The following is a 57671-nucleotide window of genomic DNA, read 5'->3' as shown; positions in this document are numbered from 1 at the left end:
CACCCGCCCCGGCGCGTGCCAGAGGCCCTCGGGATCACGGCCGAACGCCGTACGGAACGCTTCCGCAGCACGCATGACGACGCTCTCCTTCGCTCGGGGTCCCCGCAAGCCTAGTCCGCCCCGTCCACCCGCCCGCGCGTGCGAGGCTGGACCTGTGGACAACCGCGCGTCATCCACAGCCGAAGGGCTCCCGGGCCTGCGGCTGCCGAGCCCGCTGGAAGAGGTCGACGACCCGAGGCTCGGCGGCGTCCGCCTGTTCCTCAAACGGGACGACCTCCTCCACCCCGACCTGCCGGGGAACAAGTGGCGCAAGCTCAAGGACAACCTGGCCGAGGCGGCGCGGCAGGGGGCGCACACCCTGCTGACCTTCGGCGGCGCCTACTCCAACCACATCCGCGCCACGGCCGCCGCCGGCCGTCACTTCGGCTTCGCGACGATCGGCGTGATCCGCGGCGAGGAGCACCTGCCGCTCAACCCCTCCCTCGCGTACGCCGTGGCGCGGGGGATGCGGCTGGCCTACCTGGACCGCACGACCTATCGCGCGAAGAACGACCCCGAGGTCATCGCCCGCTTGCGTGAGGAGCACGGCGATTTCCATCTGATCCCCGAGGGCGGCAGCAACGCCTGGGCGGTACGAGGGTGCGCCGAGCTGCCCGCGGAGGTCGCCGCCCAGCTCGGCGGCGACGGCTACGACATGATCTGCTGCGCGTGCGGCACCGGCGGGACGCTCGCGGGCATCGCCGCGGGCCTGCCCCCCGGCCGCCGCGCCCTGGGGTTCTCGGTGCTGAAGGGCGGCGAGTTCCTGGCTGGCGAGGTGGAGCGGCTGCGCCGCGAGGCGTACGGCACGTCCTCGCCGAACTACACCCTGGAACACGGCTTCCACTTCGGCGGCTACGCCCGGATTCCCGCCGAGCTGGACGATTTCGCCCGTGACTTCGCCGCCCGGCACGGCCACGTCCTGGAGCGGATCTACGTCGCCAAGATGCTCTACGGCGTCTTCGCCCTCGCCGCGCGCGGCGCCTTCGCGCCGGGGACGCGGATCGTCGCGGTCGTGACCGGTGGCGCGGCGCCCTGGGACGCCGGTGGCGCGGCGCCCTGGGACGACACCGGCGGGCGAACGCGCGGAATCGGCGGGAAACCTGGGAAAGCCGGGAACTGACGGAAAGTTGGGAGTCGGAACGGAGGAAAGATGATAACGGTCGCAAAATGATGTAAGCGGTTTGCAGCCGTTGCGACCTATGATTGCGCCGTGACTCGGCGACTTGCGGAAGTGGCGAAGAAGGTCGGCGTCAGCGAGGCGACCGTGAGCCGCGTGCTCAACGGCAAGCCGGGGGTGGCGGACGCGACCCGCGCAGCCGTCCTGACCGCCCTGGACGTCCTCGGTTACGAACGCCCGACGCAACTGCGCGGCGAGCGGGCCCGGCTCGTCGGCCTCGTGCTGCCCGAGCTGGGCAACCCGATCTTCCCCGCGCTCGCGGAGGTCGTCGGCGGCGCCCTCGCCCAGCAGGGCTTCACCCCCGTGCTGTGCACCCGCACCGCGGGCGGGCTCTCGGAGGCCGACTACGTCGAGATGCTGCTGGAGCAGCAGGTGTCCGGCGTCGTCTTCGCCGGCGGGCACTACGCCGAGGCCGACGCCCCCCACGAGCACTACTACCGCCTGCTGGAGCTGCGCCTGCCCGTCGTGCTGGTCAACGCCGCCACCGACAGCCTCGGCTTCCCCCAGGTCTCCACCGACGACGCCGTGGCGGTCGAACAGGCGTTCGGCCACCTCGCCTCGCTAGGCCACGAGCGCATCGGCCTGGTGCTCGGCCCGGACGACCACATCCCCTCACGCCGCAAGATGGCCGCCTTCATGGCCTCCGCCAAGGCCGCCGGCCTCCCGGCGGGCCCTGAGTGCGTCGAGCACACGCTTTTCTCCCCCGAGGGTGGCCAGGCCGTCACCACCAGGCTGCTCAAGCGCGGCGTCACCGGCATCATCTGCGCCAGCGACCCCCTCGCGCTCGGGGCCGTGCGCGCGGTGCGCCGCTTCGGCATGTCGGTGCCCGAGGACGTCTCCGTGGTCGGCTTCGACGACTCCGCCTTCATGAACTGCACCAACCCGCCGCTGACCACCGTCCGCCAGCCCATCGAGGCCATGGGCAGGACCGCCGTCACCCTGCTGGTCGGCCAGATCGAGGGCGCCTCGGTCACCGCCGAGGAGCTTCTTTTCGAGCCGGAGCTGGTCGTGCGGGGGTCCACCGCTCCCGCCAAGACCTCGCCGGCCGCGCTGGTGGACCAGGGGCACGGCGCGCGCGGCCGTACTTAGAACGTGACACGGGGCGCGTAAGGTGACACGGCGGGCCCCACCCCGGCGGGCGTCCCTGGTCACAGAAGGAAAGGCAGGCGTCATGTCGCCCGATCGTCGCATCCTGTTCGTCCATGCCCATCCCGACGACGAGTCGATCGGCACCGGCGCGACGATGGCGAGGTACGCGGCCGAGGGCGCCCACGTCTGCCTGGTGACCTGCACGCTCGGCGAAGAGGGCGAGGTCATCCCGCCCGAGCTGCGCCACCTGGCCGCCGACCGCGAGGACCGGCTGGGGGAGTACCGCGCCGTCGAGCTGGCCCGCGCGTGCGCGGCGCTGGGCGTCGCCGACTACCGCTTCCTCGGCGGGGCCGGGCGCTGGCGCGACTCGGGCATGATGGGCGCGCCCACCAACGAGGACCCGGACTGCTTCTGGCAGGCCGACCTCGACCTCGCGGCGGCCGAACTGGTCGGCGTCATCCGCGAGGTGTGCCCGCAGGTCGTCGTGACCTATGACGACAACGGCTACTACGGCCACCCCGATCACATTCAGGCCCACCGCGTCGCGTGGCGCGCCTTCGAGAAGGCCGCCGACCCGTCCTTCGGCGAGGGCGAGCCGTGGACTCCGTCCCGCTTCTACGCCACCGCCATGCCCCTGTCGGTCCTGGAGCGAGGCGTGGACGCGGGCCCGTTCGAGCGCCTGAGGTCCGTGGAGGAGTTCGGCTTCGGCGTCCCCGACGCCCAGGTGACCACGCGCATCGACGCGGGCCCCCACCTGGAGGCCAAGCGCGCCGCCCTCCGCGCCCACCGCACGCAGATAACCGTCAAGGGCGACTACTTCGCCCTATCCAACGACATCGGCCAGCCCCTCTTCCCGGCCGAGTACTACACCCGCCTCGCCGGCCCCGAGGGCCCCCTGGACGAGACCGGCCGGGAGACCGACCTCTTCGCCTGACGGCGCGAACCTGGCACCCGCGGATCACCGACGCGTAGATGTCCGCGGTCACGACGATGCCCGCATGCCCGAGCGGGCCCTGCACCACCCGTAGATCGTCTCCGGCGGCCAAGGCCAACGTGGCTTAACCGGATCGGCGGCAGGAGGATGTACTGACGCCGCCCATTGAGGGGTGACGGTCTCGATGAAGGCGCACGCCAGGAGAGCTCCGGCTTGGGAGCGCAGGACGCACCGAACGTGACCTCGCCCTGCGGCACGAGGCCCGCGGCGAGGCCAAGACGGCGGCGCTCCGGCCGCGGGCGGTGAAGGTCTTCCACGACGACGGCGCCCGCGAATACGACGAGCTCGCCGGCGGCCCGGCCGCCGAACCGCCGCGTGCTGAAAACCGCCCGCCGCGGATTTTCAACGAAGTTTCAACAGCCCCCGCCAACCTTTCGGTGTCAGCACGAAGCACCACCTCCACCGGAAGGATCCCCATGAAACTCACCCGCATAGCAGCACAGAGCGGCCTGTGATTCGCCCGCCGCCTCAGCGCCGGGCTGGCCACCACGGCTGTCCTGGGATCGGGATTGATCGCCGTCACCACGACGCCGGCCGCTGCCGTGTCCCGCGACTCCATCGTCTCGGTCGCGCAAAGCCAGCTGAACAACTCATCGCGCAACCACGAGCAGCCGCTTGGGAGCGGTTGCAACTACTACACCGGCTACTTCCGAACCTGGAAGCCCGCAGCCGGTTGCCCTGCCACCGACGGAGTTCAGTGGCGTGACAGCGACTGGTGCGCCGACTTCTCCAAGTACGTATGGAAGAACGCCGGCGTGCCGTACGCCGATGTGCCCGAGACCAGCGGAGGCGTGCTCACCGGCTGGGTCAGCTCGTTCAAGGACTACGGCACGATGTACGGCACCTGGCACACCCGCGCCAGCGGCTACACACCGCAGCCGGGCGACGCCCTCGTCTTCGACTGGGACCAGAACGGCGTCATCGACCACGTCGGGATCGTCAAGTCGGCGAACAGCAGCACCGTCTACACCATCGAAGGCAACAGCGGCGATCGCGTCAAGGAGAACAGTTACTCACGCACCAACATCGACATCGTCGGCTACTCCAGCCCCGTGGGCGCGGGTGATGTCGACGACCCGGCTCCGCGGCCGGTGGTGGATCCGCAGGCGGGGCGGTTGGTGGACTTCGACGGTGACGGCAAGCCGGACTTCCTGGGCTTGGGTTCCGGTAGTGATGACATGTGGTTCATCCCCAACACCAGCACTCCGGGCGCCCTCGCGCGCGGGCAGAGCATCCCCATGACCACCGGTTGGAAGACCGTCAGCAAGTACTGGTTGACCGACTACGACGGCGACGGCAAGACCGACGTGCTCGGCCTCAACGGCACCGACCAGATGCTGGCCTGGACCAACACCAGTTCACCTGGCCAGCCGTCAGTGAACGCGCCGGTCAGCCTCGGCACCCAGTGGAGCACCCTGTCCGAGATCGTCATCGGTGACTTTACCGGAGATGGCGAGGCCGACATCGCCGGGGTCGACGCCGGCAGCGGCGACCAGTTCTGGGTCGTGCCCAACACCAGCACCGTCGGCGCCCCCGCACGCGGACAGAGCATGCTCATCTCCAGCGGCTGGAAGACCGTCACCCGATTCTGGGTGACCGACTACGACGGCGACGGCAAGACCGACCTGCTCGGCCTCAACGGCACCGACCAGATGTTCGTATGGCGCAACAAGGGCACCGCCGTCCCGTCCTTCGACCCGTACGTCAGCCTCGGCACCCTGTGGAGCACCTTCAGCCACATCCCCACCGCGCAGTAACCAGCCAAGCTCGCCAGGCCGTCCGATCTTCAACCGGGCGGCCTTATCGGGCTACTCACACACCGAAGGCGTCCCACACGCCACGATCGGCCATGAGGCGGGCGGCGCGCGGGGCATCCCAGGCCGGCACGAGTCGACTCCCCTTTTCTGCAGTATAACTAGGGAGTAGATGGAGATGGGGAGAGTCTCGATGACGGCCGTCAAGCTACGCAAATCGATGGATCACGGGCCCAAGGACGGAAGACCCCGGGTCGGCACGCCCGCGCAGCGTCGCCATAGCGCCGTCACGGCGGGGGAGGTTCCGCGCAGGAAGGAAGCCGAGGAACGCGCCGCTCTCGCCCTGTTCGATCAAGCTCAGAAGCTGGACATGGTGGCGTCCAGCACCCACGAGGCCGGTACGCGCGACACGGTCAGGGAAGTGGTCGCGGACCTGCTGGCCCACGTGGAGCCCGTACGGGTCACGACCGCGTCGAAGATTCTCAAGTTCGACGCGAAGACCGTGCGAGCGTGGGTGAAAGAAGGAGTGCTCACTCCGGTGCAAGGAAAACCCCGGCTGATGCTGGAGGTGGAGCGCTTGTACGCCGTGGCTGCCCTTGTCCGTGACCTGCGTGAGGCAGGACGCTCGCGGAACCTCCTCGACGCGGTCTGGCAGCGCCTTCAGGACGAAGAGATCCTCGAGGGTGAGGAGCTGGCCGAAGGCCTGGAGCAGATGCGAAAGGGCACGGGGCGTCCGTGGCGCGAGGTCAGGGCCGAGTGGAGCTCGAAGGATCCGGCGCTCTTCACCGATGAAGACTGAGAGGGCGGTTCGTGAGTGGATGTCCAAACTGCGTACTGTGATCGCGTGAATTTGTAGCGTTACGGCCGGTCGGCGGGCTTGGTTGTGCTGGGATGGCGACGTGAGTGAGCGCAAGCCCTACCCGAGCGACTTATCCGACGAACGGTGGGCCTTGATCGAGCCGGTGATCAACGCGTGGAAGGCCGCACACCCCTCGGTCAGCGGCCACCAGGGCGCCTACGAGATGCGGGAGATCGTCAACGCGATCCTCTACCAGGGCCGGACCGGCTGCCAGTGGGACTTTCTGCCGCACGACCTGCCGCCCCGCAGCGCGCGCTTGCGCCCGGGCACCTTCTTGCTCGCGTCCCTGCCCGTGGTTTCCGACGGGACTCCGGCCGCCGCGTGCACGCTTTGGGTGTCCAGCACCACCAGGCTCGGGTCGGCTAATCGTCCCCGTTTCTCCCGCGCCTGCCAGCGCAGCAGGTCGTGGATCGTCTGGTCGGTGCCATCATCGCGCCACTTGGCGAAGTAGTAGTACACCGGCCTGGCAGTGGACGTGCTGGGCCTGGTCATCGCGGTGGTGGTGCTAGCCGCTTCGGCGCACGAGAACACCGCTGGGATCACCCTGCTGGACCGGGTCGCCGCGCAGACTGACACCGTGCACAAGGCCCTGGTCGACCAGGGATTCAAGAACGCGGTCGTCACCCACGGTGCCAGGCTCGGCATCGACGTGGAGATCGTCGAGCGCAATCCCGCGGACAAGGGATTCGTCCCCCAGGCCAAACGATGGGTCGTCGAGCAGACCTACGGCACCCTCGCCCTGCACCGCCGCTTGGTCCGCGACTACGAACACCGTCCCGCCAGCTCCGAATCGCGCGTTCACTGGGCGATGAGCGATGTGATGGCCCGCCGGTTGACCGGCACCTCCAGCCCATCCTGGCGCGGCGCGTGACCGGCTACGAGGTGAGCAGACCATTGCTGGACAAGATCGACGCGCGGGAACAGGCTCTGACCCGCGAGGCCGAGCAGGTCCGGACCCTGATCGACGAACTGGCGGCGAAGCTGCGTGAACTCGACGAGGCGATCGATCACCTACAGATCACCCGCAAGACCCTTGTATCGCTCGCCGGCGAGGACGACGCTGAGCCGGACGCGCCGCCTCCCACGCTGCCCGGCCACCCTGCCTACCAGCAGATTCTGACCGTCTTCGCCGACCTCGGCCGGTCCTTGCGCACTCGCGACCTGTGCCAGGCCATGGATCTGCCCGTCGAGAACATCGAGAACATACGCTCCAAGCTCAAACGCCTGGTCAGCCGCGGCATCCTCGACGAGACCGAGCCGGGCCTGTTCACTCAGCCGCGCCCATAGCTCAGCAGCGCCCCCTGACCAGCCCGCCTCTTCCAACCCCAACGACAAAGGGGACATCAACTAGCGAACCGCCCACCTGGCAGCTGGCAAGTTGGTACTTCTTTTGAATTCTCGACAAACAACGCGGCCATCAGAAGTACTCTTGCTGCCGATGGCATCACATGACCACCACGAGCCCCTAAATGATCAAACCACCATCGATTTCGGCTCGGGCCGTGCAGACCTCACGCCCAAAGAACGCTTCGATCCGTTTGTCGCGCCGCTAGCCGCAGACTCGGGTGCAGTCACAAAGGACCCTCTGGCGCTCGAGATCGCCCGAGCGATATATGCGGCTTTCGGCGACCTGGACAACGGCGCCGGTCTGACACGTGACGAGTTGATCTCTGCGTGCACCCCAGGGCTCTCCTCCACCAATGTGGACAGTCGGCTCAGCGTGTTCATCGGAATGGGGATGCTTCGCCCCCACGGCAGCCCCGACCGCCCGAATCAGCAGCGTTACCGTATTGATGACATGAGCGCGGTCGCGCTGCTCATTTTTGGTCGTCTTGATCACGAAGGTGGAGTCGAGGAGATCACCCTGCTGCTCAGTCGCACGATTCGCGAGATTGAGGATGGGATGCTGACGAAAGACCAGGTCAGCGAGCGGATCACGAAGGCGCGGCAGGCCCTAGCAGTTACTACCGCAAATCTCTTGCGTTTAGTGCGCGATCGAACGATTGAGGAGCTCCTAGAAGACCGCAGGAGCAAACGGTCGGCTGCAGCTCTGTTGAGAGAAGCCAAGGCGCTCATCAGTGTCGTAGCGGACCGATTTCACGACTTAATGGGAGCGGGTCATCGGCTCATCAGGACCGCTACGCGTTACTGCGAGGCAGTTGGGGAGCTTTGGGACCGTTTGGTCCGCCTTGCCAGCACGCGCAGGGACTTCTCAATGCTCTCTCCGGAGCAATACCGCACGGCGGCTCAGCGATTGAGCGTGGATCGGTTGGCCGAAGTCTTCTCCCGGACGGTTTTTGACCCGCCGAGCTTCATCACCAACGCAGAGTGCGTGATCAACGCGGTCGATGAATACCGTCCCAGGCCTCCCCGACGTCGGCCGCCTCCGTCGGCTGCTACTCCGTCCGATCGTGACCCGATCTCCGAAGCCCGGCAGCGAGCAGAGCTGGCTCGAGCGCGGCGAATCGCCGACATCGAGAAGGCGCTTCAAGGACGCAACGAAGTTGATCTGACCGACATCATCAAGGCGGCGGGTAGGCCAGGCGCCATTCAGCTCGTGGTTCGCGTTCTCCTGGCGTCAGCATCACCCGACGCTCCGATAACCGCGGCCCTCTCGACGGCGATCCTGCCGGACCCCATAGCGACGGTCTCCTTTGTCACACCCGTCTGGGTGCGCCGTGGCCATGAGTCTGCCGCTGAAGAGGTGATCACGACCGATGTCGCCGGACGATGACTCCGCATATCTGCTCGCCAAGCTGCGCGTTACAAGAACCCTGCCGTATCCTCGCAGCGCTCGCGAACTGGGTGGCCTCCATGCCGCCGCCAACAAGGTGGGTCAGATGCTGACTGAAGTCCGCGGCGAATGCGATAGCCGAGCTCTTATGGCCTCTTGGCCAGCTGCGCCGGAATTGTTTGGGCAAGCAGCTAACGAGCCCTACTTTCGGCGGCCAACGTCGAATCAACTGTATGTCCTGGCCGCGTGTATCCGCTGGTGCTGGCCGGATCCTGACAAGCCTCTCTATCCTGGCGTTCCTGCCGCCGAGTCGGAAATACTCGACTCGCTACAAGCAATGCCCTTCACAGGCTCAAGCGAGCGCGTGCGGGGAGTTCATAGATCCACGCTGCGTCGGTTTTCGGTGTGTGGCCTTATCCGACGATCCGAAGGAGACGGGCACGTCACGCTAGGACCAGCTATCGCGCTATGGTCCGAAGACGACATCGCTGCTCTCCGTGCCGAGTACCACCGACTGCCTGGGCCGGATGGTTTCTGATGTCAGCGTCGTTGGCTGTGCTTTCTGAGCGTCGTCAAGATCAAGTAAATGCCGCAGTGGCTGCGCTGGACAATGCGCGAACTCCAATCCCGCCAAACCTCTTCCCCGCACTAGCGGAACCCGCGCTGCGTCGCGTGGTAAAAGACGTCCTTGCAGCCTCTGGCCGGGTCCTGATCACCCACCCGAATGGCCTGATCTCAGGTTATGACGACACCGTCGCTGCTCGGCTCGCCGAGGAGGGGCTCGGTATTTTGCCGGCGACCGATCGTGCAGTACTGGCCATAATTCTGATCTTTAGTGTGGCTATTCCGCGAGCTGAAGGAGAGCTCCCCCCGGAAGCGCCATGGACGAATGGCCGGCCGGTCCCCGACGAGAAGTTCGATGGGATCGCTATACGAGCTGGTCAGGTCCGCGACACGCTTCAGCGCCTGACTGACGCAGATCTTGTCCGCGTAATACCTGGTAAGGGCCGCGTTCTCGGCGCCCAGTTTCACAGGTTGACACCGCAGGCAACCTCGTTCCTCTTCGAGCAGTTGGTGTTGCTCGCCGATCCGTACGGTTCACTGGCCGACTCCATCAAACGCCGACGCACACAGCAATATCGGACGACATCTCAGGAAGCTTCGTTGTGACTACGCACCAGACTGCCCGGGAGAACGGGGCCCGCGGCCTCATTGGGGCACGCCACCTAGTCGGCGTTCAGACCTTCGACATCGCAAGACTCACCAACCAAGCAGTACCCATCGTCCCTGGCACCTTCGTCGCGGTCTCGGGTGTTGGCCCCCAAACGGATTCGAACGGGTCGGGAAAGACCAGCTTCCTTGCCGCCGTCTCCGTCCTGCTGGCTGATCCGCAGTGGAAACTCGCAGTAAATGGCGGACGGTATGCCGCAAATCTACTGTTCAAACCCGATGCCGCCGGCCTCGATCCAGCGCAAAGGATCAGTGCCGCTCCTTACGGCTACATCGTTGGCGTGTTCGCATCATCCTCCGACCCTGGCGCAGATGCAGTGACGGTTTGGGTTCGGGTCTCCGCGAGTACTCCTTACGTCGAAGCTCGCTGGTCGCCAGGCCTGCACCTGGCTGATGCCGACAATGACGCTGAACGTATTCTGCAAGCGGACACTCTATGGCAGCAATGCGGAACCGGAAAACCGATCTCTGCCAGGAGGATGTCCGAAGTCCTGTACGGGGATGCGCCACGGTGTCTCACCTATCTGGACACTCAGATGCGGCCGCGGGTCGCGTCGCTCCTCAGCCAGCAAATGACCGAGATGGAGCCTGAGACCATCGGCGATTCCCTAATCGCGCTTGCTGGTCTGGACTCCGAGCTCGCGACCGAGACCATACAACGCGGAAAGTTCCTCAAACATGAGGCCGAACTAGCCGCTGCGGTCGCAAACGATGTCAAAGCACGTGTACAGGACGAAGCTGACCTCGCAGGAGTCATAGCACGCCAAGAGGCACGGGAACGCATTGAGCAGGGACGAGTCCTATGGCGGCGGTACCTAGCGTGCCGACTTCATCGAGCACATAACGAAGACCAGCACCTCGATACGAGCGCCAGCGAGATCCGGGAACTTCTTGCTGAAGCCATAGATCGTCGTGATAGTTTGAATACTCGACTCAGTGAGTTGCGCGTACCGAAACGACTCGCTGCGGACGAAGAGCGGACGCGGCGGGAGCGGAATGAGCTGAGGACCGCAATCGAAGTCGTCCGCGCCGAGCGCGCAAACATTGCTGCAGGACTAGGCCAACTTGCTAAGGAAAGGCCAGCGCTCCGCTCGGCAGCTGCAGGCTGGTCGGGTTCCGACGTCGAAACAGCCGGGAAAAGGGTCGCTGACGAGCAACTTAAAGTCGCAAGATCAAAGCTAGATGTTGAGCGAGCGGACATCGCGGTCGCCGAGGCCGAAGGCGAGTTGCGGCTGGCTGAGGCAGGACTCTCCGGTATAGCTGGAGAGACAATTCAGATCTTGGCCGAGATCGATATCAAAGGCGTTGGCGTTCTGGATGTCGTTGACCCTGACCCCCTATCTCGTGATGTGTGGGAAGCCCGGCTGTGGCCCTGGCGCCATGTCGTTGCCGTACCGGACGAAAGGCTTTCTGAGGCCGCCGAGCACCTTACGTCCCGGCTGCCAGGAGCGCAGCTCGTCGGCATGGGTGAAGGAGGTATTGAGGATTTCCTCACCACCCTCGAGCAACAGACCGCCCCGTATCAAGGCGGTGCTATATTTCCGAGCCTGAACGCGGTTGTCATCGGCGGGTTTGACCCACCGATCGCAGGCCGGGGCGCCCGGGTCAGGGCCGCGACGCAACGCCTCACCACCGCTAAAGAGCAGTTGGCAGAGGCTCAGCGGATCGTCGGTGTCATGGAGAATCTCCTTCAACTCGCCGGAACCGACTTCGTAGCGGCCAAGGCGACGGCTCGCCTCCTGGCCATTTCCGCAGAAGAGGAGCAACTGAATACTCAGCTTTTCGAGATCGATCACCGATTGGGAGGTCTCTGCGAGCGCGAAGAGCCAGTGGAAAGAGCCTGGGAAGAAGCTCACCTAGCCCTGAAGTCGATCAAGGCTGACATCCAGACCACCCAAGCGCTCTTCGACGTGGCTATGAAAGAGGTCACCCAGCAGCGCCGAGCGCTCGAAGGCGTCGGAAAACAACGCGAGGCTCTAGCGGTCAACGTCTGGACGGGACTGTGGGGCCAGGGCCTCAAAGCCGCAGAAGAGGTAGCTGGCGCCGAACAAACAGCTCCAGAGAGGCTGAAGCGCCGAGCCGCCGAACTACTTGCGGAGGCGCTGAGCGCCTTTGGAGTCACGTCCGATCCAGATCTCGACGTACCTAGAGACCTTCGCGAGTCCTGGACACAGAGGGAACGCTTTTCCGATGACCCCGAGGTCTCAGGACCCTCCGTGATCTTCGACGAAGTTAGCGCGCCGCTGCTGAGCAGAATCGCTGCGGTCGCTGACAACGATGTGGTGATCCAGACCCGCATCACCGAAGAGCGCGAGCGTAGAGAGAACCTCATCTCCAGGCTCAGGGACGAGGCATCGACAAATGCAGAAGTACTTCAAGGCATCCAAGAGATGTTGGAGCGTCACATCGAACGGGTGCTCAAGCAGATCAGCGAGGCGTACAACGACCTCGATCTCAAACGCGGCGGCTCCGGCGCAGACTTGGATTTTGACAACATTCGGCCCGAAGGCGCCAGCGACTGGAGGTGGAGGGTAACGCCGAGGTGGCGGCGGACCCGCACAGGCTCACTTATCTCCTACCGAGAGACTGCCAACGGCGCACAGGTGAAGGTGCAGGCCATCCAACTCGTCCTCGCGGCCATGCTCGCCGACAGTGACCCTCATGGCCGGGTTCTGGTCCTTGACGAACTAGGAAACAGCCTTGGCGAGGTCAATCGGCGCGACGTCCTGACGGCGCTGAGCAGAGTCGCGAAGGAACGGCAGGTCACCATCCTCGGAACATGCCAGGACAGTGTCCTAACCGATGCTGCTGATCACTGCGGCCACCTCCTCTGGTTCGAGCACGCCACCACGGCAGAAACCTACAATCAACCGACTCGTGCCTGGGGTTACGATAACAACGGTGCCCGTGTGGAGCTCACCGCAGATTGGATTAGGCGTGGACGACCCCCGTTCTGAGCCTTCGTCACCAATTCGGCGGAGTGTGCCGTTGCTGGTCAGCGCGGCCGAAGGGCGCGCTGAGATTTATCTCCGCAACCTGCCTGTGGGGACAAGGGCGGTGACTGTCCCCCGGAATGGAAGCGATGGCCCGCGGCTGCCTCTCGACCAGAAAAAGCGAATCAAACCGGCCGAGGTCGACCTCATCACCAACTCCTCAGTCCCCGCTTTCGCTCCCCCACCTGAAATCACAAGAAAAGATCTGGTCAAAATTCTTCGCAATCGAACCTTCCGCCAGTGGAGTTCGACTCAGAAGCAATTCGGCGACCGTACTTGGGACATCATGACGGCCCTCGTTCGGGCTGGCGGCATCGCCTTGCGCTGCGACGTTGTCAACGCGCTCGATTACGAACCGAAATCCTGGCGCCTAACCCAGCCATGGTCTGATCTCGCCGAAGACCTGCTAGACGAATTACTCGACAGGCAAGACCCGGATGATGTACGCGCTGAGCTGAGCCAAAAAATGGAGCCACTACCAGAGTTGGCGTATGAGCGAAAATTACTGCTCGCGGTTCCCCGTGGATCCAAGCTCGCCGTACCCCCAGGATCAAGCGCTGGCACCGACTGTTGGTCTGTCTACGATGCCGCAGTAAGCGCGGCATCCGTTTGGTGGTCATACACCTCCTTGGGCAAGCGCCTCAGCGCCAAGGAACTCGCGGCCAAAGCACTACGAGGTTCCAAACGTTGGACCCCTGCCCGCATGCAGGCTTTCGCCAACATCATTGACCTCTCCTTTGATGAGGCCGTCGACAAAACTGACACTGAAGTGCGCCTGCGAGGACCGTTGGTTTGGAGCATCGGAGACGTGGTTGCGGACGCATCCAAAGCAAAGCCCTGGATTAGCCTGCCCGCCAACGGCCTTCTGTCACTTGGGGTGGTGAAGTGCGAGGCGGTCGGGATCTTTGTAATCGAGAACTCAGATACCTTCGAGAGGATCTGTATGAGGACCGCCTTGAGCGACACCTGGCTGCTGATCTGGAGCAAAGGCTACTCAAGCACCGGTACGGTCGAACTTCTGCGTTCTTTCTCTGAGCTGCCGCTCACGACTTGGTGTGACCTCGACGCACATGGCATCCAGATCATCAGCAATCTCACCGGTCGAGTAGGCCGGTTCATACGCCCGGTGGCCATGGAACCGGAACTCTTTGAAAGCGGTGTCAAATATCATCAGGAACCTGATGACCAAAAAGACAATCACAAGCTAGCCGAACGCATGGCAAAAACAGCTATCGCCGAACTACGCCCCTTAGCCGAGGCGATCGTCCAAGCCGAAGGTGCGGGCTGTGAACAGGAATCTCTTTCCCCTGAGATCCTCCCGCTGCTTCCGACCCTTCTCGATGGCATGTGACGCCGCGCGAGGGCGTAAGGTGAATAGCAAAGGGTAACAACGGCGCTACGGTTGCTCGGCGGTTGATCATTGGCATGCGGTACGGGGCAACATCGTGCAGCACCATCGGGTATTTTGGCAGCGGCGAATCCGGGCGGTCTAATAGAAATAGATAGTCTGCGGCATCTTTTAATCCGTAGGTTCACGGTTCGAATCCCTGGCGCCCCACCCATTTGACCTGCGGCTTTACCTATTCCGGTAGTCGCCGGATGATAGTGTGAGTCATCGTGGGGACACATGTGAGTCACATCGGGGTTACTCGTGCCCCTTTCGCGGCCTTACACGCTTTGCCTGTCCTCGGCCGCAGCTCGAAGTTGTTCAAGGTCCAGCTTGACCTCGCGGCCATTTATCGTCATCACGATGGCCACTCCTTCGGCTCCGGTCGCCGTCAGATACCCCACCAACGTGGACAGGAGCATGTCGTCGTTGTTCTCCATACGTGACACGACGCTCTGGTTCACCCCCAGCCGCTTGGCAACCTCGACCTGGGTGAGCTGCCCGGCCTTGCGGACCACGGCCAGGTTCATCGCGTAAACCCGGTCCATCTCCTCGCTGGCCTTACGGATCTCGGCGACCTCGGCCGCGATCTCGGGATCGGCCATCAGGCGGTCAATGCGGTCGTTCCCGCGCGAGAACACCGGCCCGGTTGGTTCACTGGTTGTCATACGACGTCTCCCTCGTCCATTGATCAATCAAGGCGTCCGCTCGCGCGGCGACCGAGGAGTACCAGATATCGCCGATCTTCGCCTTGTCGCCGGCGAAGAGCGTGACCACCACCGTGTCGACCTTGGGAGGGAACCAGCAGATCAGTCGCACCGCCACGTCCGGGTGATAGACATGACTGACCCGCCACAACGGATAACGCCGCGACTGCCGCACCCGCTTGAGCGTGGCCATCTCGCTTTCCCCGCTCGGGGCTTCGGGAAGCCGACGGAGCAAGTCCAGCGCCGCCACCACATGGCCCAGCACCAGCCGGGCATGCTGGTCGCCCCCGCAGGCATCTGTCTCGACCCGATCCATCCACGCCCAGAACTCCTCGGGGCCGTCAACATCCACAACCCCATTATGACATCGACATCATATGATAGTCAAGCCATACCGCCCAGGCGGGGCGGAGCGCGTTGAGTGAATTTGAGCGGGGAGGATGAGGCTTGCCCGCCAGCAGTTCGTTCGCCGAGGTGGTCGGGTCGGTGACGATTTTCAGCACCAGCTTGTGGGGGGTTCCCGCCGCCGACGTGCTCGCGCCGTCCGGCCCCCACCTGTAGCCCTCGCGCACCCGGTACGTCCAGATGTTCTTGGTGGCGGACTCGAGCACGAACGGGCCGGTCCCGCTCGTGCCTTGGTCGAGCTTCGAGGGATTCTTCAATCCCGGCGCGCAGACGATGGGCACCTGGCCGAGCGTCTGCAGCAGGAAGGGGAAGTCCTGCTCGGTCGTCACGGTCAGCGTCCCGGCATCGTCATCGCCCTTCACGCTGTAGGCGACGGTGGGCGTGAGGCCGCCGACCCACGGGTACTGGTTCTTGGGGTCGCCGACGAAGTTGAGCGCGTCCGCGACCTGGCCGGCCGTCAATTTCTCTCCGTCCGAGCAGGTGACGTCCTTCCTGAGCGTGAAGGTCGCGCTCGTCGACGTCGCCTTCCACACGGAAGCGAGACCCGAGACGAACTCTCCTGACTTCGTCTCGTTGATCAGCGGGTCGTAAGCGAGGTAGCTGAGGTACCTCATCTGTCCCGCGCCGGTGTTCACAGCGTACGGATTCGCCGAGGGCAGGGGCACCGGCACGGCGAGCGTGAAGGTGCCGGAGCCCGAGTCGTCGGCCGCGGTGCCGCCGGCACAGGCGCTCAGCGCGAGCGACGCCGTGAGCAGACCGGCTCCCCACGCGAGGGGCACGGCACGAGGCCGCGGCGCTTTGCCCGACTGTGCGGCACGGGTCCCGCGAGTAGTTTGAATGAACATGCAATCTCCTTCGATTGCGCATCGCCGTTCATGGCGACGTCGTCTGTGTGCCGACGTCGTCCGCGCCGCCGGTTCGAGAGGGCGGCGCTGTCAGCCGTCCGACCGGCGCGAGGGCGTGCCATGCGGCAGGTCGACGCTGAAGTAGACCTTCGTGAGCCGCTCCGGCACCCGGAAGTGGCCGGTCCAATGCGGCGGCGAGTACACGGCGCTTCCCGCCCTCGCCTCGACGGGTTCGCCGCCGTCCTGGCAGATGACGATCGAGCCGCTGAGGACGTAGAAGAACTCGCCGCGAGAACCCATCTCCATCCGGTTCCAGTCGCACCGCTCGCATTCCCAGACACCGGTTGACACCCGCGTCGCAGCGTTCGCGTACGCCTCCGCCGTAGCCGTCCAGGTTGCCGGGAGACCTGGCAGATCGCCGGGGCTCGTATGCTCCGTCCGCACGCCGAACGCCGCATCCGGCCGGAACACCACGACCGGTTCCGCCACATCCGCTTCGTTTGCGTCGCCCGGGTGGAGGCCGATCTGATCCGCGATGAAGGCGAGCCATTCGGCCGTCTCCCGGGCGAAAGCGTCCGCTCCCACGGCCGCGTGTCCGCGCTCGGCATGCACCCGCAGCAAGATGGGGGAGCTTCCGCTCGTCGCCTCCGCGACGAGGGCCGCCATCTTGCGCGACTGCCAGGGCTTGGTCCGCGGGTCGTTCTGCCCTGCGACGAACATGCACGCCGGATACCGGACGTCGTCTCGCACGTTGTGCACGGGTGAGTACGAACGCATGACCTCGACCTGCTCCGGAATCGCGAGCGATCCGTACTCCTCAGCAGCGATCGAGTCCTGCAGCGCGTCCCTGTCACGAGTGAGAAGATCGAGCACGGGAGAACGCGCGACGATCGCGGCGAACAGCTCAGGACGCTGAACCAGAGCGACGCCGGCCGTGAGCCCGCCGCCGGACGCGCCGTGGAACGCCAACTGCCGCGACGTCGTGATCCCGTCGGCGATGAGCTGCTCGGCGATGGCGTACAGGTCATCGAAGGTGCGCTGTTTGCGCTCCAGCCGCCCGGCATGCCACCACTCCTGGCCGAACTCGCCTCCGCCTCGAAGATGCGCCAGCACGTACACGCCGCCGGCCTCGATAACCGGTACGGCGAACACGTTGAAGCTCGGGAGCACGGCCAGTCCGAAGTTTCCGTAGCCCTCGATCACCGTGGGCAACGGGCCATGGGCGCCCTCAAGGCGCACCACTGTGAAAGGGATCAGGGTGCCGTCACACGAGACGGCGGTACGAGTCTCGACGACACGCCCGGGTAGCTCCAGCGCCGGCGGGGTGATCATCGTGAGCCGATCGACTGTCACCTCGTAGCGATACACCGCCGGGGACGCCACCGGCGTGGAGAACGTGAACGAGATCTCGTCCGCGCTGCGCAGGAACGGCGGCTCGCCGAGCAGTCCGTTCGCGGTGTACTCCCCGCCCGCAGTGCCGTACGACGGCAACCCGACGGTCGTGATGAAGCGTCCATCGAGGTCGCGCACCTCGAGTACCGTGCTCAGATCACGGGTGAGGCCGACCACCATCCGGTCGTCGAACACCGCCGCGTACAGCAGCACGTCGGCGGTCTCCGGGACGAGCTCCGTCCATGTCGACTGCTCCGCGGCCGTAGCGATGGGAATGCGGACGATGCGACCGCGCGGATGTCCGTCCGTGACGACGGCGTAGAAGTCGTCGCCGACGAACTCGCCGAAGTGCGCGCCGGGGACGTCTCGCAGGAACGGTCGCCAGATTCCCTCGGCGTCGCGCACGTAGTCGACGCGATCATCCATGACCAGCGCGACATGCCGGCCGTCCGCCGAGACCCGCGCCCGAGGGAAGCGCAGCCTGATCGGCAGGGCTTCCGGCTCGGTCGGCACCGGCTGTCCGAGCCGGTAGAGGAAGAGCTCGTCACCGCCGCCGGTGAACTCGCCGTCACGCACGGTCCGCGAGTCGATGAAGAACCCCGAGGAGTCGGGCAGCCACGACACGGGCCAGGCGGGCACCCATGGGATGTCCGTCGGGATCTCCTTCCCGGTCGTGACGTCGAGCACGCAGACGCGTGCTCGCTCGGAACCCGCCAGCTCCGAGGCGATCGCGACGAGAGCGCCGTCCGGCGATGGCGCGAACCAGACCAGTCGGACCGGAACGCCCGCCTGCCTGGCGGTCGCAGCCGCGTCGTAGATCGTCCGCCCCGGTCCGCTCGGGTCCGAGCGGACGACGACGCGGACGAAGTCGCCGGTCTCCTGCTGGAACCACAGGGCGCCTGCCCGCAGGAGCGGCGTCGCCTTCGTCGCCGTGAAGACGTCGCGCAGGCGCCGCTCGTACGCGGCATGGGCCGAAAGCGCGTGCACATGGGCCCGTGCGCGTTCGTTCTGCGCGGACTGCCAGTCCAACGCGGCCACGGTGTCCTCGTGGGACATGATGTCCGGCGTCATGGTCGTCCGGTCCTCTCTGGTCGTCTGCGATCACCTGACGGTGATGCGGCGAGCTCGAGGAGGCCGACGAGGGCGTCCGCGACCTCGTGTGGCTCGATCTCGAGAGCGCTCTCGCCGACCGCGATCTCGAAGAAGCAGCTCTCTGGGGTCGTCACGCGGGGGCGCGGGAGAGCCATATGCCGTGCTCGCGTGCGATGATCTCGTGCGCGGCGGCCACCCGCTCCGCGGCGAAGGGAAGGTGCACGTGCACGATCCCGGTCTCCGGGACGGCAGGAAGCACAACGGCGACGATCGCATCGATCGCGTCCGCGATGGCCCTGGCATGGTCGAGGTATCGCGGCATCCTCGGGAGCAGCTCGTCGAGAGCCATCAGGCCGAAGGCGGCCAGCGGCCAGTTGCCCGCCGAATCGCCTCCAAGACGGACCGCCCACGTCCAGACATCGCGGATGACGTCGCGGTCGCCGGCGATCACCGCGCCCCATGGGGCTTCGAGCGACTTGTACAGCGAAACATAGACGGTGTCGAACAGCGCTGAGATCTCGGCGACCGTCCGGCGGTATCCGGCGGCGGCCTCCCACAGCCGCGCCCCATCGAGGTGCGTCGCCGCCCCTGCCGCGCGCGGTGTCCACCTGCGACACCAACTCTTCCCACGCCGGGAGGACTCCGCCCAGTTCGCGTTGCGGCAGTTCCCACACCACCGAGCCGACCGTGCCGGGCAGGGCTGCGAGATCGTCTCTGTTGAACAGCCGATGCGCGTCGCCGAGACGGTGGGCTCGCAACCCGTGGACGACCGCGTAACCGTCGAACTCGTAGTTGAGCAGGTGGCACGTCGGGTGCGCGGCGAACTCCGCGCTCCGGCGACGCCCCGAGTGCACACGAAGCGCGATCTGCTGCGCCATCGTGCCCGTCGGCAGAAGAAGTGCGGCTTCCTTGCCGGTCACCTCTGCGACGCGTTCCTGAAGGTTGCGGACGAGGTCACCTGAGTGCCCCGCCGCGCTCCGGTCGTCAAGGAAGCGCGAAAGCCTCGCCGCGGCGTGCAGGGGTTCGCGCCGCCGCGTGCCGGTGATCGACAGAGTGCGCTCACCCGTCGAGGGCCGTGGCGAAATTCGCGGTGTCATCTGTCCTGCCAGCCCACTCGGAGGAGCTCGATGGCGTGGACAAGCTCGTCCGCCCAGGAGTCCGGCGTCGAACTGTCGGTCTGCGCTGCTGCGATCGACTCCGACATGGCGGCGTATGCGCTACAGAGTAGTTCGAGCGATCGATCGGGCATCCCGACGGCGCGGGCTCGAGGCGTGAGCGCCTCGACGAGAACCGCCGTGGACTCCTCTCGCCGGATCAGGTGGGCGGCATAGAGCTCGGGAACCGCGCGCATCTGGCGGCGGAACCGGCGAAGCACCTGCAGGTCTTCGAGGTCCTCCCCCCGAACGCGTTCGGCGAACAGACGCAGGACATCGAGCGGCCCTTCCGCGTCGCCCAACCCATCCACCGCCTCGACCATCTCGTCAAGGCGCGGGCGCGTCTCGCCTATCACGGCCTCGATCAGCTCGGCCCGATTCTTGAAGTGGTTGTAGACAGTGGCCTCGGACACATCCGCGAGCTCGGCGATCTCGCGGATGCTCGTGTTCTCCACGCCCGCCTTCGTGAAGCACAGCCAGGCCGCGTTCAGGATCGACTCCCGAGTCCGTCGGCGCTTCCGCGACTGCCGCGACTGCGGGCTCCCGGGCGACTCGTGCTGAACGGCGGATCGACTCATGGTAGACGTCCTCACTCGACGGCCCAAGACCACCGATCGTCCCTTGACCTCTGATTGTTGTGCGACGATGGAGCACTCCAATTTCAGTGTCAACATCAATTTTAGAGAGTTCTATAAATCCCCTACGGGCGCGTATGAGTGTGAGGAGGTGTAGCGGGGGACGACCGGCTACGCGCCTCGGACCGCTGCGCCAGGGCGTTCAGGCGCCGGCGGCGCTGAGAGATCCGCTGGAACGCGGTACGGCCCGCGTCCTGGCGGGGAGCGCGGGCCGTACCTGGGGAGGGGTTCCCGGGGGCCTTTGGCAGGAGGCCGCCGCGGGGACCCGGGGGCGGGGGGTCGGGGAGCCGGGAGTGTTACCAGGCGGAGGGGGCGGGGGGCGCCACGACCGGGGGACGGTCGTCGCAGGTGATGGTGTTCGGCAGTTCCCAGGGCGCGAGCCACGGGCCGGTGGTGCCGCCGCCGTCGTTGCCGCCGAGGTCCACCAGGGAGAACTCCGAGCCGGTCGGCGGGAAGTTGAACGAGCCGCAGTTGTTGACGCCGACCGCGCCGACGTTGCGGGCGTCCACGTTCTCGAAGGTCGCCGAGCCCTTCACGCGGGCGCTGACCACCGAGGTTCCCGTGCCGTCGACCCGGATGTCCTTGAAGTGGACGTTCGTGATCGAGTACTGGTCCTTCACCGGCCAGTCGCTGACCATCATGATCGCGTTGTAGGTGTTGTCGAGGAAGTGGTCCCCGACGACCTGGATGTCGGCGTCGATGCTCTTCTCCAGCGCGAACAGCCAGATCGCGCCGAGGCCGATGTTCCAGTTCAGCTCGTAGGTACCGGCGCGGACCGTGGTGTTGTTCGTGATCCACAGGTGCCCGGCGAACGCCTCGGCGCCGAAGCGGGACCCGGCGTGGATGCCGCTGCCCTCGCGGATCGGGTCGGCGACCAGGTTGCCCGAGACGATGTTGTCCGTGCCGCCGTAGATCGCGATGCCGTTGGCGAGAACCGGGGTCTGCACGGTGTTGTGGTCGAAGGTGTTGCCGGCGTTGGCGGTCTTCTCCGACCACATGGCCAGGCCGTCGTCGCCGGTGTTGCGGACGAAGGTGTTCGACACCGACGACCTGGTGACGCCGGTGTGGAAGTTGATGGCGTCGGCGATCTGGTCGACGATGACGCTGTTCTTGATCTTCAGGTTGGTCATCGGGCCGTCGAACCACATGCCGACCTTGGTGTGGCGGATGTAGAGGCCGTCGATGGTCGAGTCGCTCAGCGCGCCGCCGATGCCGTTGACCTGGTCGGTGTCGATGCGCTCGCGGACGTCGCCCTGGATCGTGAAGCCGGACAGGTGGACGTTCCTGCTGCCGCCCGCCGAGGCGTCCTTGCCGTAGAAGCCGACGCCGGTGTGCACCGAGCCGTCGGGGGCCGGCGTGGGCAGGGCCACCTCGCGGCCCTTGATGATCGTGTACCAGTTGCCGGCGCCCTCGATCGTCACGTCGTCGACGATGATGTGGCGGTTCACCTGGAAGGTGCCCGGCGGGACGTACACCTTGAGGTTGTTGCGCCTGGCGAAGGCGATCGCCTTGTCGAACGCGTCGGCGGAGTCGCGCCGGCCGAGCGGGTCGGCGCCGAACGCCAGCACGTTGGCCGCGACGACCCGCACGTGCGGCGCGCCGACGAGCTCGGAGTCGAGCAGGTCCACGACCGTCCATGCGGCGTTGCTCCCGGCCGGGACCGTGAGCCGCACCTTGTCACCGGCGCGGTAGGTCTTGCCGAGCGGCAGGCGCTGCTCGTCGTAGAAGTGGCTCGGGCGGAACGGCTTGGTGATCGTCGGCGGGGGCGTCGTGGCGTTCGGGACGCACCGGCACTCGGTGATCCACCAGTCCGGGTGCAGCAGGTCGGCGTTCGGGTCGTTGGTGAACGGGTACTGGTTGTACAGCCACGCGTACTGCGAGGTGAGGGTGAGGGTCTGCTTGGCCCCGCCGTTCACCGTCACGTTCAGCGGCGCGGTGATGCCGCCGCCGTTCGGCGCGTCCGGGATGCTGTAGCGCACGGTGATCGCGTTGGCCGCGCTCGGCAGCGTGAACTCGACGTACTGGCCGGGCGTCAGCTTGACCGCCTTACGGCCGGAGGCCTCCGACGGCAGCGTGTACGCCGTGCGGTCCGGGCCGATGACCGTGCCGTTGGTCGTCGCGTTCTCCGCCTCCTGCTCGGCGAAGGCGACGGAGGCCCCACGGCCCGCGACGAGCGCAGGGTCGAGGGCGGCGCGGGTCACGGTGGGGGTCACGGTGGGGGTCACGGTGGGGGTCATGGCGCGGGTCACGGCGGGGGAGGCGGCGGAGGACTCGCGCGCAGACCGGGACGGGGACTGGGCGTTCGCGGCCGTAGTGAGCCCCGCGAGCGCCAGCGCGGCACAGGCCACCACGGCGGGCAGCCTGAAGACAGCTCCTTGCATGGGGGTGAACTCGCCTTCTCAGGAGTGGCGGGCGGAGAAGGGCCGGTCCGGGCGGGACCGGCCCGTGGTGGAGGGACGGTGAAGACAGAGGGCGTCCGTGTCCCCGAGAAGACGGCCGGCCCTGCGTGGCGGACGGGGTGCGGATCGTGCGGACATCGTGCGGACATCGTGCGGACGTCTGGCGCGCGTCGATCGGACGCGGGCGGGACGTCGGTCGGATGTCGTGCGGACAGGGTCTTGCCGGCTCAGGCGGTGCGCAGCCAGACGGCGGTGTCGGTGGGGAGCAGTTCGCCCTCCAGCGGCCCGCTCGCCAGGACGACGCCCTGGTTCTCGGGCAGCGCGACCGGCTCGGCGCCGAAGTTGACCACGCAGGCCAGCCCCGATTCGCGGGTGAAGGCGATCACGTTCTCGCCCGCGTCCAGCCAGCGCAGCGCCCCGTCGCCGAGCTTGCCGCGGCGGACGCGCAGGCCGGCGCGGTACAGGCACAGCATGGACGCGGGGTCGGCGTCCTGCGCCTCGGCGGTCAGGGTGGCCCAGGAGGCGGGCTGTGGCAACCACGGCGTTCCGGTGCCGTTGCCGAACGGCGCCTCCTGTCCCGACCAGGGGAGCGGCACGCGGCAGCCGTCCCGGCCGGGCACGGTGTTCTTCGACCGGGTCCAGATCGGGTCCTGGCGCAGCTCGCCGGGGATGTCGTCTACCTCCGGCAGCCCGAGTTCCTCGCCCTGGTACACGTACAGGCTGCCCGGCAGGGCCATGGCCAGCAGCGCCGCCGCCCGGGCCCGGCGCTCGCCGAGTACCAGGTCGGACGGGACGCCGTCCCGGCGGTCGGCGTGGCTGAAGGCGGTGTTCTCGCGGCCGTACTTGGTGACCGGGCGCGGGACGTCGTGGTTGGACAGCACCCAGGTCGGCGGCGCGCCGATCGGCAGGTGCGAGGTCAGCGTCATGTCGATCGACTCGCGCAGCTCCCGCGCGTCCCAGGGGCGGGACATGAAGTCGAAGTTGAACGCCGTGTGCATCTCGTCGGGGCGCAGGTAGAGCGCGAACCGCTCCTGGTCGGGCAGCCACACCTCGCCGATCAGGATGCGCTCGCCCTCGTACTCGTCGGCGACGCGCCGCCAGCCGCGGTAGATGTCGTGGACGCCGTCGTGGTCGGTGTAGGACTCCTCCTCGCTGGTGAAGTCCTTGATCAGCACGGCGGCGGAGTCGATGCGGATGCCGTCCACGCCCCGGTCGAACCAGAACCGCAGGACGTCGTGGAACTCCTCGATGACCTCCGGGTTGGTCCAGTTGAAGTCCGGCTGCTCGGGGGCGAACAGGTGGAGGTACCACTGGCCGTCGGGCACCTGCGTCCACGCGGGCCCGCCGAAGATCGACTTCCAGTCGTTGGGCGGCAGTCCCTCGCCCCGGCCCTCGGTGAACCAGAAGCGCGCGCGTTCGGGCGAGCCCGGGCCGGCGGCCAGCGCCTGGACGAACCATTCCTGCTGGTCGGAGCCGTGGTTCGGGACGATGTCGATGATCGTCCTGATGCCCACCGCGTGCGCTTCCTGGATGAACTTCTCCGCCTCGGCGAGCGTGCCGAAGGCCGGCTCGATGTCGCGGTAGTCCGCCACGTCGTAGCCGCCGTCCGCCATGGGGGAGGGGTACCAGGGGTTGAGCCAGACGGCGTCGACACCGAGATCGGAGAGGTACGGAAGACGGGACCGCAGGCCGGCCAGGTCGCCGATGCCGTCGCCGTTGCCGTCGGCGAAGCTGCGCAGGTAGACCTGGTAGATCGCGGCTCCCCGCCACCACGTTTCGGACATGCTGGAATCTCTCCTTACAGATTCGGTGTACGGCTCACGCCGCCGCGTCGGGCGGCCCGGCCGTGTGTACGGCTGCGCGTGGGCGTTGTAGGGCCGGCCCCGGGTCATCCCTTGAGGCTTCCGGCGGTCAGGCCCGCCATGATGCTGCGCTGGAAGATGAAGAAGACCACGATGGCCGGGATGCTCGCGATGACGAGCGCCGCCATGAGCACGTTCTGCGGCATCTGCGCCGACAGAGAGGAGATGCCCACGCTGATCGACATCTTGTCGGTGTCGGGCAGCACGAGCAGTGGCCAGACGAAGTCCTTCCAGACGTTCACGACCGCCAGGATGGAGACCACGCCGATGATCGGCCGGGATACCGGGAGCACGATCGACCACAGGATCCGCACCGGACCGGCGCCGTCGATCTCGGCCGCCTCCAGCAGTTCCCGGGGGATCGAGTCGAAGAATCGCTTGAGCAGGAAGATGAAGAACCCGTTGGCGGCGGCGGGCAGCCAGATCGCCCACGGGGTGTTGAGGAGGTTGAACCCGAAGATCGGGAGGTCCTTGACGGTCAGGTACGCCGGCAGCAGGATCACCATCGGCGGGATCATGAGCGTCGAGAGCATCAGGGCGAGCACGAGCTTGCCGAGCACCGGTCGCAGCTTCGACAGCGCGTACGCCGCCGTCACGTCGATGGCCAGCGTGAAGAACCAGGCGCCCGCCGCGTAGATCAGCGTGTTGCGCAGGAACAGTCCGAGGTCGAGCTGGTCCCACGCCTCCTTGTACACCCCGAAGTCGACGGACTTGGGGAAGAACGTGGGAGGCATCTGGGCGAACTCGTCGGCCGACTTGAGGGCCCCGGTGACCATCCAGTACAGGGGGAACACGAAGACCGCGGTGAAGAGCGCCACGACGGTGATCAGAACGATCCAATAGATCACCTTGCCGTGCGGGGTGCTCAGCGTCTGCGGCGACACGACGCCGCGGAACCGGCGCTGGGGCTCCCTGGCCCGCTTGCGTCGTCGTTCTGCTGCGCGGGGGCCGGGCGTCTGCGGGGCCCCCGGCCCGGCGGGGCGGCTCGGGCGCACGTCACTGCCCGCCGACCGGACGGTGCTGTTCGACATCGGTGCCACTCCCTTCTAGTTCTTGTCGTCCCGCGAGACGCGCAGGTAGATGGCCGAGAACACCATCAGCACGATCATGAGCATGAGTCCCAGCGCGCCGCCGCCGCCGAAGTTCCCGAAGCTGAAGGCGTACTGGTACATCAGGTAGGCGACGGTCACCGTCGCGTTCTCCGGGCCGCCGCCGGTGAGCAGGAACGGCTCGATGAACACCTGCATGGTGGCGACGATCTGCAACAGCAGCATGACCAGGAGGATCAGCTTGGTCTGGGGGATGGTGACGTGCCAGACCCGCTTGAACAGGCCCGCGCCGTCGAGCTCGGCGGCCTCGTACAGCTCGCCCGGGATGCTCTGCAGGGCGGCCAGGTAGATCAGGGTGCCGGTGCCGAGGTTCATCCAGGTGGAGACGAGCACCAGCGAGATCAGCGCGGTGCTGGTGGAGTCCAGCCAGCTCAGGCCGGGGAGGTGCACGAAGTCCAGGATCTGGTTGAACAGGCCGGGGCCCGGGTCGTAGAACCACTTGAACAGCAGCACCGCGACCGCCGGGGGCAGCATGACCGGCAGGTAGACCACGAACCGCAGGTACGCCTTGGCGTGGCGCAGCTCGTTGAGCACGATGGCGGCCACGAAGGGCACGGCGTACCCGACGATGAGCGCGAGGCCCGTGAACGCGGCGGTGTTGATCCACGCAGGGGCGAACGCCGAGTCGTCGATCACCGTGCGGAAGTTCTCCAGGCCCACCCACTCGGGCGGCCCGACGAAGTTCGTCTTCTGGAAGCTGAGGAGGAACTCCCGCACCATCGGGTACCAGGAGAAGAACGCGAAGCAGATCAGCGCCGCGCAGAGGAATCCGTACGCCGTCAGGTTGCGGCGCACACCGCGTCGCACCGCCCCCGTGGTGCTGCGCCGTGATCCCTTCACGGTCATTGTGGTCATCGGTTGAGCTCCTGATTTCGACGGTGACCGGCGGGGGTGCCGGCCTGCGGGCCGGCACCCCGGGCTCAGATCAGCTTGACTTGGCCAGGATGTTGTTGACCTTCTTCTCGGCGTCGGAGAGAAGCTGGTCGATGTCGGCGTCCTGCCGGGTCAGCACCGCGGACATCGCGGTGTCGAGCACGGCGTAGATCTCCTGCGCCTTCGGCGGCTCCAGCTTGAACTCCACCGTCGCGTTCGCGTCGACGTACGGCTGGAAGTGCTCCACGGGAATCGTCGCGAACTGCTTGCGCAGCTCCTGGATCTTCGTGCCCGGCTCGGTGTCGCCGAACAGGTCGATGTCCGGCAGCCCGACCGCCAGGCCGTCGGCCTTGGCCCGCTCGTAGTTGAACTGGCCCTGGCCCGGCGTCAGGAACTTGTACTCAAGCCACTGGAGACCGGCCTTGATCTGCTCGGGGGTGGCCTTCGGGTTGAACATGTAGCCGTCGCCGCCGCTGAGGGACTTGGTGGCCTCGGGCAGCCCCGCCACGCCGTAGTCGTCGAACTTGCCCTTGAAGGTGTTGTTGACCTCCTTGACGACGTCCGGGGCGCCGATCATCATGCCCAGCTTGCCGCTGCCCATCATCCGCATCAGGTCTTCCCAGCGCAGCAGCTGCTTGGTGCCCATGCTGTCATCGGTCCAGCGCATCGTCTTGAGGTTCTCGAGGACGGCCTTGCCCTCGGGGCTGTTGAAGGCGGCCGTCTTGCCGTCGGCGCCGACCACGTCTCCGCCGCGCCCGTAGAGGGAGGAGGTGAAGTGCCAGCCGCCGGTGTTGCCGGCGCTGTACTCGCCGTACCCGACGTAGCCGGGGCCGAGCGCCGCGATCTTCTTGGCCGCGGCCTGGACCTCGGCCCAGGTCTTCGGCGGGGAGTCGGGGTCAAGGCCGGCCTGCGTGAACAGCTTGCGGTTGTACACCAGACCCGTCGAGTAGTTGACGCGCGGGACGCCGTAGACCTTCTCGCCGCTCTTGAAGACGCTCATGACGTCGGGGCGGACGGTCTTCAGAGCGGGAGCGCCGTCCAGGTACGGCGTGATGTCGGCCGCCTGCCCCGCCGCGATGATCTTCTGGACGTCGGTGTAGTAGACGTAGAAGACGTCTTCCATCTCACCGCCGGCGAGCTTCGCCTGGAAGGTCTCCGGCACGATGCAGGGGAAGGCGTCCTTGCCCTCGACGGTGATGTTGGGGTGGAGCTTCTGGAAGGCGGCGACGTCCGAGTCCCACTGGGCGGCCTCCTTGGGGTTGTTCTTGGGGGGCTTGCACCCGACGGAGATGGTCACGGGAGCGTCGGCGCTCGGAGCCGCGGAGCCCTGGGACGACGAGGCCTCAGGAGTGCTGCCGGAGTCGCTGCCGGAACATCCGGCGGCGCCAAGGGCGAGACCTGCCGCTAGCAGGATCGCAAAGTTGCGGGGTTTCATAGATGTTTCCCTCCTGGACTGCCCCCGACTACGAGGCTCAAGATCTGGTACGGGCTTCGCGAACCGGTTGGGAGCAACATATAGAGGTGGACATATGACAGCAAGAGTTAGGCGTGCATGATGCAAAAAAGTGACAGTGGCAGCGACCTTGTTGCTGCTGCAATGTGACCTTGACGTCACGCCGGTCGAACAGGCTGGTCGCGCACCCGGGCGGGCGCCGTGGAACCGCGCACGACCAGCTCGGGCTCGAAGAGCAGCTCCTCCGCGGTCACCGAACCGCCCTCGATCTGGCTCACCAGCAGCGTCACCGCCGTCCTGCCGATGGCCTCGATCGGCTGGCGGACGGTCGTGAGCGGCGGGTTCGTGCAGTTCATGAACGACGAGTCGTCGTACCCGACCACCGAGACGTCCTCGGGCACCGACAGGCCGAGACGCCGGACCGCGCGCAGGACGCCGAGCGCCATCACGTCGCTGGCGCAGATGATGCCGGTGATGCCGTTCTTGATCAGGCGGGTGGCGACCGCCTGGCCGCCTTCCAGGGAGAACAGGCTGCGTTCGATCGAGTCGGGCCCCAGGTCAAGGCCCGCCCGGCGGGCCTCCGCCTCGAACGCGGCGAGCTTGCGCCGGGAGGGCACGTGGTCCTCCGGGCCGAGCACCATGCCCACGCGCGTGTGCCCGAGCGAGGTCAGGTGGCCGAACGCCTGTTCCACGGCGACGGCGTCGTCGGTCGCCAGGCAGGGGAAGCTCAGCTCGCTGATCGCCGCGTTCACGAGAACGGCCGGCAGTCGCAGGTCGAGCAGCCGGAAGTAGTGCTCGTGGGGCGCGTCGGCCTCCATGTAGTGGCCGCCGGCGAACACCACGCCCGAGACGTGCTGTTCCAGCAGCATCTCGACGTAATCCGCCTCAGACAGGCCGCCGGCGGTACGGGTGCACAGCACGGGCGTGAAACCGCGCTGGGCCAGGGCGCCGCCCACCACCTCGGCGAGCGCCGGGAAGATCGGGTTGCCGAGTTCCGGCAGCACGAGGCCGACGAGGCGGGCGCGCTCGCCCCGCAACTGCGTCGGCCGCTCGTACCCGAGCACGTCGAGCGCGGTGAGCACGGCCGCGCGGGTTGCGTCGGAGACTCCCGGTTTGCCGTTGAGCACCCGGCTTACGGTGGCCTCGCTGACTCCGACCTTCTTCGCGACCTCGGCGAGTCGACGTGTGGTCGACCGTGCGGTCGCATTGTCGCTTGTCACGCCCGCAAATATACGGCATAACCGTGCAAACAGTTTGCGACTTGTGGTCGGATGATTCACAGCGCCTCTTGACGAACCCGCCCGGCTGTGTCTCCAATCCATGGATGTCGTGATGCAGTCGTTACCTTGCGTGTTTCCGTCGAAACATTGCAGTTATGGGGCCGTCATCTTAAGGTGTGGGCAGTTCCGCAGGACGAACGACGCCCGCGCCTCCTCGGCCGCGGCGCGCCGGACCGGGTTCTCGGGGACGGGAGGACGCGCCTGTCCCCGAGGCCCTCGGCGCCCCCGGAGGAGCCGCGGAACGCGGACGGGTGAGGCGTCGGCGGCCGCTCTGCCCGGGAGGGGACAGCCGCGAGCCGCGGGGTCGAGTGACGTCGATGCGATCCGGGAGAGCGTGCTCATGGGATGAGCGGCGAGACGCCGGCCGGGGATGTGGCCGTGTGCGCGGAAAACAGTCTCGTGCGGCACTCGGGGGAGCGGCGGATCTGGCAGCCTATGGGCGTGGTCCCCGCCATCGAGAGGTCCCCATGACGATCGAGTACGGTACGCGTCCCGCCTTTCCGTCCGAGGTCCGGCTGAGTGGGCTTGGGCTGGTTCTGCGGGAGTGGACCGAGGACGATATTCCGGTCATGTCTGAGTTGTTCGACGATCCGGACGTGGCGTACTGGACGCCGCTGGCGAGCCCGTTCGATCTCGGCGCGGCGCGGCGGTACATCGAGGTGGCCCGGCGATCGCGGACGGCGGGGGAGCGGCTCAACCTGGCGATCACCACGGACGGGGGCGAGGCCAAGGGCGAGATCCTGCTGAGCCGGGTGGGCTGGGGCGCGGGTACGGGCAGTATCGGCTACGCCGTCGGCGCCGCCCACCGGGGGCGGCGGCTGGCGGTGCGCGCCGTCCAGGTGATGGTGGAGTACGCCCACTCCTCGGCCGGGCTCACCCACGTGTACCTGGAGATCGAGAACGAGAACGAGGCCAGCGTGCGCGTCGCCCGCGCGGCCGGTTTCGGGCTCACGGACGCCCCGCCCACGGTCCTCGAGGAGAAGGGCCGGAGGCTGAGCCTGCGCACCTGGGCCCACACCGGCGCCTGACGAGTACGCGTCGGTCCCCGCCGGACATTGGCCGCATGAAAGCGCCCGGGCCGTGGCCCAGGTGGGCGCAGGCGGGGGGAGCGGTGTTGGTCAGTGTGGCTGGTCCTCCACGTGGAACGAGATTCCGCCCTGGTCGTCGATGTTGGCGTCCAGGGACTTGTCCTCGAGCACGGTCGCGGCCACGGGGTCGAGGTAGACCTTGGCGCCTTCGCTCTCGACCACCTTGTCGGAGCTCTCGGGCCCTTCCGCGACGGAGAGCATCAGCGAGCCCGCGTCGTCGCCCTGGGACGAGATGCGGATGCCCTTGTCGGTCGACTCGGACTGGGCGTTGAGGTCCCGGATCACCTTGGCGGCGGTGTCTGTCAGCGTGAGCATTGCGTCTCCTCGCCAGGGTTGACGTGTTCCAACAGTTCCGCCTTTGCCTCCCCTGAGGTCAATAAACCGTTTTGTCGGGTTCCGTGGGTCGAATTCTCGCTAAGGACCCTTGACGCCGCGTTGGCGTGACCTCCGGCCCCCGGCCCCCGAGGTGCTCGTGAGGCCGCACGGGGACGGCGTGATCGGGTCCATGGTGACCGCCGGATGAACGGGGTGTTCATCTTCGGCGACACACCCCGCGTCTGGCCGCGAAGGCATGGCGCGCCCCCGCACGGAGGGTCATAGTGGAGGCGCGGGACGTAACCGGATCCCTGTCCCGCACCGGAGGGGCGGGAGCGGTGATGGTCGTCGTCGGCACGTGGAACCTGGAGAACCTGTACCGTCCGGGCGGTGAGTTCGGACCGCGCGACGAGACGGCCTACAAGGCCAAGATCAAGGCCCTCGCCGCCACGATCAACGGCTTCGCGCCCGACGTGCTCGGCGTCCAGGAGGTCGGCCATCCCGCGGCGCTGACCGACCTGACCGACGCGATCGGCGGCGAATGGCACGTCGCGCTCTCGCGCCACCCCGACGCCCGGGGCATCCGCGTCGGCGTGATCAGCAGGTTGCCGCTCACGGTCGCCCGCGAGGTGAGCGCGTTCACCGCGCCGCTGGCGGCCGTCCAGCACGACGACGCCGGCCCCGGCACCGACCAGACCAGCCGCGGCATGCTCGCCGTCCAGGTCGAACCCACCCCCGGCACGACGCTGGACGTCGCCGTCTGCCATCTGAAGTCCAAGCTGCTCAGCTTCCCCGGGGGCAGGTTCGCCGCCCGTGACGAGGGCGAGCGCGCCAGGTACGGGGCGTACGCGCTGTACCGGCGGGCGGCGGAGGCGACGACGCTGCGCGGCCTCGCCGACTCGCTGGTCGCCGGGCACGGGCAGGAGCGTGCGGTGGTCGTGGTCGGCGACTTCAACGACGAGCCGCAGGCCGCCACCACCCAGATCGTGCTCGGGCCGCCCGGGTCCGAACTCGGCACGCCGGGCGCGCTCCGCCCGGACAAGGGTGACGCCTATCGTCTGTGGAACCTCGCCACGCGGATCATGCCGGAGAACGAGCGGTACTCACGGGTCCACAACGGCAAGGGTGAGCTGATCGACCACATTCTGGTGAGCCGGGCGCTGATCGAGCGGGTCGACGGGATGCGGTCCGTGGTCGGCCACGGCCTGCCGTCGGTCACCGAGGACCCGAAGGTCCGCCGCGACGCCGCCGACTCCGACCACGCCCCCCTCTTCGCCCGCCTCCGCCTCTGACGCGGCCGCGCCTTCCGCGGCACGCACGCGATCAGGCCGGCGGCCCGCGTCTCGAGCGCCCCGTTCATCGCCAGGCTGTCATGAACGGGGCGCGTTCGAGGCGCGGGCCGGAATCCGGGAGGCGCGTGTCAGCGCCAGGTGTCGTTTCTGGTCGTGGTGCCGGTGGAGGGGGTGGTGAAGGCGCGGTTGGGGTCGCTTTCCCAGGTGACCGAGCCGTCGGAGTTCTTCTTGATGTACTTGTACTGGATCGCGGTGTTCGCCGGCAGGTTCACCGTGGCCCGCCAGATCGGGTACGTCGCCGACGACAGCGGCACGGCGCTCGCGGGAGCCCAGGACCCCAGCTCGGGCACGTTGCCGACGACGAAGACGTTCTGCCCCCAGGCGGTGGTCACGTCGGCGTTGAAGGACGTCGCGATCGACGTGGACGGGGGCGGCGTGCCGCCGACGCGGATGGCGACGGCCGCCTTGGGCGGGACGGTCACGGTCGCCGTGCCGCCCGAGCCGACGGTCACGGTGCCGCCGCCGGTCAGGTTGGCGTACGTCCCCGCGGCCAGGCCGGTGGCGAACGTGCCGGTGTAGGAGCCGTTGCCGTTGTTGATGGCCACCCAGCCCGTGGAACCCCGGCTGAAGGCGATCACGCTGGAGCTCGGCGCGCTCCAGTTGGCCACGGACGTGCCCCTGACCGCGTTGTGGAAGCCCACCATGCCGCTGATCGCGGAGTCGCGGTGCAGGCAGGTCCAGCCGGAGCAGTTCGCGGCGGTCACGTAGCCGTTGCCGTCCGAGGGCGGGGAGGCGTCGTTGTCGGTGAAGGTGAAGCCGTCGTAGATCTGCGGCGTCCCGTGGTTCCAGGCGAGCTGGAAGATGTTGGCCAGGGTGTAGGTCGCGCCGCTCTTGTAGGTGAGGGTCGAGCCGTCGCGCTCGGTGTCGTGGTTGGTGACGAAGGTGACGGCCTTGGCGCTCGGCTGCATTCCGCCCCACGAGGCGCCGAAGGTCTGCAGCTCGGAGATGTCGCCCTCGAACTTCTGCTTCAGGTACCGCCCGTACTGGAAGTCCATCACGTCGCCGAGGCCGGTGTACTGGCTCGGCTGCACGGCCTCCCCGGCGCCGTAGATCACCTCCTGGAAGATGTACGGCGACCCGTTGACCTGGGCGTAGATCGCCGACAGGTCCGCGGGGCTCATGTGCTTGACCGCGTCCACGCGGAACCCGTCCACGCCGAGCGAGATCAGGTCGTTGAGGTAGGCGGCGATGCGGGAGCGCACGTAGCTCGCGCCGGTGTCGAGGTCGGCGAGCCCGACCAGCTCGCAGCGCTGGACGTTGCCGGCGCTGCCCGCGTAGTCGGCGTCGTGGATGGTGTTGTCGGAGTTGCCGCAGGCGGCCGGGTAGTAGTGGAAGTCGGCGGACGAGTACGTGCCGGGGTAGGTGTACTTGCTGAAGCTCTTGCCGCCGTAGGACGTCGCGCCCTGGCCGGTCATGTGGTTGATGACGGCGTCGGCGTACACCTTGACCCCGGCGGAGTGGCAGGCCTGCACCATGGCCTGGAAGCGGGCCCGGTTGCCGAGGCGGCCGGCGATGTCGTAGGCGGCGGGCTGGTAGAGCTCCCACCAGGAGTGGACGCCGGACCGCTTCAGCGAGTCCTGCGGCGGCGAGACCTGCACGCCGCCGTACCCGGCCGGGCCGAGGACGTTGGTGCACTCGGCCGACACCGAGTCCCAGGTCCAGGTGAAGAGGTTGGCGATCACGTCCTTGGAGCCCGGCGGGGCGGCCTGCGCGGGCGAGGCCGTCAGCGGGACGGCGAGCAGCGCGAGCAGGCAGGAGAGGACGGTGGCGAGGGCGAGCGGGGGGCGGGATTTGCGTGATGTGTGGGATCTCATGGGGGTGCCTCCGGTTCGGATGGATGCGATCCCTGGGCCCGGGCCGGGCGCTCATGGCACCCGGCCCGGCGTGGCCTCCCTGGAGGAGACGCTAGGAGCGGACGAAGACCGCCACCGTGCGGGCGGGGACGGTCAGCGTCCCGGTCGGGGAGTCGAAGGCGGACCGCTTGACGACCGGGTCGCCACCGGCCGCCTGGACGGGGTGCAGCGTCACCTGGGCGCCCGCGAGCGCGGGCACCGTCTGGGTCTGCTGCCGCGGGGTCGCGTTGAACACGACGGTGATCGACTTCCAGCGCGGGTCGACGCCGGAGGAGTCCAGGTGCATGGTCAGGACGCCGGGAGTCTCGCCCGCGCCGCTCGTGGGGAACGACAGCCGCTTCTGCACCTCGGCCAGGGAGCCGAGCGAGAAGGCGGGCGACGACGAACGGATCTTCAGCAGCTCGCCCGCCCGGCCCCGGGCCGCGCCGATGTCCGCGCAGCCGGGCTTGAGCGCCGGGTCGGCGAGCAGCGGCTTGGCGTACGCCCACTTGGAGCCGTTGTCGGCCGCCGGTGGGAGCCCGGCGCCGAAGCCGTTGCCCGCCGCGCAGTCCCACAGCAGCCGGTTGAACCAGTCGCCGGAGTCGTAGGAGTTGCGGTCCAGCGACTTCGACCGCAGCCGCTCGCTGCCGGCGTGCAGGAACGCGGTGCCCTGGGACAGCAGGACGGAGGCCAGCGACAGCGACTGCATGCGCACGCGGTCGGCCATCGCCGTGTCCTTCGGCAGCTTGTACGCCAGCGCGTCGAACAGCGTCTCGTTGTCGTGGGCGTCGGCGTAGGTCACGGCCTCGCCTGGCGCGGCGGTGTACCCGGCCGGCGAGCCGTTGTAGTCGACCTCCGAGCCCTTCACCTCCGAGCCCGAGGACGCCGTGAACCGGTAGTCGCGCAGGTTGCCGGCCAGCCCCACCTTGATCAGGTCCTGGTAGTGGAGCAGGCGGGCCCGCTGCTGCTCTGCGGTGCCGTTGGCGGGCGAGCCGTTCGGGGCGTCGGCCAGGCCCGAGCCGAAGCCCTGCACGCGCGGGTCGGCGTCGAACGGGCCGCCGCCGCGCACGGCGTCGCGCAGCCGGTCGTTGAAGGTGCCGACGCCGGTGCCCGCCATGTTGGCCTGGGTGGCCTGGACGAAGCGGGCGTCGTTCGCGACCTCGCCGAAGTTCCACCCCTCGCCGTACAGGATGATCGACTTGCCGTCCACGCCGTCGCGGGCGAGGGTCAGCTTGTCGAGGGCGGCCCGCACGGCCAGGATGTTCGCCTTCGGGTGGTGGCCCATCAGGTCGAAGCGGAACCCGTCCACCTTGTACTGCTTCGCCCACGTGACGATGGAGTCGACGACGAGCCTGCCCATCATGTCGTGCTCGGGCGCGGTGTTCGCGCAGCAGGTCGACGTCGCCACCGTGCCGTCGTCCAGCAGCCGGTGGTAGTAGCCGGGGACGATCCGGTCGAGCACCGACTTCGGGTCCTGCCCGGAGGCGAAGGTGTGGTTGTAGACGACGTCCATGACCACGCGCAGCCCGGCGCCGTTCAGCCCGGCCACCATCGACCGGAACTCCTCCACCCGCCGCGACCCGTCGGGGTCGGTCGCGTACGACCCCTCGGGCACGGTGTAGTGCACGGGGTCGTACCCCCAGTTGAAGGAGTCCTTGGCGGCGGTCTTCGCCACGCAGGCCTGCTGCTCCTCGGAGTCGGCGGGCATCGCGGCCAGGTCGCACGACGGTTCGGTGCGGTCGGCCCTGCGCTCGGGGACGCTGCCGATGTCGAAGGCCGGCAGCAGGTGCACGTGCGTCAGCCCGTCGGCGGCCAGGGACCGCAGCTCGCGCATGCCCGCCGACTCGCGGGTGAACGCCTTGTACGTCCCCCGCTCGGCGGCCGGGACGGACGCGTCCGAGGCGGAGAAGTCGCGCACGTGCAGCTCGTAGATCGACGCCCGCTCCGGGGGCACGGCCCGGGGCTTGCGCAGGGACGTCCAGCCTGCCGGCCGCAGGTCGCGGTCGGACAGGTCCACGAGGTGGCTGCGCACGGAGTCGGCCGCGAGCGACACGCTGTAGGGGTCGGTCACCTCGTTGGTCACGACCTTCCCGGCGGCCGGCGCGAACACCGTGACGAGGAAGGTGTAGTAGCGGCCCTTCCAGGCGGGCGTGCCGTGCACCGACCACACGCCGGTCGCGTCGTCGCGCCGCATCGGGTGGACGGTCCGCGCGGCGCCGGACGGGCCGTCGTAGAGGGCCAGCTCCACCGTCCGCGCGGTCGGCGCCCAGACCGAGATCGCCGGCGAGGACGACGGCCATACGGGGCCGAGCTCGGCCGAGCCCGCCTTGGCGTACACGTCGTCCAGCACGCCGGGGATCTGCACGCCGGTCGCCGTGAGCAGCGCGCCCGCCGCGTCCCGCTCGACCGCGACCACCTGGCCGCGCAGCGCCGTCCTGACCAGGTCGGCGTCGCGCGGGTCCACCTTGAGCGCGGCGTACGAGGCCAGGTGGGGCCACTTGGCCTTCTGCGCGTCGGTCAGCCCGCCGCCCGGCAGCAGCCGGATCAGATGGACGTCCCCGGTCAGGTCGCCCTTCTCGTACGCGAGGTCGCCCTTCCCGGAGAACGCCAGCGCGTAGTGCAGCGCCGCCGAGGGCGTGACGTCCCAGGCCACGGTGTCGCGGTCGATCCAGTGCGCCCGCGCCTTGGACAGGTCGGCGTCCGCGCCTCGCGCCGGGGGCTGCGGCAGCAGGTACCCCTCGGTGGCGGCCAGGCGCCAGGCCTCGTGGCCGGTCGTGGTCAGGTCGAGCGACTGGTCGGACGGCAGGTCTTTCTCGTCGCCCTTGTGGATGATGTAGCTCAGGCCGGTCGCCCCCTCCGCCAGCGGCACCCGGAAGTACACGCCGAAACCGTCCTGGCCCGCCGGCCGCAGGGGCGCCGCCCACTCGGTCGGGGTGGCCGCGCCGGTCCAGACGTGCAGTCCCCAGCCCTCGTAGTTCCCGTCCGGGCGGTGGTAATGCAGGATCGCGACGTTCTCGGCCGCGGCCCGGGTCGGGAAGATCCGCGAGTCGCCCGAGTTCACGTACACGTCGGGCCGCGCCGCCGGGATGAACGACTGGTCGGGGCCGGGGTCCTTGGTGTCGCCCTTGTGCGCGATGTAGTTCAGCGGGACGGCCGCGTCCTTGAGCGGGATCTTCCAGAACGCGCCGTAGGAGTCGGTGCCGTCCGGCGGGCGCGGAGTCGCCCAGTCGGTGCCCGCGCCGTCGGCCAGGGCGTCGCCCCACAGGTGCAGGCCCCAGCCGTCGTAGTCGCCGTCCGGGCGGTGGTAGTGGACGGTCGCGTAGCCCTGGGCCGCCGCGCGCGAGGGGTACACGTCCGGCTTGCCCTCGGACAGCCAGATCTCGCCGGTGCGCTGGGGGTTGACCAGGCGGTCGCCGCCGTCCTTCTCGTCCCCCTTGTGGGTGATGATCCCGACGCTCGCCGCGCCGGGTTTGAGCTTGATCCAGGCGAACCGGCCGTAGGCGTCCTCGCCGGTGAGCGGCAGCGGCGAGCCCCAGTCGGTGGGCCGCTCGACGTCGCCCCACACGTGCAGGCCCCAGCCGTCGTAGTCGGCGCGCTTGTAGTGGACGACCAGCCAGTCGCGCTTCACCGCGCCCGGGTCCTCGGGGGCGGGCGGCGCCGCGACGGTGACCGTCTCGGCGGCGGAGGCCAGGCGGCCCGCGGAGTCCTTGACGACCGCCTTGTAGGTGATCCGTGTCCCGGCGGCGATGCCGGTGAGGTCGTGGAACACGCGGAACGTCCGGTTCGCGCCGGTGGGCGCGTCGTCGGTGCCGAGCACCTTCCACCCGCCGTCGCCGACCTTGGCGGCGAAGGTGACCTGGTCGAAGCCCGCGCCGGGCACGGTCGCCGTGACCGGGATCCGCGGGTCGGCGGCCGTTCCCCTCACCTCCGCGCCGGGCAGCGCGATCGAGACGGCGGGCGCCGCCGCGGGTGCCGCGATCTTGGACGAGGCGCGGTAGACCACGGCCGCCAGCGGCGGCACGGTCACCGTGAGCGTGCGGTCGGCCGCCGAGGTCACGGCCGCGGCGGCGTCGCCGTACACGTTGGCGAAGGCCATGCCGGAGGAGTACGTCGGGACGGCCGCGGTCGCCGCAGTCTCGGCGTTGTTCACCGCGACGACGTACTCGACCCGCTCCTTGGCGCCGATACGGCTGAACGCGTACAGGCCGTCCTTGGCCAGGCGCTCGACCTGCGCGCCGTCCGCCAGCGCGGGGTGGGCGTCGCGCAGCTTCGCCAGCGCCGAAATGCCCTGGTACAGCGGGTGGGTGGTGACGAAGTTGTCCTGCGCGTGGGTGGCCGTCGTGCCGATCAGGTCGTCGGTCAGGTAGCTCTGCGTCCTGGACGCGAACATGGTCTGGCGGGCGTCCTTGTCGCCGCCCTTGCCGGTGAAGCCCTGCTCGTCGCCGTAGTAGACCACCGGCTGGCCGCGCGTGAGGTACATCAGCTCGTGGGCGAGCAGGTCGCGCCGCAGCAGCTCGGCGTCCGAGGCGCCCGGGTTGTCCTGTGACACGAACCTGCCGATGCGGCCCATGTCGTGGTTGCCGAGGAAGGTGGGCAGCGAGTACGCGTTGTCCTCGGCGCTGGTGTGGTAGTCGTCCCCGGCGTACAGCTGGGCGAGCCTGGACGCGCCCGCCGTGCCGCCGCCGAACGACCGCGCCGCCTCCTGGAACGGGAAGTCCAGCGTGGCGTCCATGCCGCCGCGCGTGGAGTACCGGCTGGTCAGGGACGGGTCGCCGGAGTAGACCTCGCCGAACATGAAGAACCGCTCGTTGCCGAGCCTGGCCGCGTAGCCGTGCAGCGCCGGGCTGAACCGCTGCCAGAACTCCATGTTGACGTGCTTGGCCGTGTCGATCCTGAACCCGTCGATGCCGGTCTCGCGGACCCACGTCTTGTAGATGTCGATCATGCCCTTGACGACCTCGGGACGCTCGGTCCACAGGTCGTCCAGGCCCGAGAAGTCGCCGTACTCGTCGTTCTCGCCGCCGCTGAAGCTGGAGTCGCCCCGATTGTGGTACATCGTCGGGTCGTTCAGCCAGGCCGGCGTCTTGACGCCCTTGGCGGCCACCGGCGTGTACGGGAACGACTCGGCGTCGACCTTGGGGAAGGCGTCCCCGCTCGCGTAGGCGCGGTCGTCGAAGGGCCTGCCGTCGACGTCGACGTACGGGTACGCGCCCTTGGACCGATAGGAGTAGGTCTTCTCCTTGTAGTCCACGACGTCGGCGGTGTGGTTGGTGATGATGTCGAAGAAGACCTTCATCCCGCGCTTGTGCGCCTCGCGGACGAGCTGCTTCATCTGCGCGTTCGTGCCGAGGTGCGGGTCGATCGAGGTGAAGTCGGTGATCCAGTAGCCGTGGTACCCGGCGGACACGTCGGCCCCGGAACCCTGCACGGGGCGGTTCTTGAACGCGGGCGTCAGCCAGATCGCCGTGCTGCCGAGGCCCTTGATGTAGTCCAGCTCGCCGAGGAGCCCGGCGAGGTCGCCGCCCTGGTAGAAGCCCTTGTCGGTGGGGTCGAAGCCGGTGGCGAGCCGGTCGCCGGACAGGCCGCCCCGGTCGTTGCCGGGGTCGCCGTTGGCGAAGCGGTCGGTCATCGCGAAGTAGAAGCGTTCGCGCGTCAGGTCGGCGCGGGCCGAGTCGCGGGCGAGGTCCCCGTCGGACGGCTCGGACGTGCGGCTGAGCGCCGAGACCAGCGGTTTCGCGTCCGCCCGCGGGGAGGTCGCGGAGGCCGGGGCCGTCGCGGCGGAGGCGGGGGAGAGGGGGGTGACGGCGGCGAGAGGGGGCGCGCACAGGGCCACGCCGAGCAGAATCACGGCCGCGAGGCGGCCGGTCCCGGACGTGGACGGCCTTCTCGCGAGCCGTGGGGGGAGTGGCCAGACCACCAGGGGCCTCCACGGGTTGGTGTATTTCACGGGTGTTGCCCGGAAATTACTCACAACCCCCGATCTATGCAATGCCTTACTGAAATTTCCAGCAAATATCCAATCGGCATGCTTCGAGGATCACGGGGGCCGGTGTCGCTGGCAGGTGGTCACACCGGCGGGTGATTTACTGGCCACGGATGGTGAAGATTTCGGGCCGCTCAAAAGCGGATTACCTGCTGGTCCCTCTATCAGATGCGAACTAAAATGCTATATGTCTTCTTTGGTGGGATAAATGGCGATTTGGGGCTTTGGCGGCAGCCGCTGGTCCTCAAGGCGTGGCGTCCGCCGCCGTGCCGCAGACGTTCCCCGCGGCGCGCGGTGCCGGGAACGTCCGGCTCCGGCCCCTTCTGCGCCCTCCACCGCTGCCGCTCCGGCGCGCCGCCCCGCCCGTACTGCGCGTTCCGCCGCCCCCGGTGACCGGTGGGGGCTCAGTCCGCCCCGGCGGGCTTGGACGGGCGCGCGTCCGGCGGGATCCGTACCGCGATCTCCCCGCCCAGGCGGGCGCCCGCCGAGAGGATCAGCTCGTCGCCGCTCCAGAACCGCCCCGGGTCGTACCAGTTGAGCTTGCGCCCGCCGGGCAGCAGCCCCATGTCCTCGTACGTCGCGGCCACGACCTCCGCGCAGTACGCCGTCTCCAGCGCGGCGGGCGACGCGCCCCGGCGCAGCAGCGGCACCCGCCCGCGCAGCCAGCGGCCGGCCAGGCCCGCGGTGGACGGGAACGCCGTGCCGTCCAGCCGCGCGATCGTCCGCAGCAGCGCGTCCTCCATCTCGCGCGTGACGGCCGGGTCGAGCTGCCGCAGCCACGCCCGCTGACCGTACTTCGTGGCCCACACGACCACCGCGTCCCGCAGGTCGTGCAACTGCACGCCGCGCTGGTGGGTGCCCGTCCACATGTCCGGCAGCGACCTGCCGAGCTCGGCGTGCCACATCAGTGGCGGCAGGTCCTCGATCACCACCGACATGCCGACGTGGTTGACCGGGCTGTTGGTCGTCATCTGGATGGCGCGATCGGGAACCGTCCGCCCCCGGAACAGCCAGACGTCGCCGGTACGCGTGAGTTCGATCGCCTCGTCCAGGCCGATGCTCTCGCGGGTCATGCCTGTAGCCTAGGCACATGCGCTGGTGGAAGGTACTCGGACTGGCTGCTTTCGCGGGCGTCGCGGCGACCGGCGTGGTGATAGCCCGCGCCGAACGCCGCCGCCGCGCCTACACCCCGGAGCAGATCCGCACCCGCCTCCGCGAACGCCACGCCGAGGCCACCCGTGCCCTCCCGGACGGGCGATGAACGTCCGGCGGATATGGAATGCCGCCGCGCCGGGCACGCGCGACCTCTGAGGTCATCTCGCCGGAGCCGGCCCCTCGGGCGCGGGAGGCGGCGGCTGCGGAATGGGGTCCGGCGCCCGGCCGATGGTGATGGGGCCGGTGAAATCGTGGCCCTGGAAAGCGGGTCCGTGTACTGAACCGCTGATGACGTTGTGGACGGTGCCGCCTTCCCTCTTCGAGGTCGTTCGCACGGGGGCCGCGGGGGCCTTGTCGGGGGTCTTCCCGGAGGGGGTGGGCGGGGGTGGTTCGGTGGGGCGTCTCATGGTGTGCCAGGTCAGGGCCAGGGCGGTGAGGCCGGTCAGCGCGCTGAGGACACTCGCCAGTTTGTCGGCATTATCTAGACCTATCACGATGAAATACACCGTCAGGCAGATCAGGGCGAACGCCGTGGAAAGCGCGGCGATGCGCGTGGCGGCCGACGCGCGATGACGCTTCATCCGCCGATTGTCACCCGGACCTGGAGCATCCGTATAGGCCGCCGGTTTATGGCCGCCCGTTATTACGCACCGCGAGTCGCCCACCTATCCCTTTTTGCCGATAAGCAACTGGAATCGCACGATCTTTGCAAATCCGCGGTGCTGAATTACGATTGCGGGGCCAGCCGGAGCCGAGGCGACGTGGGGCGGCGAGTGGGGTGCCTGCGGGGGCGAAGGCGGGGGGTGTTCCCGCCGAGACGACGAGTTTCGTGGGGCGGCAGGCCGAGGTCGCCCAGGTGGTCCGGACGCTGGACCGGGCGCGTTCGGTCACCCTGACGGGGGTCGGGGGAGTCGGCAAGACGCGGCTCGCCCTGCGCGTGGCGCGGGTTCTTCAGCCGTCCTTCCCTGACGGGGTGTGGTTCGTCGAGCTGTCCTCGCTGCGCGAGCCGGAGCTGCTCGGGAACGCCGTCTGCTCCGTCCTGCGCGTGGCGCAGCGGGTGGGGCGGACGCAGATCGAGGTCCTCGCCGAGTTCCTGGAGCCGCGCCGCGCGCTGCTCGTCCTGGACACCTGCGAGCACCTGGCGGACGAGTGCGCCGCGCTGGTGGACACGCTCCTGGAGGCCGCCCCGGGGCTGCGGGTGGTGGCGACGAGCAGGCGCGTGCTGGGCATCGACGGCGAGTGGTGCATCCAGGTCGAACCCCTGCCCGTCGAGGAGCCCGCGAAGGAGCCGGCCGAGCGGCCTTCCGGTGTGACCGGAAAGGCCGCCGCGGGGGGCGGCGCGGTGGCGCTGTTCGTGGACCGGGCGGGCACGCTGGTGCCCGGGTTCGCGGCGACGCCGGAGGTCGCGGTGATCTGCAGGCGGCTGGACGGCATCCCGCTGGCCATCGAACTGGCGGCGGTGCGGCTGCGCACGCTGTCGGTCGAGCAGATCATGCGCCGCATCGACGACCGCTTCGGCCTGCTGCTGGGCGGCGACCCCGCGGGCCAGCCCCGCCACCGGACGCTGCGCACGGCCATCGGCTGGAGCCACGAGCTGTGCGAGCCGCTGGAACGCCTGCTGTGGGCCCGCCTCGCGGTCTTCGCCGGCGATTTCGACCTGGAGGCGGCGCGGGCCGTCTGCGCAGACCCCGGCTCGGGCGCCGGTCTCCGCCGTGACCAGGTCGAGTCCCTGCTGTACGCGCTGGTGGACAAGTCGATCGTGCGCCGCGACGACACCGGCGAGGGCGTCCGCTTCCACATGCTCGACACGCTGCGCGACTACGGCGCCGAGTGGCTGCGCGAGCTCGGCCAGGAGGAGCGGACGCGGCGCCGCCACCGCGACCACTACCTGGACCTGGCCCGGCGGTTCGACGCCGAGTGGTTCGGCGCCGACCAGGTCGCCTGGTACGTCCGCATGCGGCGTGAGCTGCCCAACCTGCGCTCGGCGCTGGAATTCTGCCTCGGTGACGCCCAGGCCGAGCACCCCGTGGGCCTGGACCTCGCCGGGCGGCTGACGTACTTCTGGATCGGCTGTGGATTCGTCGCCGAGGGCCGCCACTACCTGGGCCGGGCCCTCGCCCTGTGCCACGCGCCGGGCGCGAACCGGTCGCGGGCGCTGTGGGCGTGCGCCTGGCTGGCGGACTTCCAGGGCGACCTGGAGGAGGCCAACGACCTCGCCACCGAGTGCATGTTCCAGGCGTTCTCCGGGGGCCACCGCGCGGCGGCCGGATGGGGGACGATCTGCTGCGCCAACACCGGCCTGCACTGGGGGTACCTCAACGAGGTGCTGCCGATGTACGAGCGGGCGCGCCGCGCGCACGAGCAGGGCGGCGACCCGGGGGCGGGCGTGGCGTACGCGCTGCTCGGGGAGGCGTACGTGCTGCGCCGTCTCGGCAGGCACGAGCAGGCGCTGGCGTGCCTGCGCCGGCAGCGGCGGCTGTGCGACGCCTACGGGGACATCTGGCTGCGGTCCTCCGGCGACTTGGTGCGCACCCTGATCGAGATCGACCGGGGGGACATGCGGACGGCCGACCGCTACGCCCACGCGTCCCTGCGCGCCAAGCGGGTGCTGCACGACAGCTTCGGCATGGCGGCGGCGGTCAAGGGCCTGGCCGGGACGGCGGCGGGTCTCGGCGACATGGAGCGCGCGGCCCGGCTGCTCGGCATCGGCGACCTGGTCGAGCGCTCCTTCGGCGTCCGCCTCGGCCTGCCCCACCCGAACGGGGCCGGCGAGCAGGCCGAGGCGCGGGCGAGGAAGGCCCTCGGGGAGCGGAGGTTCCGGGACGCCGTCACCCGAGGGCGGGAGCTGGAGCTGGAAAGCGCGCTCTCCTACGCGCTCACGGGCGGCGAGGACGCTGAGGGCGCGGCATGAGCCAGTCCACACGGTGTTGACACAAATGCCAAAAATGACATTATTCAGCCATGCGAGAGGAAGCACAGCGGCTGCTGCTGATCCAGGATGACTTCGAGCGCTTCCGCGCCGCCACGCGCATGCTCGTGGACCTGGACGATCTCATCCTGGAGATCTCCCGCGTCAGGAACGAGAGCGCCTCCCGCATGCAGATCAGCACGATCAGCGCGGCGGCCCCCCAGCCGCCCTCGGACGAGGCCCTGCCCGAGGACGCCCGCGCCGTCCTGGAATGCGTGCGCAGGATGGGGGCCGAGCGTTTCCGCAGGCGGGAGGTGTTCCGCCGCCTCGCGCGGCGCTTCAAGACCGTCGCCGCGATGGTCCCCGCGCTGGACCTGCTGGAGTCGGCCGGCTATATCCGCAAGGTCGGCCGGGGCGCCGAGTCCGGCCAGCCGGGGCGCCGCCGCTCGCCGGAGTACGAGATCCGCCTCTAGCCCCGGCCCGGGACGCCGACCGGCCGCCGCGCCTGCCCTGCCCTGCATCCGCGCAGGTCAGGGGGCAGATACTGGAACCAGGACCACTTCGCCGGGTTCCGGGGGGCACCAATGGCGATCGCGACGATCAACCCCGCGACGGGGGAGACGCTGAAGACCTTCGAGCCGATGGACGACCGCGAGCTGGACCGGCGGCTCGCGCTCGCTGCGGCCGAGTTCGAGCGGTACCGCTCGACCGGCTTCGCGCGGCGCGCGGAATGGATGCTGAGCGCCGCCCGCCTGATGGACGAGGAGACCGAGCAACTCGCGCGGCTCATGACCACCGAGATGGGCAAACCGCTGGCCCAGGCACGGGCGGAGACGGCCAAATGCGTCCAGGGCATGCGGTTCTACGCCGAGCACGCCGAGGAGTTCCTGGCGCCGGAGCCCGCCGACGCGGCCGCCGTGAACGCCCGGCGCGCCGAGGTCCGGTACCGGCCGCTCGGGCCGGTGCTGGCGGTCATGCCGTGGAACTTCCCGTGCTGGCAGGTGATCCGATTCGCCGCGCCCGCCCTGATGGCGGGCAACGTGGGGCTGCTGAAGCACGCCTCCAACGTGCCGCAGACCGCGCTGTACCTGGGCGAGCTGTTCGCCCGCGCGGGCTTCCCCGCCGGCTGCTTCCAGACCCTGCTGATCGAGTCCGGCCGCGTCGAGGACGTGCTCCGGGACGCGCGGGTGGTCGCGGCCACGCTGACCGGCTCGGAGGCCGCGGGCGCGTCGGTGGCGTCCGTCGCGGGCGGCGAGGTCAAGAAGACCGTGCTTGAACTGGGCGGATCCGACCCCTATGTCGTGATGCCGTCCGCCGACGTCGCCGCGGCGGCCGGGACCGGGGTGACCGCGCGCGTCCAGAACAACGGGCAGTCCTGCATCGCCGCGAAGCGGTTCATCGTCCACGACCAGGTGTACGACGAGTTCACCGAGCGGTTCGTGGAGGGCATGCGGGCGCTGCGCCTCGGCGACCCGATGGACGAGGCCACCGACGTCGGGCCGCTCGCCACGCAGCGGGGCCGCGACGACGTCGAGCGCCTGGTCGCCGACGCCGCCGGGCGGGGCGCCCACGTCCTGTGCGGGGGCGTGACGCCGTCCCGGACCGGCTGGTACTTCGAGCCGACCGTCCTCACCGGCATCCGTCCCGGCATGCGCATGTTCGAGGAGGAGGTGTTCGGGCCGGTCGCCCAGCTCTACCGCGTGAACGACGCCGCCGAGGCGATCGCCCTGGCCAACGCGACGCGGTTCGGTCTCGGCGCCGGCGTCTGGACCACCGACCCGGCCGAGCAGGAGTACTTCGCCGGCGAGCTGGACGCGGGACTGGTCTTCGTCAACGGCATGGTCAGGTCGTACCCCGAGCTGCCCTTCGGCGGCGTGAAGCGCTCCGGCTACGGCCGCGAACTGTCCGTCCAGGGAATCCGGGAGTTCTGCGACGTGAAGAGCGTCTGGATCGGATAGGCCGGCGCTTGTGGCGCTCTCTCCGTTCGGGGCCGGTCAGGCGGACTGGCGGCGTACCAGGCGCGCGGGGACGATCGTCTCCGACGACGGGCCCGTGATCGCGCCCGACAGCCGGTCGAGCAGGATGCGCCCGCAGGCCTGGCCGATCCTCCTCGCCGGGTTCGCCATCGTCGTGAGCTGAGGCGAGACGAGCGTCGCCGCCTCGATGTCGTCGAACCCCATGATGGCGAGGTCGCCGGGCACGTCGAGCCCGCGCCGCCGGGCCGCGTCCAGCGCGCCGATCGCCATGACGTCGTTCGCGCACAGCACCGCGCGCGGCGGCCGCGGCAGGTCGAGCAGGCGCAGCGTGCCCGCCGTGCCGCCCGCGCGGCTGAAGTGCGTGTGCACGATGAGGCCCGGCTCGGGCCTGAACCCGCGGCGGGCCAGCGTCGCGAGGTGGCCGGTGACCCGTTCGGCCGCCGGGCCATCGGCCTGGGGGCCGCAGACGAAACCGATGCGGTCGTAGCCCTGGTCGAGCAGGTATCCGGTCGCCTCGGCCGCGCCGCCCTCGTCGTCGCTGTGCACGAGATCCACCCCCGGCTGGACGAGCCTGCCGCCGAGACGCACCACCGGGATGCCCATGTCGATGGCGGGCCGCAGGTCGCCGGCGTGGGTGTGGAAGACGGCGAAGGCGATGCCGTCGACCTGCCGGGCGATCATCTGCTCCAGCGCGAAACGCTCCAGCTCGCGCTCGCCGTCGGTGTTGGTGATGATCTCGTGGTACCCGGCCGGGCCGAGGACGTCCTGCACGCCGCGCGCGAGCATCGGATAGAACGGGTTGGTGATGTCCGGGATGATCAGGCCGATGGTCTGGCTCCTGGCCGTGCGCAGGCCCCGGGCCAGGACGTTCGGACGGTACCCGAGCTGCTCGATGGCGTCGAGGACGCGTTTGCGGGTCGCGGCCGACACCGGCCGGTGCCCGTTGAGCGTGTGGGAGACGGTCGACGCGCTGACCCCGGCCAGCTCGGCGACCCTTCCGATGCTGGGCCGACGGCCGCGGGAAGGCACGGGTGACCTCCTTCACCGGCTTCACCGGCCGCCGCGCTCGGCGAAGCCACCACGGTGATCGTACCGCGCCGAATCATCTGTATTCCGGCGTGCCTTATCGGCCCTGGCCCGGGCAGCACTGACCCTGGCCGGGCCGCAGGCCCCGTCCTTGACGGGAGGTCGGTGCCGCCTATTGCGTTGTCACCACCGAGTGGTAGTCCCCGGCCGAGATCTGAGCCACCCAGTTCAGCCCAGGCAAGGCCCACGGGGTGGTGCGGTTGGTGAAGGTGCCGTCGCCGAGTTGCCCGTAGTAGTTGTAGCCCCAGGCGACCATGCTGCCGTCCGAGCGCAGCGCGAGGCTGTGGTAGCCGCCGCCGGCGATCCGGGTCACCCCGTTCAACCCGGTCACCTGCACGGGGGTGGTGCGGTTGGCGGTGGTGCCGTCGCCGAGCTGCCCATTGGCGTTGTAGCCCCAGGCCACCATGGTGCTGTTCGAGCGCACCGCGAGGCCGTGGCGAGCGCCGGCGGCGATCTGGGTCGCACCGGTCACCCCCGTGACCTCCACGGGGGTGGTGCGGTTGGCGGTGGTGCCGTCGCCGAGCTCACCGTCACCGTTGTAGCCCCAGGCCGCGATGGTGCCGTCCGAGCGCAGCGCGATGCTGTGGTAGTAGCCGCTCGCGATCTGGGTGACTCCGGTCAACCCGGTCACCTGCACGGGGGTCGTTCGGTCGCTGGTGGTGCCGTCGCCCAGCTCACCGTAGCCGTTGCGACCCCACGCCACCACGCTGCCGTCCGAGCGTACCGCGAGGCTGTGGTAGCCGCCCGTGGCGATCTGGGTCACTCCGGTCAACCCGGGCACCTTCACAGGGGTGGTGCGGTTGGTGGTGGTGCCGTCGCCCAGCTCACCGTAGGTGTTCTCGCCCCAGGCCCACACCGTGCCGTCCGCGCGCAACGCCAGGCTGTCATGGTAGCCCGCGGCGATCTTCACGATGCCGCTCAGGGCGTTCACCTGCACGGGTGACGGGCTCGCCGTCGTCGTCCCGTTGCCCAGCTCTCCCTTGCCGTTGTCCCCCCACGCCCACACGGTGCCGTCCGAGCGCAGCGCCAGACTGTGGTAGGCGCCGCCCGCGACCTGGGTCACGTGGCTCAGCGGGGTCACAGCGACCGGGGAGGAGTTGTAGACCGTCGTCGAGCCGTTGCCCAACTGCCCGTATCCACCCTGCCCCCACGCGTACGAGGTGCCGACGGCGGCCGCGGCCGGCCCGACGGGACCCAGCGTCGCCGCGGCGGCGGTCACGGTGGCCAGCACCGTGGCGACGGCCGCGGCGCACACTCGAGCGCCGGGCACCCGCCTTCTCGGCCGTCCTTCGCGCGCCGGGGCGGCGTGAGGGGAGTCGGGCGTCAGTTCAGTCATGCGATGTGTCCTTAGAGATCAGCGCAGCCGATGTCGTTCGCTGCGGTCAGTGCTCGTCGTTCGCCGGCCGGGCCTCTCACGCCCGGCGCGTTGGGGTACGGGATCGGATCCCCTGCCGATGCCCGGGGCCGACGGACAAGGCAGGCGGCCGGGCCGTTTCGGATGGAGACGATTGTGCGAACCGGTCAGCCGCATGACCTATGACGCCTTTGGGTGATCTGTGGTTTACGTGACCGATGCGCAGATGATCACGGTCCGCATGCGCGTCGTCAGATCAGGGCAGAGATCACCTGCGGGGGGACGGACGGCTCCGGTCGCCCCGCCTCGGGGACAGGGGGTCACGATGGCGCACAGGCCGTCCGCGAACGGCGCCGCACGGAAGGGGGTCGCCCTTCCCGGGATCGTCCTCGGCGTGGGGCTCGGCGGCTTCGTCGACGGCATCCTGCTGCACCAGGTGCTCCAGTGGCACCACATGCTGAGCAGCACGGACGCAGACAACATCGGGGTGCGGTACTACTCGCCCGACACCCTCCCCGGCCTGCGGATGAACACCCTGTGGGACGGGCTGTTCCACGTCGTCACCTGGCTCGCCGTGCTGGCCGGCCTCGGCCTGCTGTACTCGCGCGTCACCCACTCGCGCGGCCGGGTCTGGCGGTCGCGGGTGCTGTGGGGGTGGGGGCTGGTCGGCTGGGGGCTGTTCAACCTGGTCGAAGGCATCGTCGACCATCAGATCCTGGGCATCCACCACGTTCGCACGGGGCCGTACCAGGGCTGGTGGGACGCCGGGTTCCTGATCTTCGGTGCCCTGCTGGTGGCGGGAGGGTGGCTGCTCCAGCGCGGCGCCGCGCCGGTCGGCCTGTGCGACAACGCGCGCGTGTCGGCGTCGTCCACCGCGTTCGGGGCCTGACCGTGCACGGGACGCACGACGGCGGGACGTGGGCGTCCGCGTGCGCGGTGGCGGCGCTCCTCGCCGTCTACCTCCTGGCGGCCTCGGCCCGGCGGCGCGAGGCGCGCGGCTGGAGCGGGTGGCGCACGGCGGCCTTCGCGACCGGCGCGGCGCTGCTCGCGGCGGGGCTGTCGCCCCCGGTGGCCGCACTCGGGCACGACCTGCGCGGGCACATGCTCCAGCACCTGCTGATCGGCATGCTGGCCCCCGTCGGCCTGGTGCTCGGGGCGCCGGTGACGCTGCTCCTGCGGACGCTCCCGCCCCCGGGCAGGCGGGCCCTGGGCCGGGCACTCGCGAGCCGGGCCGCGCACGTCCTCACCGGACCCTGGGTGGCGCTCGTCCTCAGCGTCGGCGGCATGGCCGCCCTGTACTGCACGCCGCTGTACGGACTGGTGACCGGGGACCCGGCCCTCTGCCACCTGCTGCACGCCCACTTCCTGCTCGCCGGGTGCCTGTTCGCCTGGGCCATGGCGGGCCCCGACCCTGCGCCGCGCCGTCCCTCGGTGCCGCACCGCCTGGTCGTCCTCGGCGTGGCCGTGGCCGCGCACGCGACGGTGGCGCAGCTCATGTACGCCGGGCTGCTCACCGGCCTCACCGCCCCCGGGCGCGAGTTGCGCGGCGCGGCGGAGCTCATGTACTACGGCGGGGACGCCGCCGAAGTGCTGCTGGCCCTGGCCATGGTCACCACCTGGCGCCCGTCCCGCCGCCGCGCCCCGGCCCTCCAGGCATCCTGACCCCGGGCGCGGTGGGCATGGGAGGCGCCGCGCCGACCTGCTACGCCGTCCTGCCGGGCGAGGTGCCGTACGTGGAGCCGCGCGACATACGCGAGATCGCCGAGGAAGAGCGTTGTCCGGTCTGGACACACCACACGCGAGCGAGCAGGGCGGACGGTAGCGTACGGGTTATGACCGGCATATCCCGGCAGGCCCGGCAGTGGCGGGTCCGGCGTGATTTCACCGCACTGAAGTGGACCGCCGCCGCCGCGTTCTGCGTGCTCGGGTTCGTCTCCGGCGACATCCGCGGCATGATCCTCTGCGTGGGCGGGGCCCTGCTGCTCGGCGGGTTCGCCCTGTACGACGTGGTGGCCCCGGTGCGGCTGGCGGCCGACGACCAGGGGCTCACGGTGGTGACCGGCCTCGCCCGGCGCCGCCGCATCCTGTGGCCCGAGATCACCAACATCCGGGTCGCCGAGAACACGCGGTACGGCATGCGATGGAGCCTGCTGGAAATCGAGACGCCCGAAAGCCTGCACCTGTTCAGCTCGTTCGAACTGGGCATGTCCTGCATGGAAGCCGCCGACCAGCTATACCGCCTCCGCCCCGCCTGACTCCGTCACCCCGCGGAGCCTGGAAACGGCCCTCGCTCCTGGCGATGTCCTCGCTATCCCGTCGCCCACCCGATCTGTATCGCCGGCAATGGCAATCGCGGCCGCTCGCCGGCGCTTCTCGGGGAATGACGATCGCGCCGCCGCGCAGCCGAGACCGGCGGCCGCTGCGCGACGGCGCGAGGAGGTTACGCGGAGATCACCGCACGACGCGGAAGGCCTTGCTGGCGACGGCCTTGCCGTGCACCGTCGCGACCACCGTGTGGGTGCCGGGAAGCGTCGAGGCGGGGATCGTCACGACGAGGCTGACCTTGCCCTTCGCGTCGGCGGTGGCGGTGCCGAGCGGGACCGGCGTGGTGTCCAGCTGGAAGGACACCTTGTCATTGGGCATGAAGCCGGATCCGTGGATCTCGACCTGGCCGCCCGCGACGTGCTTACCGGAGACCGCGATCTTCTCGGGGCTCATGTTCGGCGCCGTGCAGCCGTCGGCGCAGATGCGGAAGGTGCTGAGGACGGCCTTGTGATCGCTCGGCCAGACGGCGTCCGGCGTGAAGATCACGTCGTCGCTGTCGTCGGCGACACCCACGTTGCGCACGACCGTCTTCTGCGGGCCGACCAGCTGTGAGGAGGTCAGCGCGATGTTGTCGCCGGGCGCGTAGAAGATGTAGTCGATCCGGTCGCGCTCGTCGGCCTTCGGGGCCCAGGTGGTCTGCGCGATCGGGTTGTAGGCCGGCCACGTGATGCCGGGGTTGCGCACCGGGTCCGGGTGCTCGACGCGGAAGGAGTCCAGCAGCCCGCCGTCGAGCAGGGTCTTGGTGGTCTGCCAGGGCACGACGGTGCCGCGGTGGTCGAAGAGGTCCTTGGTCGCCTCGGTCCAGTCCTGGACCGAGGGTTCGTTGAAGTCGCCGCCGACGAGGACCGGACGGCCCTTCTCCTGCTCGATCGCCGCATCGGCGAGCACCTGCTCGGCGCTCTGGATACGACCGGACTGGGCGTTCATGTCGAGGATCGTCTTCACATCGGTGACCGGGGCGGGGAGCTCACCCCAGCCCTTCCAGGCCTGAGGCCAGTTGCCGACGGCGCCGGGGCCGTAGGCGCGCGGGAGATACTCGGAGTACCAGCGGTACTCGAGGTGTCCTCCGTAGACGGCGACCTCGGTGCCGTTCACATCGAGGATCGCCTTGGTCCAGCGCCCGCCGACCGTGGTGCTCGCGAGGATCGGGTAGCGGGAGATGATGCCCGTGTCCGTCGCGGTCAGCTGCTGGTAGCCGAGGATCGCGGCGATCTGCGCCGGTGCGTTGTTCTTCTCCGGGAGGAAGGCGACGTCGGTATCGGTCTGCTGGATGATCTTGGCGACCTCACCGGGGCCGTTCGGGATCCCCGAGGCGCCGTTCCAGAGGTTGAAGCTCAGCACGTTCAGCTCGCTCACCCCGCCGACGGCCGGCTTCGGAGGAGTTGAGGAGGCGATGTTCAGGTCGATGGGACCGGCGACCGCGGACGCGGGAACAGCGCCGAGCAGGGTACCGACGATCGTGGAGACGGCGAGCAGTGCGGCGGCCGGGCGGCCGGCGGCACGGCGCCAGCGCCTGCCTCTGGGTTCGAGGGGCGCAGGCGAAAGAGGGGCGTGCATGGGGTCCTTCCAGGATAATCGAGGCAAATTGCCTCCTCGACGTTCCCACGACTCTCACGCCCATCACGCCGAGGGTCTCGAACCTTCACGACCTGTTCGCCGTGGCCTGCACCGACGTCACCAATCGGCAATGAAAAGGAGATCCGATTGGGTAGCCTGATGTGGTAATGATGCTGAACAAGGACATGACGCTGTGCATCTCGCTGTCCGCGCAACCGAGCAACAACGGCACGCGCTCCCATAACCGTCTCTACGAGGAGCTCGGGCTCAACCGGATCACAAGGCCCTCGCCCCCACCGATCTCGCGCAGGCGATCGCTGGCGTCCGCGGGCTTGGGCTCCGCGGTGTCAATGCCGTACAAGGAGGACGTGATTGCCCTGGCGGATCAGATGGACCCGTCCGCGACGGCAATCGACTCCGTGAACGACGACGGTGTGCTCGCCGCATACAACACCGACTACTCGGCGATCGCCCCTTCCCCAAGCGTGACACCTCCTGGCACGGTCGTTCCAAGACCGAAGGCGGCGTGGTTGCCGGCCTCGCTGAAGTAGATCGCGATCTGATCACTGGCGGGGGCGGGACCGCAGGGGCTCCGTCAGCGCCGCGGCTGGACGCGTCGGCTACAGATCATCCGGCAGTAGCCGGAAGGCCTTGTCCGGGGTGAGTGGACGCACAGCGCGAAAATCGCGCCGGTCCAGCGTCAAGACAGCGTCGGTGCGATAGTCGGCCGCGAGCGCGACGTTCACCGCGTCCGCGAGGGGACCTCGCCGTCGAGTGTCCTGCGTCTGAAGTTCGGCCGGTAAATCCAGCGCGTCTTCTACACCGCGCCGCGCCGACACCCCTGCCGGTTTCGAGTTGGTGTGCGACGGCGGCGAGCGCCTGCGGGTAGGTGGTCCGGGCCATGGCCCGCGCCGACCGGATCACGGTGTGCGCGGGCCGTTGCCGCACTCTGTCACCCCGCCCAGCCCTGGAACGGCCCTCGCTCCTGGCGATGTCCTCGCTCCGCTCGGACTGTGTTTAGGGCTGCCGTTGCTCTGGAACCGACGCGCGGTCGAAGGCGAGGTCATGCTTCACCGCCCATTTGGCCCACACGACCGTGCCGGGCCGTCCGTCCCGGGAGATGATGCCGAACTCGCCGGCCAGGGCCTCCACGATCGCGAGTCCGCGCCCACGGACGGCATCCAGCCCCACGTCGAGTTGCCGAGGACGTCCCGTGCCGTGATCGGTGACGCGTAGGCACAGCGCACCGCGTGTCCGCCACAGGGAAAGCCGGATCGGTGGCCCGCCGTGCGCGACGGCATTGCCGAGAAGCTCCCCGGCCACCAGCACGACGTCATCGGCGAGTTCTGCGAGACCCCAGGAGGTGAGGGCCTCCTGGACCCGATGCCGGACGCCGCACACCGCCGCCAGGTCGTAGGGAATGTCCCAGGCGGCCGAGTGCAGCCTGCCAGGAATCGTGATCATCTGCTCTACTCCAAGACGGGGTTCAGGGGTCTTCCGTTGATCACTCGCTGCCCCCGAAGGGTCCTCGCTCCGCCTGCGGAAAGAGGCCCCGCTGGCCTCGTGGGAACGGGCCTCGCTCCGCTCGGGCTGTGTTTTTCGAGGGCTGCCGCTGCTTCGGCACTCTTTATGACCCCACGTTGAAGTCGTGTTCCGCTGTTCATAAGGCCAAAATGGCCTCGTCAGACCCTTTGGTCGTCATGATGGCGGTCGCCTTGAGGGCCGTCCGGCTCGTCCCGGTATTCCAGCCAGGCCAGCACCAGACACACGACGGTGAACAAGCCGGCGACCACCAGCGCCGTGACATCACCGCTGGTGAGCCCCTGAGCTGAGGGCATGGGCGCCTTCCTTCTAAGTTTTCTGTGCCGACCACGCGAATGAGCGACACATGGCGTCGGCTGGTATCGGTAACGCGGCGGGCCTGGTCTTGATGGCTCAGGCCCACCGCGCGTCTAACGCGCCCAGGTGTGGCTCATGCCGCCCAGGACTGCCGTGAGCCCGTCGATGGTCCCGCGCCAGACTGCGACGGCATCGCACCCACCTCGGCCTCCCGCATCTGCGCACGCAAATCGACGGCGTCGCGCGCATCGACGATCAGTGGCTCGGAGTACCACGCGGCGATGGCGTAGAACCGGCGGCTCCACACCCCATACATCACATGCCACCCCGGTTCCAACTGATCGAGCTGAGCAGCCGCCGCCCTCTTGTCCTCGTCCCACCGCCCGGGAAGCACCTCACCGACCGGAGTACCCGGCACATGCCGCCCTGCCACCCGGCTCACGCCGGGACCCCATACATGTACGTCCGGTCCGATACCAGATGCTCGCCAACGCAGCGCGGCGGGTAGCCCGGCGCGACGGCTGAGAGGGGATGTGTGCTCCTGGTCATGCGGGGATCGGTGAGCATGAGGACCATCGCTGGGTGAGCAGGAGCCGTCGGGGACGACGCGCACAGGCCGAGGCGCCGCCGGACGGCCTGCCATCGGATTTGAATAGGTCTAGCCTTTTGCACGGGTCAGGAGGACCTTCCTGATCAAGGAACCCGTACGGCGTTGACGGCGCCTACGGGTTCCGCCTTCTGGACGCCTCCCATCTCAACTCTGCGTAACCACTCCACACCAGAGGGCGATGGGGGAAACTAGAGGAAGGTGATCCCGGACCTCAAGGTGTGTTCATGCCCGAGCGCTCTCCCCTGGCCGCACGGCTCAGAATCAGCGGCTCAGACTGGGCTGGTCGCAAAAAGATCTTGCCAAGGCGATCGCGGAAGCAGCCGGCGAGGTCAACGTCAGCATGCCCGAGCGGGCATCCCTCCTTCGGTCGATACGAAACTGGGAGGCGGGGAAGTATTCCCCGCGCCACCCGTACCCGATGTTGTACGCCCGTGCGCTGGGGGTGGATGCGGCCGAATTGTTCAGTGACGACTTCGATGGGGGAGGTGCATCAGGTTCCGAGCGGTGCGCTGACGAAGTGGTCGCCGGCCTGCCAGCCCTAAGCAGCGCTCAATTCGGCGAGCTCATGGAACATCTACGTGAGCAGTGGCATTCGCTCGTCAAGCTCGACAACCTTCTCGGTCCCCGGTACACCCTCGCGTCCGTACGCACACAGATATCTCTCCTGGAGACTCTTCTCGGCCCGACACGTGGTAAGGATCGTGCTGACGTGCTGAGGCTGGCCGCCCAGTACGCCGAATCTGCGGCCTGGCTCTATGAGGATGCCGGTGAGATCGATCAGGCACAGCGGTGGACCGACCGAGCCACGGTGTGGGCGAGCGAGATCGACGATCATTTGATGCTGGCTTGGACGATGTTCCGCCGTAGCCAACTCGCCGTGGCCGAGGGCCACGCCGGGAACGCCATTGGGCTCGCGGGTGCCGCCGGGCGGCTGAGCATGGAGCTTCCCGCGCCGATGCGCGCAGCCATCGTCCAGCAACAGGCACAGGGATATGCGTTGGACGCGGAGGAAGTGCGATGCCAGACCTTGCTGGATGAGGCGCAGACTTGGGCGGCTTCGGTCAGCGATGACGGCGATGCGCGAAGCGGGCACGGCTCCTTCTGCACGCATGCCTATATCGAGATCCAGAGAGCGCACTGCTGGTTCCGGCTGAAGCAGCCGGCCCGGGCCATCGCCGTCTACCAGACGGCTCTTCCGGCTCTCCCACAGGTGTATCTCCGAGACCGCGGAATGGCCATCGCCCGGTTGGCGGAGGCGTACGCGGTGGCACGAGAGCCCGAGCAGGCGGCCGTTACCGCGAATGAGGCCCTGGGGATAGCCCAAGGCACCGGCTCGACAAGGATCCTGAAAGTGGTCGGGTCGGTTGACAGGACGCTCGGTTTCTACCGCTCGCTGCCTGCGGTCGCCGACCTCCACACGGCACTGACCGAGCCCTCCACGGTCTGATGGCTACCTCCACTGAAATTCAGGCCATGCGCCGGGCGATCGCGCTTTCCGCTCATGGGCTGGGGACGGCCAGCCCGAATCCTCCCGTGGGGTGCGTCATCCTCAATCGTCAAGGTCGGCTCGTGGGTGAGGGATACCACCAGAAGAAGGGCGACGCGCACGCCGAGGGCAACGCCCTGCGTGCTGCTGGTGCCTCCGCCCGTGGTGCGACCGCTGTCGTCACTCTTGAACCCTGCAACCACGTGGGGCGTGCTCCAGCCTGCCGCGAACTGCTGATCAATGCCGGCGTCTCGCGTGTGGTGGTCGCTTTGATCGACCCCACGTCTCGCGGCAGCGGTGGCGTGGCCGAGCTGCGCAAGGCCGGAGTGGAGGTCGAGACGGGCGTGTTGGCGGAGGAGGCCGGTGTCGTTCTGGGGCCATGGCTCACCGCTCTGAGAACAGGCACGCCCGCCGTCACGTGGACGTACCTGGTATCCGGATCGAATTCCGATGAGATACCGCATCTCGACCGGGTCCGGCGTGGCTACGACGCGGTGCTTTTTCCTGACGGCCGTTTCGAGGAGGGCATCAGAGGTGGCCACGGTACGGACACATTCGCTTTGCCACCCCACGCCGTGGACCTTGGCTCGGCGGACTTGCTCAAATCCCTTTATGCCGGTGGTGTCCGCTCTCTGCTGCTCGCAGGCCGAAGCAACCCGCTGATGGAGAGGCTTGCTGCCGCGGGGCTGATCGACGAAATCTTCGCCTACCTCCCTGACAACGGCCCTTCGTCTGGCGCTGCCGAGGACTGGACCCTCATCCCGATCGACTTCAAGGTAATCGAAATCCATCGGGTCCAGGATCACGTACGCGTACGAGCGCTACGTCGCCAGGCATAAGATTCTCGCAGGACTCATCGGAGAAGCTTCTAGCGGGGGCGCTGCTACAGGCGCCAGAACTGCACTTTGTACTCTTCGAGTTCAGATGGGCTGGACAAGCTCCCGGAATGTGTAGCGACCGATCTGAAACTCGCTCGCACATGCCATTCTTGGAGACCCGCCTGTAGATCCAGAATCAGATGGGATGGCCGACCCGAGGTTTCTGCAAGCTGTATTCTACCCGAACTAAGTAGCATCCTAGCGATGATGTTCTTATGCCACTCTACCCCGTCATCATCCGGAGCTTCATCCCACAATTCAAGATGCACCGTAGCAACATGCCGCGGATACACACTGAATATGAACGCGAGATTGGCGGCAGCCGCGAACCAATTTTCTGCATTCACTTGTGCTGCAACATCCTCAAACCGGCTCTTCGATCTTGAGGGGGAAGTTCGTGGGCGTGGCCTGATAGGCGAGAGCCCGCAGCCCCGTAACACTGGCTGTTGATCAAGGACAGTTAGT

General features: G+C 68.4%; 50 protein-coding genes and 2 pseudogenes (1 of these 52 running past the window's edge). 25 read left to right on the top strand and 27 right to left on the bottom strand.

What is annotated here, in order from left to right:
* Window positions 1-75, bottom strand: the beginning of a protein-coding gene (galK, locus tag AB0H21_RS37425) for a galactokinase (RefSeq protein WP_358526304.1). 1056 nt of this gene lie to the left of the window's left edge; the window shows 75 of its 1131 coding nt (coding positions 1-75); the start codon lies at window positions 73-75; its stop codon lies off the left edge, out of view.
* 79 nt (window positions 76-154) lie between these two features.
* On the opposite strand from galK, the gene AB0H21_RS37420 reads away from it, so the two are divergent.
* The 7 genes and pseudogenes from AB0H21_RS37420 to AB0H21_RS37390 form a co-directional block, all read left to right on the top strand.
* On the top strand, window positions 155-1159 hold the full coding sequence (locus AB0H21_RS37420) for a pyridoxal-phosphate dependent enzyme (RefSeq protein WP_358526302.1): 1005 nt from the start codon (window positions 155-157) through the stop codon (window positions 1157-1159).
* 90 nt (window positions 1160-1249) lie between these two features.
* A complete protein-coding gene (locus AB0H21_RS37415) occupies window positions 1250-2305 on the top strand; it encodes a LacI family DNA-binding transcriptional regulator (RefSeq protein WP_358526300.1) in 1056 nt (351 codons plus the stop codon).
* A gap of 82 nt (window positions 2306-2387) precedes the next feature.
* Window positions 2388-3239 carry an N-acetyl-1-D-myo-inositol-2-amino-2-deoxy-alpha-D-glucopyranoside deacetylase gene (mshB, locus tag AB0H21_RS37410; RefSeq protein WP_358526298.1) on the top strand — a complete coding sequence of 284 codons (852 nt, stop codon included), beginning with the start codon at window positions 2388-2390 and terminating at the stop codon, window positions 3237-3239.
* A 302-nt stretch (window positions 3240-3541) separates the two neighbouring features.
* Window positions 3542-3754 carry a hypothetical protein gene (locus AB0H21_RS37405; RefSeq protein ID WP_358526296.1) on the top strand — a complete coding sequence of 71 codons (213 nt, stop codon included), beginning with the start codon at window positions 3542-3544 and terminating at the stop codon, window positions 3752-3754.
* Window positions 3755-3808: 54 nt separating this feature from the next.
* Window positions 3809-5056, top strand: a complete 1248-nt coding sequence (locus AB0H21_RS37400) for an FG-GAP-like repeat-containing protein (RefSeq protein ID WP_358526295.1) — start codon at window positions 3809-3811, stop codon at window positions 5054-5056.
* Window positions 5057-5246: 190 nt separating this feature from the next.
* Window positions 5247-5852 carry a hypothetical protein gene (locus AB0H21_RS37395; RefSeq protein ID WP_358526293.1) on the top strand — a complete coding sequence of 202 codons (606 nt, stop codon included), beginning with the start codon at window positions 5247-5249 and terminating at the stop codon, window positions 5850-5852.
* Window positions 5853-5967: 115 nt separating this feature from the next.
* Window positions 5968-6105, top strand: a pseudogene (locus AB0H21_RS37390) (transposase); the annotation flags it as partial.
* Here the strand turns inward: AB0H21_RS37390 and AB0H21_RS37385 are convergent.
* Window positions 6102-6404: a hypothetical protein gene (locus AB0H21_RS37385; protein ID WP_358526375.1), complete on the bottom strand. Its 303-nt coding sequence runs from the start codon at window positions 6402-6404 to the stop codon at window positions 6102-6104. The pseudogene AB0H21_RS37390 and the gene AB0H21_RS37385 sit on opposite strands and share 4 nt — an antisense overlap.
* Between AB0H21_RS37385 and AB0H21_RS37380 the strand changes: the two genes are divergently transcribed.
* The 6 genes from AB0H21_RS37380 to AB0H21_RS37355 all read left to right on the top strand — a co-directional run bounded on the left by AB0H21_RS37380 (window position 6382) and on the right by AB0H21_RS37355 (window position 14220).
* Window positions 6382-6783 carry a hypothetical protein gene (locus tag AB0H21_RS37380; protein WP_358526291.1) on the top strand — a complete coding sequence of 134 codons (402 nt, stop codon included), beginning with the start codon at window positions 6382-6384 and terminating at the stop codon, window positions 6781-6783. The genes AB0H21_RS37385 and AB0H21_RS37380 overlap by 23 nt on opposite strands.
* Window positions 6780-7199 (top strand): hypothetical protein, encoded by a 420-nt coding sequence (locus AB0H21_RS37375; RefSeq protein ID WP_358526289.1) that lies wholly within the window; start codon window positions 6780-6782, stop codon window positions 7197-7199. The genes AB0H21_RS37380 and AB0H21_RS37375 overlap by 4 nt, the downstream gene beginning before the upstream one ends.
* Window positions 7200-7350: 151 nt before the next feature.
* A complete protein-coding gene (locus tag AB0H21_RS37370) occupies window positions 7351-8646 on the top strand; it encodes a hypothetical protein (RefSeq protein WP_358526287.1) in 1296 nt (431 codons plus the stop codon).
* 555 nt (window positions 8647-9201) lie between these two features.
* Window positions 9202-9816, top strand: a complete 615-nt coding sequence (locus AB0H21_RS37365) for a hypothetical protein (RefSeq protein ID WP_358526285.1) — start codon at window positions 9202-9204, stop codon at window positions 9814-9816.
* A 539-nt stretch (window positions 9817-10355) separates the two neighbouring features.
* Window positions 10356-12833 carry a hypothetical protein gene (locus tag AB0H21_RS37360; protein ID WP_358526283.1) on the top strand — a complete coding sequence of 826 codons (2478 nt, stop codon included), beginning with the start codon at window positions 10356-10358 and terminating at the stop codon, window positions 12831-12833.
* A 31-nt stretch (window positions 12834-12864) separates the two neighbouring features.
* The gene (locus AB0H21_RS37355) at window positions 12865-14220 is read left to right on the top strand and encodes a Wadjet anti-phage system protein JetD domain-containing protein (protein ID WP_358526281.1); all 1356 of its coding nucleotides are present in this window, start codon (window positions 12865-12867) and stop codon (window positions 14218-14220) included.
* A gap of 317 nt (window positions 14221-14537) precedes the next feature.
* On the opposite strand, the gene AB0H21_RS37350 is transcribed toward AB0H21_RS37355, so the two are convergent.
* The 13 genes and pseudogenes from AB0H21_RS37350 to AB0H21_RS37290 all read right to left on the bottom strand — a co-directional run bounded on the left by AB0H21_RS37350 (window position 14538) and on the right by AB0H21_RS37290 (window position 29402).
* A complete protein-coding gene (locus AB0H21_RS37350; protein ID WP_358526279.1) occupies window positions 14538-14924 on the bottom strand; it encodes an XRE family transcriptional regulator in 387 nt (128 codons plus the stop codon).
* Window positions 14911-15315, bottom strand: coding sequence for a hypothetical protein (locus tag AB0H21_RS37345; protein WP_358526277.1), 405 nt, complete (start codon window positions 15313-15315; stop codon window positions 14911-14913). Before AB0H21_RS37345 ends, AB0H21_RS37350 begins: the two co-directional genes overlap by 14 nt.
* Before the next feature lie 7 nt (window positions 15316-15322).
* Window positions 15323-16147: an ABC transporter substrate-binding protein gene (locus AB0H21_RS37340; protein ID WP_358526275.1), complete on the bottom strand. Its 825-nt coding sequence runs from the start codon at window positions 16145-16147 to the stop codon at window positions 15323-15325.
* 156 nt (window positions 16148-16303) lie between these two features.
* Window positions 16304-18676 (bottom strand): prolyl oligopeptidase family serine peptidase, encoded by a 2373-nt coding sequence (locus AB0H21_RS37335; protein WP_358526273.1) that lies wholly within the window; start codon window positions 18674-18676, stop codon window positions 16304-16306.
* A gap of 151 nt (window positions 18677-18827) precedes the next feature.
* Entirely contained in the window at window positions 18828-19553 is a 726-nt protein-coding gene (locus tag AB0H21_RS37330) for a beta-eliminating lyase-related protein (RefSeq protein WP_358526271.1), read from the bottom strand.
* Window positions 19486-19794, bottom strand: a pseudogene (locus AB0H21_RS37325) (beta-eliminating lyase-related protein); the annotation flags it as partial. The pseudogene AB0H21_RS37325 and the gene AB0H21_RS37330, both read right to left, overlap by 68 nt.
* Complete coding sequence (locus AB0H21_RS37320; protein WP_358526269.1) at window positions 19791-20429, bottom strand: TetR/AcrR family transcriptional regulator; 639 nt, start codon at window positions 20427-20429, stop codon at window positions 19791-19793. The pseudogene AB0H21_RS37325 and the gene AB0H21_RS37320, both read right to left, overlap by 4 nt.
* 353 nt (window positions 20430-20782) lie before the next feature.
* Window positions 20783-22867: a glycosyl hydrolase family 28-related protein gene (locus AB0H21_RS37315; RefSeq protein ID WP_358526267.1), complete on the bottom strand. Its 2085-nt coding sequence runs from the start codon at window positions 22865-22867 to the stop codon at window positions 20783-20785.
* 245 nt (window positions 22868-23112) lie between these two features.
* Window positions 23113-24669: an alpha-amylase family glycosyl hydrolase gene (locus tag AB0H21_RS37310; RefSeq protein WP_358526265.1), complete on the bottom strand. Its 1557-nt coding sequence runs from the start codon at window positions 24667-24669 to the stop codon at window positions 23113-23115.
* Between the two features lie 104 nt (window positions 24670-24773).
* Complete coding sequence (locus AB0H21_RS37305; protein ID WP_358526263.1) at window positions 24774-25778, bottom strand: carbohydrate ABC transporter permease; 1005 nt, start codon at window positions 25776-25778, stop codon at window positions 24774-24776.
* 15 nt (window positions 25779-25793) lie between these two features.
* Window positions 25794-26711: a sugar ABC transporter permease gene (locus tag AB0H21_RS37300; RefSeq protein ID WP_358526261.1), complete on the bottom strand. Its 918-nt coding sequence runs from the start codon at window positions 26709-26711 to the stop codon at window positions 25794-25796.
* Between the two features lie 70 nt (window positions 26712-26781).
* Window positions 26782-28026 carry an extracellular solute-binding protein gene (locus AB0H21_RS37295; protein ID WP_358526259.1) on the bottom strand — a complete coding sequence of 415 codons (1245 nt, stop codon included), beginning with the start codon at window positions 28024-28026 and terminating at the stop codon, window positions 26782-26784.
* Between the two features lie 314 nt (window positions 28027-28340).
* Window positions 28341-29402, bottom strand: coding sequence for a LacI family DNA-binding transcriptional regulator (locus AB0H21_RS37290; RefSeq protein WP_358526257.1), 1062 nt, complete (start codon window positions 29400-29402; stop codon window positions 28341-28343).
* Between the two features lie 527 nt (window positions 29403-29929).
* On the opposite strand from AB0H21_RS37290, the gene AB0H21_RS37285 reads away from it, so the two are divergent.
* On the top strand, window positions 29930-30490 hold the full coding sequence (locus tag AB0H21_RS37285; protein ID WP_358526255.1) for a GNAT family N-acetyltransferase: 561 nt from the start codon (window positions 29930-29932) through the stop codon (window positions 30488-30490).
* 90 nt (window positions 30491-30580) lie between these two features.
* Here AB0H21_RS37285 and AB0H21_RS37280 read toward each other — a convergent pair whose 3' ends face one another.
* On the bottom strand, window positions 30581-30865 hold the full coding sequence (locus AB0H21_RS37280; protein ID WP_358526253.1) for an iron-sulfur cluster biosynthesis family protein: 285 nt from the start codon (window positions 30863-30865) through the stop codon (window positions 30581-30583).
* 341 nt (window positions 30866-31206) lie between these two features.
* Between AB0H21_RS37280 and AB0H21_RS37275 the strand changes: the two genes are divergently transcribed.
* Window positions 31207-32157 carry an endonuclease/exonuclease/phosphatase family protein gene (locus AB0H21_RS37275; protein ID WP_358526370.1) on the top strand — a complete coding sequence of 317 codons (951 nt, stop codon included), beginning with the start codon at window positions 31207-31209 and terminating at the stop codon, window positions 32155-32157.
* Between the two features lie 128 nt (window positions 32158-32285).
* Here the strand turns inward: AB0H21_RS37275 and AB0H21_RS37270 are convergent, their stop codons facing one another.
* The 3 genes from AB0H21_RS37270 to AB0H21_RS37260 form a co-directional block, all read right to left on the bottom strand.
* Window positions 32286-34031 carry a carbohydrate-binding module family 20 domain-containing protein gene (locus AB0H21_RS37270; protein ID WP_358526251.1) on the bottom strand — a complete coding sequence of 582 codons (1746 nt, stop codon included), beginning with the start codon at window positions 34029-34031 and terminating at the stop codon, window positions 32286-32288.
* A gap of 91 nt (window positions 34032-34122) precedes the next feature.
* Complete coding sequence (gene pulA, locus AB0H21_RS37265) at window positions 34123-39966, bottom strand: pullulanase-type alpha-1,6-glucosidase (protein ID WP_358526249.1); 5844 nt, start codon at window positions 39964-39966, stop codon at window positions 34123-34125.
* A gap of 470 nt (window positions 39967-40436) precedes the next feature.
* Window positions 40437-41105, bottom strand: coding sequence for a hypothetical protein (locus AB0H21_RS37260; RefSeq protein WP_358526247.1), 669 nt, complete (start codon window positions 41103-41105; stop codon window positions 40437-40439).
* Window positions 41106-41122: 17 nt separating this feature from the next.
* Here AB0H21_RS37260 and AB0H21_RS37255 point away from each other — a divergent pair, with 17 nt between their 5' ends.
* The gene (locus AB0H21_RS37255; RefSeq protein WP_358526374.1) at window positions 41123-41293 is read left to right on the top strand and encodes a hypothetical protein; all 171 of its coding nucleotides are present in this window, start codon (window positions 41123-41125) and stop codon (window positions 41291-41293) included.
* A gap of 52 nt (window positions 41294-41345) precedes the next feature.
* Here the strand turns inward: AB0H21_RS37255 and AB0H21_RS37250 are convergent, their stop codons facing one another.
* Entirely contained in the window at window positions 41346-41768 is a 423-nt protein-coding gene (locus AB0H21_RS37250) for a hypothetical protein (protein WP_358526245.1), read from the bottom strand.
* Window positions 41769-42016: 248 nt separating this feature from the next.
* Between AB0H21_RS37250 and AB0H21_RS37245 the strand changes: the two genes are divergently transcribed.
* The 3 genes from AB0H21_RS37245 to AB0H21_RS37235 all read left to right on the top strand — a co-directional run bounded on the left by AB0H21_RS37245 (window position 42017) and on the right by AB0H21_RS37235 (window position 46053).
* On the top strand, window positions 42017-44098 hold the full coding sequence (locus AB0H21_RS37245; protein ID WP_358526243.1) for an ATPase: 2082 nt from the start codon (window positions 42017-42019) through the stop codon (window positions 44096-44098).
* Between the two features lie 50 nt (window positions 44099-44148).
* Window positions 44149-44568 carry a hypothetical protein gene (locus tag AB0H21_RS37240; protein ID WP_358526241.1) on the top strand — a complete coding sequence of 140 codons (420 nt, stop codon included), beginning with the start codon at window positions 44149-44151 and terminating at the stop codon, window positions 44566-44568.
* Between the two features lie 111 nt (window positions 44569-44679).
* Window positions 44680-46053, top strand: a complete 1374-nt coding sequence (locus AB0H21_RS37235; RefSeq protein ID WP_358526239.1) for an NADP-dependent succinic semialdehyde dehydrogenase — start codon at window positions 44680-44682, stop codon at window positions 46051-46053.
* A 36-nt stretch (window positions 46054-46089) separates the two neighbouring features.
* Here the strand turns inward: AB0H21_RS37235 and AB0H21_RS37230 are convergent, their stop codons facing one another.
* Together AB0H21_RS37230 and AB0H21_RS37225 are read right to left on the bottom strand one after the other, a co-directional pair.
* Window positions 46090-47100: a LacI family DNA-binding transcriptional regulator gene (locus AB0H21_RS37230; RefSeq protein ID WP_358526237.1), complete on the bottom strand. Its 1011-nt coding sequence runs from the start codon at window positions 47098-47100 to the stop codon at window positions 46090-46092.
* Between the two features lie 169 nt (window positions 47101-47269).
* Entirely contained in the window at window positions 47270-48493 is a 1224-nt protein-coding gene (locus tag AB0H21_RS37225; RefSeq protein ID WP_358526235.1) for a chromosome condensation regulator RCC1, read from the bottom strand.
* A gap of 343 nt (window positions 48494-48836) precedes the next feature.
* Between AB0H21_RS37225 and AB0H21_RS37220 the strand changes: the two genes are divergently transcribed.
* The 3 genes from AB0H21_RS37220 (at window position 48837) to AB0H21_RS37210 (ending at window position 50766) form a co-directional block, all read left to right on the top strand.
* Window positions 48837-49400 (top strand): DUF2243 domain-containing protein, encoded by a 564-nt coding sequence (locus tag AB0H21_RS37220; protein ID WP_358526233.1) that lies wholly within the window; start codon window positions 48837-48839, stop codon window positions 49398-49400.
* Complete coding sequence (locus AB0H21_RS37215) at window positions 49352-50173, top strand: cytochrome c oxidase assembly protein (protein ID WP_358526231.1); 822 nt, start codon at window positions 49352-49354, stop codon at window positions 50171-50173. Before AB0H21_RS37220 ends, AB0H21_RS37215 begins: the two co-directional genes overlap by 49 nt.
* Window positions 50174-50343: 170 nt before the next feature.
* Complete coding sequence (locus tag AB0H21_RS37210) at window positions 50344-50766, top strand: PH domain-containing protein (protein ID WP_358526229.1); 423 nt, start codon at window positions 50344-50346, stop codon at window positions 50764-50766.
* Between the two features lie 196 nt (window positions 50767-50962).
* On the opposite strand, the gene AB0H21_RS37205 is transcribed toward AB0H21_RS37210, so the two are convergent.
* Window positions 50963-52393, bottom strand: a complete 1431-nt coding sequence (locus AB0H21_RS37205) for an endonuclease/exonuclease/phosphatase family protein (protein ID WP_358526227.1) — start codon at window positions 52391-52393, stop codon at window positions 50963-50965.
* A gap of 167 nt (window positions 52394-52560) precedes the next feature.
* On the opposite strand from AB0H21_RS37205, the gene AB0H21_RS37200 reads away from it, so the two are divergent.
* Window positions 52561-52944 carry a hypothetical protein gene (locus tag AB0H21_RS37200; protein ID WP_358526226.1) on the top strand — a complete coding sequence of 128 codons (384 nt, stop codon included), beginning with the start codon at window positions 52561-52563 and terminating at the stop codon, window positions 52942-52944.
* A gap of 69 nt (window positions 52945-53013) precedes the next feature.
* On the opposite strand, the gene AB0H21_RS37195 is transcribed toward AB0H21_RS37200, so the two are convergent.
* The 4 genes from AB0H21_RS37195 to AB0H21_RS37180 form a co-directional block, all read right to left on the bottom strand.
* The gene (locus tag AB0H21_RS37195; protein WP_358526224.1) at window positions 53014-53139 is read right to left on the bottom strand and encodes a hypothetical protein; all 126 of its coding nucleotides are present in this window, start codon (window positions 53137-53139) and stop codon (window positions 53014-53016) included.
* A gap of 271 nt (window positions 53140-53410) precedes the next feature.
* Window positions 53411-53857, bottom strand: a complete 447-nt coding sequence (locus tag AB0H21_RS37190) for an ATP-binding protein (RefSeq protein ID WP_358526222.1) — start codon at window positions 53855-53857, stop codon at window positions 53411-53413.
* A 218-nt stretch (window positions 53858-54075) separates the two neighbouring features.
* Entirely contained in the window at window positions 54076-54231 is a 156-nt protein-coding gene (locus tag AB0H21_RS37185) for a hypothetical protein (RefSeq protein WP_358526220.1), read from the bottom strand.
* A gap of 134 nt (window positions 54232-54365) precedes the next feature.
* Window positions 54366-54674: a hypothetical protein gene (locus tag AB0H21_RS37180; protein ID WP_358526218.1), complete on the bottom strand. Its 309-nt coding sequence runs from the start codon at window positions 54672-54674 to the stop codon at window positions 54366-54368.
* 586 nt (window positions 54675-55260) lie between these two features.
* Here AB0H21_RS37180 and AB0H21_RS37175 point away from each other — a divergent pair.
* The gene (locus tag AB0H21_RS37175; protein ID WP_358526216.1) at window positions 55261-56289 is read left to right on the top strand and encodes a hypothetical protein; all 1029 of its coding nucleotides are present in this window, start codon (window positions 55261-55263) and stop codon (window positions 56287-56289) included.
* A gap of 26 nt (window positions 56290-56315) precedes the next feature.
* A complete protein-coding gene (gene ribD, locus AB0H21_RS37170; RefSeq protein WP_358526214.1) occupies window positions 56316-57167 on the top strand; it encodes a bifunctional diaminohydroxyphosphoribosylaminopyrimidine deaminase/5-amino-6-(5-phosphoribosylamino)uracil reductase RibD in 852 nt (283 codons plus the stop codon).
* The last annotated feature ends 504 nt before the right edge of the window (window positions 57168-57671 follow it).

Source organism: Sphaerisporangium sp. NPDC051011 (assembly GCF_040653595.1).
Lineage (GTDB): Bacteria > Actinomycetota > Actinomycetes > Streptosporangiales > Streptosporangiaceae > Sphaerisporangium.
The sequence above is the reverse complement of the archived record's forward strand: the minus strand, read 5'-3'. Positions and strand labels throughout refer to the sequence as shown.

Bases quoted from the DNA above. Each gene is read 5' to 3' on its own strand.
- mshB (WP_358526298.1), top strand. From the start codon at position 2,388: ATGTCGCCCGATCGTCGCATCCTGTTCGTCCATGCCCATCCCGACGAC.
- AB0H21_RS37395 (WP_358526293.1), top strand. From the start codon at position 5,247: ATGACGGCCGTCAAGCTACGCAAATCGATGGATCACGGGCCCAAGGAC.
- AB0H21_RS37385 (WP_358526375.1), bottom strand. From the start codon at position 6,404: ATGACCAGGCCCAGCACGTCCACTGCCAGGCCGGTGTACTACTACTTC.
- AB0H21_RS37370 (WP_358526287.1), top strand. From the start codon at position 7,351: ATGGCATCACATGACCACCACGAGCCCCTAAATGATCAAACCACCATC.
- AB0H21_RS37360 (WP_358526283.1), top strand. From the start codon at position 10,356: ATGTCCGAAGTCCTGTACGGGGATGCGCCACGGTGTCTCACCTATCTG.
- AB0H21_RS37350 (WP_358526279.1), bottom strand. From the start codon at position 14,924: ATGACAACCAGTGAACCAACCGGGCCGGTGTTCTCGCGCGGGAACGAC.
- AB0H21_RS37335 (WP_358526273.1), bottom strand. From the start codon at position 18,676: ATGACGCCGGACATCATGTCCCACGAGGACACCGTGGCCGCGTTGGAC.
- AB0H21_RS37320 (WP_358526269.1), bottom strand. From the start codon at position 20,429: ATGAGTCGATCCGCCGTTCAGCACGAGTCGCCCGGGAGCCCGCAGTCG.
- AB0H21_RS37315 (WP_358526267.1), bottom strand. From the start codon at position 22,867: ATGCAAGGAGCTGTCTTCAGGCTGCCCGCCGTGGTGGCCTGTGCCGCG.
- AB0H21_RS37310 (WP_358526265.1), bottom strand. From the start codon at position 24,669: ATGTCCGAAACGTGGTGGCGGGGAGCCGCGATCTACCAGGTCTACCTG.
- AB0H21_RS37305 (WP_358526263.1), bottom strand. From the start codon at position 25,778: ATGTCGAACAGCACCGTCCGGTCGGCGGGCAGTGACGTGCGCCCGAGC.
- AB0H21_RS37300 (WP_358526261.1), bottom strand. From the start codon at position 26,711: ATGACCACAATGACCGTGAAGGGATCACGGCGCAGCACCACGGGGGCG.
- AB0H21_RS37285 (WP_358526255.1), top strand. From the start codon at position 29,930: ATGACGATCGAGTACGGTACGCGTCCCGCCTTTCCGTCCGAGGTCCGG.
- AB0H21_RS37280 (WP_358526253.1), bottom strand. From the start codon at position 30,865: ATGCTCACGCTGACAGACACCGCCGCCAAGGTGATCCGGGACCTCAAC.
- AB0H21_RS37275 (WP_358526370.1), top strand. From the start codon at position 31,207: ATGGTCGTCGTCGGCACGTGGAACCTGGAGAACCTGTACCGTCCGGGC.
- AB0H21_RS37270 (WP_358526251.1), bottom strand. From the start codon at position 34,031: ATGAGATCCCACACATCACGCAAATCCCGCCCCCCGCTCGCCCTCGCC.
- AB0H21_RS37260 (WP_358526247.1), bottom strand. From the start codon at position 41,105: ATGACCCGCGAGAGCATCGGCCTGGACGAGGCGATCGAACTCACGCGT.
- AB0H21_RS37255 (WP_358526374.1), top strand. From the start codon at position 41,123: ATGCGCTGGTGGAAGGTACTCGGACTGGCTGCTTTCGCGGGCGTCGCG.
- AB0H21_RS37250 (WP_358526245.1), bottom strand. From the start codon at position 41,768: ATGAAGCGTCATCGCGCGTCGGCCGCCACGCGCATCGCCGCGCTTTCC.
- AB0H21_RS37240 (WP_358526241.1), top strand. From the start codon at position 44,149: ATGCGAGAGGAAGCACAGCGGCTGCTGCTGATCCAGGATGACTTCGAG.
- AB0H21_RS37235 (WP_358526239.1), top strand. From the start codon at position 44,680: ATGGCGATCGCGACGATCAACCCCGCGACGGGGGAGACGCTGAAGACC.
- AB0H21_RS37225 (WP_358526235.1), bottom strand. From the start codon at position 48,493: ATGACTGAACTGACGCCCGACTCCCCTCACGCCGCCCCGGCGCGCGAA.
- AB0H21_RS37220 (WP_358526233.1), top strand. From the start codon at position 48,837: ATGGCGCACAGGCCGTCCGCGAACGGCGCCGCACGGAAGGGGGTCGCC.
- AB0H21_RS37210 (WP_358526229.1), top strand. From the start codon at position 50,344: ATGACCGGCATATCCCGGCAGGCCCGGCAGTGGCGGGTCCGGCGTGAT.
- AB0H21_RS37205 (WP_358526227.1), bottom strand. From the start codon at position 52,393: ATGCACGCCCCTCTTTCGCCTGCGCCCCTCGAACCCAGAGGCAGGCGC.
- AB0H21_RS37200 (WP_358526226.1), top strand. From the start codon at position 52,561: ATGATGCTGAACAAGGACATGACGCTGTGCATCTCGCTGTCCGCGCAA.
- AB0H21_RS37190 (WP_358526222.1), bottom strand. From the start codon at position 53,857: ATGATCACGATTCCTGGCAGGCTGCACTCGGCCGCCTGGGACATTCCC.
- AB0H21_RS37185 (WP_358526220.1), bottom strand. From the start codon at position 54,231: ATGCCCTCAGCTCAGGGGCTCACCAGCGGTGATGTCACGGCGCTGGTG.
- AB0H21_RS37175 (WP_358526216.1), top strand. From the start codon at position 55,261: ATGTTGTACGCCCGTGCGCTGGGGGTGGATGCGGCCGAATTGTTCAGT.
- ribD (WP_358526214.1), top strand. From the start codon at position 56,316: ATGCGCCGGGCGATCGCGCTTTCCGCTCATGGGCTGGGGACGGCCAGC.